General features: G+C 67.7%; 47 protein-coding genes and 4 pseudogenes (1 of these 51 running past the window's edge). 33 read left to right on the top strand and 18 right to left on the bottom strand.

Going from position 1 to position 57,671, the window contains the following annotated elements:
* From DIE15_RS11520 to DIE15_RS11500, 5 genes and pseudogenes are all read left to right on the top strand, one after another.
* Positions 1-71 carry the end of a xanthine dehydrogenase family protein molybdopterin-binding subunit gene (locus DIE15_RS11520; RefSeq protein ID WP_124833245.1) on the top strand. 2,254 nt of this gene lie to the left of the window's left edge, so 71 of the gene's 2,325 nt are visible here — the last part of the coding sequence; its start codon lies off the left edge, out of view; the stop codon is at positions 69-71.
* A 394-nt stretch (positions 72-465) separates the two neighbouring features.
* Positions 466-2,293: pseudogene (locus tag DIE15_RS11515) on the top strand (acyl-CoA dehydrogenase).
* A 126-nt stretch (positions 2,294-2,419) separates the two neighbouring features.
* Positions 2,420-3,400, top strand: a complete 981-nt coding sequence (locus DIE15_RS11510; RefSeq protein WP_124833244.1) for an NADPH:quinone oxidoreductase family protein — start codon at positions 2,420-2,422, stop codon at positions 3,398-3,400.
* A gap of 91 nt (positions 3,401-3,491) precedes the next feature.
* Positions 3,492-3,929: a nuclear transport factor 2 family protein gene (locus tag DIE15_RS11505; protein WP_124833243.1), complete on the top strand. Its 438-nt coding sequence runs from the start codon at positions 3,492-3,494 to the stop codon at positions 3,927-3,929.
* 89 nt (positions 3,930-4,018) lie between these two features.
* Positions 4,019-4,291: pseudogene (locus tag DIE15_RS11500) on the top strand (iron chelate uptake ABC transporter family permease subunit); the annotation flags it as partial.
* Positions 4,292-4,361: 70 nt separating this feature from the next.
* On the opposite strand, the gene DIE15_RS11495 reads toward DIE15_RS11500, so the two are convergent.
* Both DIE15_RS11495 and DIE15_RS11490 read right to left on the bottom strand, forming a co-directional pair.
* Positions 4,362-5,726 (bottom strand): ATP-binding protein, encoded by a 1,365-nt coding sequence (locus tag DIE15_RS11495; RefSeq protein WP_124833242.1) that lies wholly within the window; start codon positions 5,724-5,726, stop codon positions 4,362-4,364.
* Positions 5,727-6,452, bottom strand: a complete 726-nt coding sequence (locus DIE15_RS11490) for a response regulator (protein ID WP_057928365.1) — start codon at positions 6,450-6,452, stop codon at positions 5,727-5,729.
* Between the two features lie 245 nt (positions 6,453-6,697).
* Here DIE15_RS11490 and DIE15_RS11485 point away from each other — a divergent pair, with 245 nt between their 5' ends.
* The gene (locus tag DIE15_RS11485; protein WP_124833390.1) at positions 6,698-7,444 is read left to right on the top strand and encodes a MipA/OmpV family protein; all 747 of its coding nucleotides are present in this window, start codon (positions 6,698-6,700) and stop codon (positions 7,442-7,444) included.
* Positions 7,445-7,591: 147 nt separating this feature from the next.
* Here the strand turns inward: DIE15_RS11485 and DIE15_RS37605 are convergent, their stop codons facing one another.
* A complete protein-coding gene (locus tag DIE15_RS37605) occupies positions 7,592-7,735 on the bottom strand; it encodes a hypothetical protein (RefSeq protein ID WP_260428230.1) in 144 nt (47 codons plus the stop codon).
* Here DIE15_RS37605 and DIE15_RS11480 point away from each other — a divergent pair.
* The 3 genes from DIE15_RS11480 (at position 7,686) to DIE15_RS11470 (ending at position 9,199) form a co-directional block, all read left to right on the top strand.
* Complete coding sequence (locus DIE15_RS11480; RefSeq protein ID WP_260428229.1) at positions 7,686-7,988, top strand: hypothetical protein; 303 nt, start codon at positions 7,686-7,688, stop codon at positions 7,986-7,988. The genes DIE15_RS37605 and DIE15_RS11480 overlap by 50 nt on opposite strands.
* 32 nt (positions 7,989-8,020) lie before the next feature.
* Entirely contained in the window at positions 8,021-8,596 is a 576-nt protein-coding gene (locus tag DIE15_RS11475) for a DUF3304 domain-containing protein (RefSeq protein WP_124833389.1), read from the top strand.
* 123 nt (positions 8,597-8,719) lie between these two features.
* A complete protein-coding gene (locus tag DIE15_RS11470) occupies positions 8,720-9,199 on the top strand; it encodes a DUF3304 domain-containing protein (protein ID WP_124833240.1) in 480 nt (159 codons plus the stop codon).
* 100 nt (positions 9,200-9,299) lie between these two features.
* Here the strand turns inward: DIE15_RS11470 and DIE15_RS11465 are convergent, their stop codons facing one another.
* Both DIE15_RS11465 and DIE15_RS11460 read right to left on the bottom strand, forming a co-directional pair.
* Positions 9,300-10,535, bottom strand: coding sequence for a transglycosylase SLT domain-containing protein (locus DIE15_RS11465; RefSeq protein ID WP_124833239.1), 1,236 nt, complete (start codon positions 10,533-10,535; stop codon positions 9,300-9,302).
* Between the two features lie 424 nt (positions 10,536-10,959).
* Entirely contained in the window at positions 10,960-12,120 is a 1,161-nt protein-coding gene (locus DIE15_RS11460; protein ID WP_124833238.1) for a porin, read from the bottom strand.
* A 468-nt stretch (positions 12,121-12,588) separates the two neighbouring features.
* Between DIE15_RS11460 and DIE15_RS11455 the strand changes: the two genes are divergently transcribed.
* Positions 12,589-13,182 carry a flavin reductase family protein gene (locus DIE15_RS11455; RefSeq protein WP_057928359.1) on the top strand — a complete coding sequence of 198 codons (594 nt, stop codon included), beginning with the start codon at positions 12,589-12,591 and terminating at the stop codon, positions 13,180-13,182.
* 52 nt (positions 13,183-13,234) lie between these two features.
* Here DIE15_RS11455 and DIE15_RS11450 read toward each other — a convergent pair whose 3' ends face one another.
* Positions 13,235-14,131 carry a LysR family transcriptional regulator gene (locus tag DIE15_RS11450; RefSeq protein WP_124833237.1) on the bottom strand — a complete coding sequence of 299 codons (897 nt, stop codon included), beginning with the start codon at positions 14,129-14,131 and terminating at the stop codon, positions 13,235-13,237.
* 97 nt (positions 14,132-14,228) lie between these two features.
* Here DIE15_RS11450 and DIE15_RS11445 point away from each other — a divergent pair, with 97 nt between their 5' ends.
* From DIE15_RS11445 to DIE15_RS11435, 3 genes are read left to right on the top strand one after another with little or no spacing between them, the layout of a single operon-like run.
* On the top strand, positions 14,229-15,527 hold the full coding sequence (locus DIE15_RS11445) for a CitMHS family transporter (RefSeq protein ID WP_124833236.1): 1,299 nt from the start codon (positions 14,229-14,231) through the stop codon (positions 15,525-15,527).
* A 37-nt stretch (positions 15,528-15,564) separates the two neighbouring features.
* The gene (locus tag DIE15_RS11440) at positions 15,565-16,926 is read left to right on the top strand and encodes an acyclic terpene utilization AtuA family protein (RefSeq protein WP_124833235.1); all 1,362 of its coding nucleotides are present in this window, start codon (positions 15,565-15,567) and stop codon (positions 16,924-16,926) included.
* Positions 16,926-17,237, top strand: coding sequence for a hypothetical protein (locus DIE15_RS11435; protein WP_124833234.1), 312 nt, complete (start codon positions 16,926-16,928; stop codon positions 17,235-17,237). Before DIE15_RS11440 ends, DIE15_RS11435 begins: the two co-directional genes overlap by 1 nt.
* Positions 17,238-17,495: 258 nt before the next feature.
* On the opposite strand, the pseudogene DIE15_RS11430 reads toward DIE15_RS11435, so the two are convergent.
* Positions 17,496-18,301: pseudogene (locus tag DIE15_RS11430) on the bottom strand (transposase).
* 77 nt (positions 18,302-18,378) lie between these two features.
* Positions 18,379-19,113 carry an ISAs1 family transposase gene (locus DIE15_RS11425; protein ID WP_185734427.1) on the bottom strand — a complete coding sequence of 245 codons (735 nt, stop codon included), beginning with the start codon at positions 19,111-19,113 and terminating at the stop codon, positions 18,379-18,381.
* Between the two features lie 225 nt (positions 19,114-19,338).
* On the opposite strand from DIE15_RS11425, the gene DIE15_RS11420 reads away from it, so the two are divergent.
* From DIE15_RS11420 to DIE15_RS11410, 3 genes are all read left to right on the top strand, one after another.
* Positions 19,339-22,308, top strand: coding sequence for a type VI secretion system Vgr family protein (locus DIE15_RS11420; protein WP_185734425.1), 2,970 nt, complete (start codon positions 19,339-19,341; stop codon positions 22,306-22,308).
* Positions 22,309-22,375: 67 nt separating this feature from the next.
* On the top strand, positions 22,376-27,169 hold the full coding sequence (locus tag DIE15_RS11415) for an RHS repeat-associated core domain-containing protein (RefSeq protein WP_124833231.1): 4,794 nt from the start codon (positions 22,376-22,378) through the stop codon (positions 27,167-27,169).
* A gap of 1 nt (position 27,170) precedes the next feature.
* A complete protein-coding gene (locus tag DIE15_RS11410; RefSeq protein WP_124833230.1) occupies positions 27,171-27,434 on the top strand; it encodes a hypothetical protein in 264 nt (87 codons plus the stop codon).
* A 358-nt stretch (positions 27,435-27,792) separates the two neighbouring features.
* Here DIE15_RS11410 and DIE15_RS11400 read toward each other — a convergent pair.
* Together DIE15_RS11400 and DIE15_RS11395 are read right to left on the bottom strand one after the other, a co-directional pair.
* Positions 27,793-28,037, bottom strand: a pseudogene (locus DIE15_RS11400) (IS110 family transposase); the annotation flags it as partial.
* 76 nt (positions 28,038-28,113) lie between these two features.
* Positions 28,114-28,326 (bottom strand): hypothetical protein, encoded by a 213-nt coding sequence (locus DIE15_RS11395; RefSeq protein ID WP_260428228.1) that lies wholly within the window; start codon positions 28,324-28,326, stop codon positions 28,114-28,116.
* 149 nt (positions 28,327-28,475) lie between these two features.
* On the opposite strand from DIE15_RS11395, the gene DIE15_RS11385 reads away from it, so the two are divergent.
* Positions 28,476-29,324: a topoisomerase IV gene (locus DIE15_RS11385; protein WP_124833229.1), complete on the top strand. Its 849-nt coding sequence runs from the start codon at positions 28,476-28,478 to the stop codon at positions 29,322-29,324.
* 43 nt (positions 29,325-29,367) lie between these two features.
* Here the strand turns inward: DIE15_RS11385 and DIE15_RS11380 are convergent, their stop codons facing one another.
* Together DIE15_RS11380 and DIE15_RS11375 are read right to left on the bottom strand one after the other, a co-directional pair.
* Positions 29,368-30,297: a phosphatidate cytidylyltransferase gene (locus DIE15_RS11380; protein WP_057928352.1), complete on the bottom strand. Its 930-nt coding sequence runs from the start codon at positions 30,295-30,297 to the stop codon at positions 29,368-29,370.
* Positions 30,298-30,331: 34 nt separating this feature from the next.
* The gene (locus DIE15_RS11375; protein ID WP_057928437.1) at positions 30,332-30,964 is read right to left on the bottom strand and encodes a lysophospholipid acyltransferase family protein; all 633 of its coding nucleotides are present in this window, start codon (positions 30,962-30,964) and stop codon (positions 30,332-30,334) included.
* Positions 30,965-31,413: 449 nt separating this feature from the next.
* On the opposite strand from DIE15_RS11375, the gene DIE15_RS11365 reads away from it, so the two are divergent.
* From DIE15_RS11365 to DIE15_RS11350, 4 genes are all read left to right on the top strand, one after another.
* Complete coding sequence (locus DIE15_RS11365) at positions 31,414-32,019, top strand: CDP-alcohol phosphatidyltransferase family protein (RefSeq protein WP_057928351.1); 606 nt, start codon at positions 31,414-31,416, stop codon at positions 32,017-32,019.
* Positions 32,020-32,086: 67 nt separating this feature from the next.
* Positions 32,087-33,856, top strand: coding sequence for a bifunctional alpha/beta hydrolase/class I SAM-dependent methyltransferase (locus DIE15_RS11360; protein ID WP_124833228.1), 1,770 nt, complete (start codon positions 32,087-32,089; stop codon positions 33,854-33,856).
* Complete coding sequence (locus tag DIE15_RS11355) at positions 33,853-35,262, top strand: phosphatase PAP2/dual specificity phosphatase family protein (protein WP_124833227.1); 1,410 nt, start codon at positions 33,853-33,855, stop codon at positions 35,260-35,262. The genes DIE15_RS11360 and DIE15_RS11355 overlap by 4 nt, the downstream gene beginning before the upstream one ends.
* Positions 35,262-35,714, top strand: coding sequence for a hypothetical protein (locus DIE15_RS11350; RefSeq protein WP_057928436.1), 453 nt, complete (start codon positions 35,262-35,264; stop codon positions 35,712-35,714). Before DIE15_RS11355 ends, DIE15_RS11350 begins: the two co-directional genes overlap by 1 nt.
* A 55-nt stretch (positions 35,715-35,769) precedes the next feature.
* Here the strand turns inward: DIE15_RS11350 and DIE15_RS11345 are convergent, their stop codons facing one another.
* Positions 35,770-36,792 (bottom strand): sensor domain-containing diguanylate cyclase, encoded by a 1,023-nt coding sequence (locus DIE15_RS11345; RefSeq protein WP_124833226.1) that lies wholly within the window; start codon positions 36,790-36,792, stop codon positions 35,770-35,772.
* A 474-nt stretch (positions 36,793-37,266) separates the two neighbouring features.
* Between DIE15_RS11345 and bcsB the strand changes: the two genes are divergently transcribed.
* From bcsB to DIE15_RS11300, 9 genes are read left to right on the top strand one after another with little or no spacing between them, the layout of a single operon-like run.
* Positions 37,267-39,603 carry a cellulose biosynthesis cyclic di-GMP-binding regulatory protein BcsB gene (gene bcsB, locus DIE15_RS11340; protein ID WP_124833225.1) on the top strand — a complete coding sequence of 779 codons (2,337 nt, stop codon included), beginning with the start codon at positions 37,267-37,269 and terminating at the stop codon, positions 39,601-39,603.
* Between the two features lie 3 nt (positions 39,604-39,606).
* Entirely contained in the window at positions 39,607-40,827 is a 1,221-nt protein-coding gene (gene bcsZ / locus DIE15_RS11335; protein WP_124833224.1) for a cellulose synthase complex periplasmic endoglucanase BcsZ, read from the top strand.
* The gene (locus tag DIE15_RS11330; RefSeq protein WP_124833223.1) at positions 40,812-44,738 is read left to right on the top strand and encodes a cellulose synthase subunit BcsC-related outer membrane protein; all 3,927 of its coding nucleotides are present in this window, start codon (positions 40,812-40,814) and stop codon (positions 44,736-44,738) included. Before bcsZ ends, DIE15_RS11330 begins: the two co-directional genes overlap by 16 nt.
* Positions 44,739-44,746: 8 nt before the next feature.
* Positions 44,747-46,714: a cellulose biosynthesis protein BcsE gene (gene bcsE, locus DIE15_RS11325; protein ID WP_057928344.1), complete on the top strand. Its 1,968-nt coding sequence runs from the start codon at positions 44,747-44,749 to the stop codon at positions 46,712-46,714.
* Positions 46,711-46,920 (top strand): hypothetical protein, encoded by a 210-nt coding sequence (locus DIE15_RS11320; RefSeq protein WP_057928343.1) that lies wholly within the window; start codon positions 46,711-46,713, stop codon positions 46,918-46,920. Before bcsE ends, DIE15_RS11320 begins: the two co-directional genes overlap by 4 nt.
* The gene (gene bcsQ / locus DIE15_RS11315; protein ID WP_057928342.1) at positions 46,917-47,696 is read left to right on the top strand and encodes a cellulose biosynthesis protein BcsQ; all 780 of its coding nucleotides are present in this window, start codon (positions 46,917-46,919) and stop codon (positions 47,694-47,696) included. The genes DIE15_RS11320 and bcsQ overlap by 4 nt, the downstream gene beginning before the upstream one ends.
* Entirely contained in the window at positions 47,693-50,230 is a 2,538-nt protein-coding gene (gene bcsA / locus DIE15_RS11310) for a UDP-forming cellulose synthase catalytic subunit (RefSeq protein WP_057928435.1), read from the top strand. Before bcsQ ends, bcsA begins: the two co-directional genes overlap by 4 nt.
* A 27-nt stretch (positions 50,231-50,257) precedes the next feature.
* Entirely contained in the window at positions 50,258-51,811 is a 1,554-nt protein-coding gene (gene bcsG, locus DIE15_RS11305; RefSeq protein WP_124833222.1) for a cellulose biosynthesis protein BcsG, read from the top strand.
* Complete coding sequence (locus DIE15_RS11300; RefSeq protein WP_006761544.1) at positions 51,793-51,990, top strand: hypothetical protein; 198 nt, start codon at positions 51,793-51,795, stop codon at positions 51,988-51,990. The genes bcsG and DIE15_RS11300 overlap by 19 nt, the downstream gene beginning before the upstream one ends.
* 54 nt (positions 51,991-52,044) lie before the next feature.
* Here the strand turns inward: DIE15_RS11300 and DIE15_RS11295 are convergent, their stop codons facing one another.
* From DIE15_RS11295 to DIE15_RS11280, 4 genes are read right to left on the bottom strand one after another with little or no spacing between them, the layout of a single operon-like run.
* On the bottom strand, positions 52,045-52,929 hold the full coding sequence (locus tag DIE15_RS11295) for a pirin family protein (protein ID WP_124833221.1): 885 nt from the start codon (positions 52,927-52,929) through the stop codon (positions 52,045-52,047).
* Positions 52,930-52,960: 31 nt separating this feature from the next.
* Complete coding sequence (locus tag DIE15_RS11290; protein ID WP_124833220.1) at positions 52,961-53,353, bottom strand: OsmC family protein; 393 nt, start codon at positions 53,351-53,353, stop codon at positions 52,961-52,963.
* A 56-nt stretch (positions 53,354-53,409) separates the two neighbouring features.
* Complete coding sequence (locus tag DIE15_RS11285; RefSeq protein WP_057928338.1) at positions 53,410-54,990, bottom strand: Na+/H+ antiporter; 1,581 nt, start codon at positions 54,988-54,990, stop codon at positions 53,410-53,412.
* A gap of 25 nt (positions 54,991-55,015) precedes the next feature.
* Complete coding sequence (locus DIE15_RS11280) at positions 55,016-55,276, bottom strand: XapX domain-containing protein (RefSeq protein WP_057928337.1); 261 nt, start codon at positions 55,274-55,276, stop codon at positions 55,016-55,018.
* Between DIE15_RS11280 and DIE15_RS11275 the strand changes: the two genes are divergently transcribed.
* Positions 55,275-55,571 (top strand): hypothetical protein, encoded by a 297-nt coding sequence (locus DIE15_RS11275; protein WP_124833219.1) that lies wholly within the window; start codon positions 55,275-55,277, stop codon positions 55,569-55,571. The two genes, DIE15_RS11280 and DIE15_RS11275, sit on opposite strands and share 2 nt — an antisense overlap.
* Positions 55,552-56,238: a hydrolase gene (locus tag DIE15_RS11270; RefSeq protein WP_124833218.1), complete on the top strand. Its 687-nt coding sequence runs from the start codon at positions 55,552-55,554 to the stop codon at positions 56,236-56,238. The genes DIE15_RS11275 and DIE15_RS11270 overlap by 20 nt, the downstream gene beginning before the upstream one ends.
* A gap of 88 nt (positions 56,239-56,326) precedes the next feature.
* Here DIE15_RS11270 and DIE15_RS11265 read toward each other — a convergent pair whose 3' ends face one another.
* Positions 56,327-57,250, bottom strand: a complete 924-nt coding sequence (locus DIE15_RS11265; protein WP_057928336.1) for a LysR family transcriptional regulator — start codon at positions 57,248-57,250, stop codon at positions 56,327-56,329.
* Positions 57,251-57,350: 100 nt separating this feature from the next.
* Here DIE15_RS11265 and DIE15_RS11260 point away from each other — a divergent pair, with 100 nt between their 5' ends.
* Entirely contained in the window at positions 57,351-57,518 is a 168-nt protein-coding gene (locus DIE15_RS11260; protein WP_057928335.1) for a DUF1427 family protein, read from the top strand.
* The last annotated feature ends 153 nt before the right edge of the window (positions 57,519-57,671 follow it).

The following is a 57,671-nucleotide window of genomic DNA, read 5'->3' as shown; positions in this document are numbered from 1 at the left end:
TCGCGGCGACCGGCACGCGGATTCGCAGCCTGCCCGTCGCGGATCAGCTCGCGAAGCAAAAGGTGGGTTGATACGCGGTCGCGCGCCGGGCCATACGCGTGGTCCGGCGCGCGTACGGGTTGCCAGCGTCTCCGGCGCGGCGCACCGATCGAATGCCTGCGCTCCCTGAACGGTGGCGCGGGAGTTCCGAGCATTGTTGTTTTAGAACGACCGTGCTAAATTCTCCGCCAGCACCTGCAGTCACCGACCCAATCATCCGGTTCCGGCAACCGGAGCCAATGGGCGCGCCGGCGCGCCGCCCGACCGCGAGGCATGGGACCAAAGTAAGCGCTAAAGCGCTAACTCTGGTCGACAGGAGACAGACGTGATGGAGCATGTATCGATCGAGCGCCCGCCGATCGAGCGGGCCGCGCACGAGCGGCCGTCGGCGACGCGGGAAAGGCGAGCCACGAGGAGGGCGTCACGATGAGCCTGTTGATGTCGCGACGCGACCTCGCGTTCCTGCTGTACGACTGGCTCGATGCCGAAGCGCTCGTCGCGCTGCCGCGCTATGCGGAACACAGCCGCGAGACGTTCGATGCGGTGCTCGACACCAGCGAGCGGATCGCGGCCGACCTGTTCGCGCCGCATGCGGCGCGCGGCGATCGCGAGGAGCCGCGCTTCGACGGCGAGCGCGTGACGCTGATCCCGGAAGTCGAGCCGGCCGTGCGGGCCTTCGCCGATGCCGGCCTGATCGCCGCGGGCCAGGACGAAGCGTTCGGCGGGATGCGGCTGCCGAAACTCGTCGAAGCCGCATCGTTCCTGTTCTTCCAGGCCGCGAACATCGCGACCGCCGCGTATCCGTTCCTCACCGTCGCGAACGCGAACCTGCTGCTCGCGCACGGCAGCCCTGCGCAGATCGACGCGTTCGCGCGTCCCGAGCTGGAAGGGCGATTCTTCGGCACGATGTGCCTGTCCGAGCCGCAGGCCGGCTCGTCGCTGTCCGACATCGTCACGCGTGCCGATTTCGAATGCGCGTCGCCGCTCGGCCCGCGCTACCGGATCACCGGCAACAAGATGTGGATTTCCGGCGGCGAACACGAGCTGGCGGAGAACATCGTCCACCTCGTGCTCGCGAAGATTCCCGACGAGCACGGCAGGCTCCAGCCCGGCACGCGCGGCATCTCGCTGTTCATCGTCCCCAAGTATCTGCCGACCGAAGACGTCGCCGCGCGCGGCGAGCACAACGACGTGGCGCTTGCCGGCCTGAACCACAAGATGGGCTATCGCGGCACGACCAACTGCCTGCTGAACTTCGGCGAGGGCACGCGCCATCGTCCGCAGGGACGCGCCGGTGCGATCGGTTACCTGGTCGGCGAGCCGAATCACGGCCTCGCCTATATGTTCCACATGATGAACGAGGCGCGTATCGGCGTCGGCGCGGGCGCGGTGGCGCTCGGCTATACCGGTTACCTGCACGCGCTCGACTATGCGCGCAACCGGCCGCAGGGGCGTCCGCTCGGACCGGCCGGCAAGGACGCGGCCGCGCCGCAGGCGCCGATCGTCGCGCATCCGGACGTGCGGCGCATGCTGCTCGCGCAGAAGGCGTACGTCGAAGGCGGGCTCGCGCTGATCCTGTACTGCGCGCGGCTCGTCGACGCAGCGCGCGCACGGTGATGCGGCAGTGTGTGCCGAGGCCGCGCAACTGCTCGACATCCTGACGCCGATCGCGAAAAGCTGGCCGTCGCAGTGGTGTCTTGCGGCCAACGATCTCGCGATCCAGGTGCATGGCGGCTACGGCTATACGCGCGACTATCCGGTCGAGCGGCTCTATCGCGACAACCGCCTGAACCCGATTCACGAGGGTACGCACGGCATCCAGGCGCTCGACCTGCTGGGCCGCAAGGTCGGACAGGACGACGGTGCGCTGCTGCGCACGCTCGATGCGCGCATCGGCGCGACGATCGAACGCGCACGGGCCGCGGACGGCGACGCACGCGCGCATGCCGATGCGCTCGCTCGACGCTGGGCGCGGCTCGTCGACGTCACGCGCGCGCTGGCCGCGCTCGGCGATCCGCAGGTGCGGCTCGCGAATGCGAGCGTCTATCTGGAGGCATTCGGCCATCTGGTCGTCGCGTGGCTGTGGCTCGACGTGACGCTCGCCGCGCACGGGCGCGACGGCGATTTCCACGACGGCAAGCGTGCCGCCGCGCGTTACTTCTTTCGCTGGGAGCTGCCGAAGGTGGATGCGCAGCTCGATCTGCTGGCGAGCGCCGACACGACGACGCTCGACATGCGCGACGCATGGTTCTGAGTGTCGCGCTGCACGGATGACGGCGTGGCGGTGCAGGCCGGTGCGCCTGCGCCGCGCGCCGGTCGCGCGGGCGTGTCCCGCTGACGTATCGATGCGCGGCGACGTCGCGCGAGGAGAGAGGAAAGCATGAAAGCCCTGTTGTGTACCGCATTCGGCCCGATCGACCGCTTGCGTATCGACGACGTCGCGATTCCCGAACCGGCCGCGGGCCAGGTGCGGATTCGCGTGAAGGCGGCGTCGCTCAATTTTCCCGATGCGCTGATCGTCCAGGGGCTGTATCAGGTGAAGCCGGCGTTGCCGTTCTCGCCCGGCGCGGAATTCGCCGGCGTGATCGACGCGGTCGGCGACGGCGTGAGCGCATGGCGGCCGGGCGACGAGGTGGTCGCATTCACCGGTCACGGCGGTTTCGCCGAGCAGTGCGTGGCCGACGTGCACCAGATCGCGGCGCTGCCGCCGGGGATGACGTTCGAGCAGGGTGCGGCGCTGGTGCTGGCCTACGGCACGTCGCTGCATGCGCTGCAGCAGCGCGCGCGCCTGCAGCAGGGCGAGACGCTGCTGGTGCTGGGTGCGGCGGGCGGCGTCGGGCTGGCGGCGATCGAGATCGCGAAGGCGCTGGGCGCGCGGGTGATCGCGGCCGCGTCGAGCGCGGACAAGCTCGCGCTGTGCCGCGAAGCCGGCGCCGACGACACGATCGACTATGCGACCGACGACTTGCGCCGCCGCGTGGACGAACTGACCGGCGGACGCGGCGCGGACGTTGTCTACGATCCGGTCGGCGGAGCGTACAGCGAGGCGGCGCTGCGCGCGACCGCATGGCGCGGCCGGTTCCTCGTGGTCGGTTTCGCGGCCGGCGAGATTCCGAAGATCGCGCTGAACTTGGCGCTGCTCAAGGAGCGCGACATCCTCGGCGTGTTCTGGGGCGACGCGGTGCGGCGCGATCCCGCGCAGCACGCGGCGAACATGCGCCAGCTTGCGCAATGGTTCGCGGCCGGCAAGGTGCGCCCCGCGATCACCGAGCGCGTGCCGTTGTCGGCTGCGGCCGACGCGATCGCGCGAATGGCGAACCGGCAGGTCAAGGGCAAGGTCGTGATCCTGCCGGACGCATGATCACGCCGGCGCCGAATCATGCGGCGACGGCCCGAACGGGCGTCGCCCTCGATCGAGATTCGTTTGTGTGACGTTACCGGAGTCGTTGAGCATGCAATCCCTGTCGAATCTGCATCCCGCCGTTGCGAACTCGCTCGCTGCGTGGCACGCGATGATCGCGCGCAAGGATTTCGGCGAACTCGGCACGATCGTCCATCCGGATGCCGTGTTCCGCTCGCCGATGGCGTTCAAGCCGTACGGACCCGCGCCCGCGCTGCTGCTGGCGCTGCGCACGGTACTCACGATCCTCGAGAACTTCGAATACCACCGCGAGTTCGCCGACGACGACGGCACGAGCGTCGTGCTGGAATTCAGCGCGACGGTCGGTGACAAGCGGCTGAAGGGGATCGACATGATCCGCTTCGACGGCGACGGACGAATCGTCGAATTCGAGGTGATGATCCGTCCGTTCAACGCGCTGCAGGCGCTCGGGGCGGAAATGGGCGCGCGGCTCGGACAGCAGCTTCCGGGGTTCAAGGTCGGTGGATGAGCGACCGCGGCGCCTGCGCTTCGTTCGCAACCGGCACGGGCGACGACAGTATCGTCTGGCTGATCCGGATGCCGCGCGCGCTGCTCGCCGTGATCGTCGTCGCCTCGTTCGCGACCGGGGCGATGGTCGCGGTGAGCGGCACGATCGGCTTCGTCGGGCTCGCGACGCCGCACCTGTGCCGCCGCATCGTGGGCGCCGAGCACGGCCGGCTGCTGCCGGTCGCCGCATTGACGGGCGCGATCCTGCTCGTGTGGGCCGACGTCGCCGCGCGCACGCTTGCGGCGCCGGAGGATCTGCCGATCGGTATCGTGACCGCGCTGTTCGGCAGCCTGTTCTTCGTCGCGCTGTTGCGGCGGCGCTGAGCGTCCGGCGAGGCGGCGCGGGCGAGAGTGGGGCGGCGCCTCATGTGTCGTCGCGCCGCCGCCCCCGTGTTTATCGAAGCGGTGAAACGGCGTGGTCGGCCCGGGCGCGTGCCGCACTCGTCTGCGCGTCGCCCAGGAAGTCCGGCAAGGTTCGCGCCGGCAGCGAAATCACGAAGCGCGCGCCGCCGAGCGGCGAATCCTCGAGCCGCACGTTGCCGCCGTGCACGAGCGCGACGCGCCGCACGATCGCGAGCCCGAGACCGAACCCGCCGGTCTGCCGGTCGCGGCTCGAATCGAGCCGCTGGAACGGTTCGAACACGCGCGCGCGTTCGGCGGCCGGAATGCCCGGGCCGTCGTCGTCGACGCTCAGCACCAGCGCGCCGGACGCATCGTGCGTCGCGGACAGCAGGACGGTGTGCGACGCATAGCGTGCGCCGTTGCGAATCAGGTTCAGCAGCGCGCGGGCGACGAGTTTCGGATCGCACACGTGGGTGGCGGGCGCGCCGGTCGTCGATACGCCGAGCGTGAGGCCGCGGTCGGCGACGTCGTTCGCGACGTTGCCGGCGACGCTGTCGAGCAGCGCATCGACGACGACGTCCATCGGCGCGAGCTCACTGGCGCCTTGCTCGAGCCGCCCGATCGTCAGCAGCTCGGTTACCAGTTCGTCGAGTTCGCGCACGTCGCGCCGCAGTTCGTCGCGGCGTTCGCGCATCCGGCCGCTCTCGCCGGATTCGGCGAGCAGCGCGAGCCCGAATTCGAGGCGTGCGAGCGGCGTCTTCAGCTCGTGCGAGATTCCGTGCATCATCTCGCGCTGCTGCTTGATCGATGCCTCGATCCGCTCGGCCATGTCGTTGAATTGCTGCGACAGTTCGTAGATGTTCGAGCGGCCGGACAGCTCCACGCGTGTCGACAGGTTGCCCGCGCCGAATGCGTGGGCCGCGGCCTGCAGCTTGCGCAGGTCGCGCCAGTGATACGAGATCCACACCACGACCGCGAACAGCGCGGCGAACGCGAGCAGCAGATACGCATAGATCTTGATGTCGAGGTCGGGCGCCTCGATTGGTCGCGCGTGCAGCACGGAGCCGTCCGCGAGCGGCATGTAGTAATCCTTGCCGTCGTAGCTGATCGCGATTCGGCCGGCGTCGAGATCGCGCAGCGGCGTGCCGCTCAATTGCGCGCGGGCGTCGGCTATCGTCATGAAGCGGAATCCCTCGTTGCCGTGCTTCGCGAGTTCGCGCAGCGCGAGCGTGCGCTGCGCGCCCGGATGGCGTTCCAGATAATCGTTCAGCACGAACGCATAGGTTGTCAGCGAGGCGCGCTGCGCTTGCGCGACGCGTTCGTAGAAGATCCGGTCGAACGTGAACTCGATGAACATGATCGATCCGGCGACGCACAGGATCACGATGAGGTACAGCCTGATCAACGGGCGCAGCATTTATTCGTCCCACGCGGACGGGCTGAACAGGTAGCCGCGACCCCAGATCGTCTTGATCTTGTGCGGCTCCGACGACGCATCCTCGAAACGGCGGCGCAGCTTCGAGATGCCGGAATCGACCGAGCGGTCAAGGCCGTCGAATTCGATCCCGCGCAACTGCTTCAGGATGTCGTCGCGGCTCAGCACGGTGCCGGCCGCGCGCGCGAGGATCAGCAGCAGGTTGAATTCGGCCGTCTTCAGGTCGACCGGCTCGCCGCGCCACGTGACCGTCCGGTTCGGCGGCGAGATCGTCAGTTCACCGAATACGAGCGCGTCGGGCACGGCTGCGGGCGTTTCGGTCGCGGCCGGCTGCGCGCGGCGCAGCAGCGCGCGGGCGCGCGCCACCAGTACGCGCGGCTCGATCGGCTTCGTCACGTAGTCGTCGGCGCCGGTTTCCAGGCCCGCGACCTGGTCGTAGACGTCCGCACGCGCGGTGAGAATCAGCACCGGGACGTTGGTGAAGGCGCGAATGCGCCGGCACACCTCCATCCCGTCGAGATTCGGCAGCATCAGGTCGAGTATCACCAGCGCGGGCTGGTGCTCGCGCACCGCCGCGACGGCCAGGTCGCCGCGCCGCACGACCGTTACCGCGAACTCGTAGTTGTCGAGGTATTCGCGCACGAGCTGCGCGAGGCGATCGTCGTCCTCGATCAGCAGTACACGGTATTTGAGCGGATTGTCGTACATGGTCTCCTCGATATGCACGCGTCGTCTCGCATCCGGCTGGCGGATGCGCGGCGCGGCACGCGAATTCTAGCCGGCGTTCCGGCGGCCCGGGCGGCAGGGCGACAATCGCGAACAATCGAACACAATTGAGCACAGATTCCTCGCAGATTCCGGACAGTCTCGGCGCACGGCGGCACCTAGACTTCGGGCTCCGTCACTCTTATCTCGATATTGTGCGCTCAACCCTCCGCCGCTCCCGCTATTGCGTGCCGCTTGCCGGCCTGACCCTTGCCGCCGCCGCCCACGCGGAAAACCAGTATTCGCTTTCGCTCGGCGGCGGGTTCGCGCCGCGCTACCCGGGCAGCAATCAGTATCGCGGCGTCGTCACGCCGGGGTTTTCCGCGAAGTTCGGCAACGGCTTCTTCATCGACGGTACCGAAGGCGCTGGCTACAGGCTGGACCTGCCGCACGGCGCGTTCGTGTCGGCGGCGGTGAGTTACGACCCGGGCCGTGCGGACGAGAACCGCTTCGACCTGCCGGGTTCGGACTACCTGAAGGGGATGGGCCGGGTTCCGGGCTCGGTGCTCGTCGGCGTGCGGGCGGGTGTGACGCTGTTCAACGCGGCCGTGTTGAGCGTCACGGTCGACACCCCGGTGACGCATACGTCACGCGGCGTGTCGGGGCATGCCGACCTCGCGGTGCCCGTATTCAAGACCGCGCAGCACGAGATCGTCGTGACGGGCAGCGTGCATGCCGGCACCGGTCGCTATATGCAGACGTTCTATGGCGTGACCGATGCACAGTCGATGACGAGCCGCTTCCGGCCGTATTCGACGGGCGGCGGGATCGACAGCGCGACGATGTCGGTCGCGTGGAACCGGAACGTGTCGCGGCACTGGTCGGTGCTCGCGACGGGCGGCGTGACGCGGTTGCTCGGACGCTATGGCGACAGCCCGATCGTCCGGTCGCGCAGCAACTACTACGGGATGGCCGGCGCGACCTACAAGTTCTGAACGGGTTGCCGGCGCGCACATGCGGCACGCGATGCGTCGGCGTCGCGCCTTCGCCGCACATCGCGTGCGGTAACATGCAGGCAGGTCCGGTACCACGCCAGGGGCGGGACGCCAGTGCGCCGAAGCGGATCGGCGGCGTCGAACCGATCACGCATGCAATGCCCGGTCATGCGCGAGCGCCGCACATGGACTGCCGGGCCGCGACAGGGAGAAGCCGATGAAGAATACGAACACGATCGCGATGCTCGTTGCACTCGTTGCGAGCGCAACCTTTTCAGGATGTTCGGACATGAACACGAAGCATCCGAATGCCACCGCCGGCGGCGCCGCACCGATCGCCGCGCCTGCGTGCAAGGCGGACGCCGCGCCGGACGACGCGTTGATCGGCAGGACCGAGGCCGATGCGGCCGCGCTGCTCGACGGCTGCCTGTGGCGCGTGCTTGAACGCGACGGCAAGTCGTTGCCGGGCACGATGGACTATCGCCAGGAGCGCCGCGACCTCGGCATTCGCGACGGCAAGGTGATCTGGGTGCGGCGCGGGTGACGGATTCGGGCGGTGGGAAGGTGGCTCGAGAGATCGGTTTGAATGCCGGATCCACGGCGTTTGCCGCTCGACTTCTGATGTTCGCGGCCATCCTGCTGGGGACGCTCGGGTGTTCGCGATCGTCCGGCGAGTCGCCGTCGGGCGTCTCGGCCGCACCCGAAACGATGGCGTTGAAATTGAATGCCCTCAACTACACCGACGATCCGATCGGTGCGTTCTATGTCGACGGCAGGTGGGGCGGCGCAGTACCGTCGCGCGTCGGCAGCGGCGGCGGCGCGATCGTCTGCTGTGTTGCATTGCCGAAAAAATGGCATCCGGGCCTGACCGTCAACCTGCAATGGCGGGACGATAATCTGTACGAGAAGGATCCGAAGGCGCTCGCGAGCCGGATCGTGCCCGTCGAGCGCTACGACGAATTCTCGGACGGGTTCCTGTGGGTCCTGTTCTTTCCGCACGATCGAATCACGGTCTACGCATCGCAGTGGATGCCCGGCTACCGCGGCTTTCCGCAAGACCTTCAGCCGCCCGACGAAGCCTGCCCGGGAAACTTCACATTGCGCAACAGCGATCCGCTATGTCCGAATCCTGATAAAAGGATCGCGCCGTGAGCTTTCGATTGGTGTCGCGGTGTTGAACAGGGCGGGCGGACGGCAGTTGATCGAACGGGTTCGTTCGCAGATCCGCCGTTGCGCAGGGGCGGCAACCACGGCGCAAATGTGCGAAGGATATCGATGAAATTCAGGGCAGGGATGCACGCCTGGACGCTGATCGGGCTCGCTGTGCTCGCTTCATGCGGCAAGCATGGCGTCGACGTGTCGGCAGAGCCGCATGATGTGTGCGTCACCGGGTACAACGAGTACGGCCGCAAGCTGCACGAATTCTGGCTCGACAACGAGCATAAGTCGGGATGCTTCGGCAATCCGTCGGCGCGGGAGAGCGGCGAGGCATTCGGCGGCGGCGGCGGTTTCGCGTGCGGCTGCAAGGTGACGCCGGGGCAGAGGGTGAAGCTGTTCTGGGAATTCGCGCAACCGCTGGACGAGATTCGGCGTGGCATCCGGCCAGAGCGCAAGACGATCGATGTGACGATTCCGCAGCCGGAATCGCCGGCTTCGCGCTATTTGCGTGTGTATTTCCGCAAGGACGGCACTGCCGAGCTGCAGTGGGTCGACGACATGAACGCGCCCGAGCTCAAGCCGACTCAGGAAAAGTGAGCGCCATCGCCGAACCAACCTGAACGGTGGCGCGATGACGCTCGGCCGGTAGCCCCCCGGCCGATTCACGCCGGCCATCCAGGCGCAGCCCTTCCGCACGTTACTTCGAGATATACCAGAGCGCGTCCGTGCTGATGCGTGCGGCCGGCGTTGTCGCAGCTGGCGCCCGAGGCGTCGCAACGGGCGCCGTCGTGTTCGACGTCACTGCGGTGGGCCATGTCGCCGGCGTATCCGACGCGGTCGATGTCGTCGAGGAATTTGCGGTACTCGAGGTCGCTGCCGGACCCGACGTCGACGCCGTATCGATATACCAGAGCGCATCGGACGATGCGGTGCGCTTGGCCGCGGCATTGGCAGTGTGTTTCGAGGCGGGCGGCGTGGCGGCGGTTGTCGTCGTCGCGCCCGCGCGCTGCGTGCCCGCACCCGCCTGCGTGGTCGCGCCGGCGCCCGCCGTCCCCGCCGTGCCCCGCTGCGCGCGCGCCTCGAACGGCCCGAGCTGGAAGATTAACGTTTGCGCGGGACGCGTCAGAACGGCATACGGGAACTGCAGCTCCCACGACATCAGCACGCGGCCCGACGACGTTTCGGTGAAGATCGCCGGCACATGCTTCATGTCGCTGAACTGCACGTAGATCCGCGCACCGTCGTCGAACACCTGGGTCGGCTTGGCCTGGTCGGCGCCCGTCACCGTCCAGCCGAAGTTGTACGTGCCGGCCGGGCCGGCGGGCCCGCCTTGCGGCGGCGGGGCGGCCGGCGCGAGCGTGCGGGCACGCGCGACCGGCGGCGCCGACACGCTCAGGCTCGCGAACGGGTTGTACGTCTGCACCTGTTGCGGCGGCGTAAAGGAGGGAGGCAGGATGGGCATGGGAGTATCCGGCGAATCCGGCATGGTCCGGATTGCATCATAGACCTTGCGGGCATACGCGAGGCGCTTGTCGGGCGACGCGGCGTTGTACGCGCCGATCGCGTTCCAGTTGGCGCCGAGCTGGCGGATGTTCTGCGACAGGATCCACGCGCCGACGTACGCGTTGGTGCACGCATCGAACAGGCTTTCCCGAGTGATGCCTTCGCGCGCGAGCGTCGGCAGCCAGGTGCTGTTGATCTGCATCAGGCCGATATCGACGGTGCCGTTCGTGTTGGTGTTGACGGCGTTCGGATTCATCCCCGATTCGACCTGCGCGATGCCGCGCAGCAGGCTCACGCTCACGTGCTGGAACGTGGCCGCGTCGTCGAGGCAGTCGGCCCGTGCGAGCCCATGCAGCGCGCACGACAACGCGATCGTCGCGGCGATCTTCGGCGTGGTGTGGCTGATCGAACGGGCAGTCTGACGCGGCATGGCAGGATGGGGCGGGATCCGGCCGCCCGGTGCAAGGAAATTACGCAGACGCGAAGTGTGCCATAGCGCGCAGACAAATGGCTCGCGTCAAACTTTCCTTTGCATTTGCCGGCGCTTTTGCCGGGCATTTTCCTTGGCGTCGGTATCGCAGCGCGACGCAATGGAATCGGTAAAAAAGGCTGATTTTCGCGCGCAAGCCGGCACCCGGTCACAGTCGCAATACTGACGTCGCGCGTCAGTTGGGTCGCGAATACGGTAATGAATGATGCACCGATAAGGAAAAGGAAAAAACGCGGCGCGAACGCCGCGCGGGCCGAAAACGACGACGGCGGCCGTAGCCGCCGTGTCGGTGAATCAGCCATCCGGAATTCGCCACGCGATTCCGGCCGGCCGCGCGACACCGCGCGCAGCCGGCCGTCGTCGATCAGAAGCGGTGACGCAGGCCGAGGTTGACCATCGTCTGCGAGCTCGTGCCCGCATAGCCGTACGAACCGATCGACGCCTGCGCGGCCATCGACCCGCCGTTGTCGTCGCCGGTCCGGCCGCTCGCGTGCTGGTACGCGGCCGTCAGGTACACGTCGGTGCGCTTCGACAGGTTGTAGTCCGCGCCGGCCGACACCTGATGATAGGTCGCCGACGTATCGCCGCCCGAGCGCGTATAGCTGTAGCCGACGCCGACGAGCAGCGCATTGGTCGCCTGGTAGTTCACGAAGCCTTGCCCGGTGTTGTAGTGCTCGTTCGAGTCGAACACCGAGCTTGCGTCGCGGCGGTACTGCGCATTGCTGTAGCCGAGGCCGAACGTGAACGGGCCGGCGACGTACTGGCCCGCGATGCGGGCGATGCCGATCGAGTGCGCGCTCGCATAGCCGTTGTTGATCGGGCCGTCGAAGGTGCCGTCCGACGAGCTGGTCCAGCCGTTGCGCAGCCCGTTCGACGCAGGGCTGTTGGTCGCATGGAAGTAGCCGCCCGCGACGCTGAACGGCCCGTTGTTGTACGACACGGCCGCCGAATACGACTGCGCGGCGCCGGTGCTGCCGGCGATGCCGCCGAACGAGTACATCGCCGCGAACTGCAGGCCCGAATACACGGCCGACGTGTATTTCACCGCGTTGTCGACGCGGAAGCTGTTGTCGTAGTTGTCGACGTCGCCCGGCGTCGCGAACACGCTGCCGAGAGTGTTGTCGGCGGTGATGCCCTGCACGAGGTCGACGAGCGGATCGTACTGGCGGCCGAACGTGAGCGTGCCGTAGCGGTCGCTCGTCAGCCCGACGAACGCTTGCCGGCCGAACAGGCGGCCGCCCTGGCCCTGCCGGCCGTTGCTCGGGTCGAAGCCGTTCTCGAGCTGGAACAGCGCCTTCAGCCCGCCGCCCAGATCCTCGGTGCCTTTCACGCCCCAGCGGCTGCCGGCGAGGTTGCCCGCGCTGCTGTTGCCGAGCATCCACGCATTGTCCTTGCCCTGCGCGTGATTCACGTACGTGATTGACGTGTCGATCACGCCGTACAGCGTGACGCTCGACTGCGCATGCGCGGCGGGAATCGCCGCGAACGACGCGAGCGAAATCAGCGAGAGGGTCGTGCGTTTCATTTCAATTCTCCTTGCGTATTGGCTTGCTTTCCTTAACCGGAATGGCAGGAGACTACCGAGCCACGGACGAACGGCAAAAACGAAATTCTCCGATGTGACCTAAAGCAGACATGTGCGTGCTTCAGCAAGGTCCATTGAGAGATTCGCATTATTGATGGTTGTGCATCAATCGATTTTGATTTCGAGACGGGGCGATTGATGTATTGCCGGATTCGTGACAATTCCGCGCGATTGTCGGGAGGGCGGCGCGTTTGTCGTCAATTCATCAATTGATTATTGAATGAATTGAATGGCGAGCGGCAGGCTGGATATGTTATTTGCGCGTGCGTCGGGTCGTGTCGACGTTGAGAGACGACGCCGACACAGGACGACATGCGCAACCTGGCGCAGTGTCAGCGGCGATCCGCATTGGGTGCGAGAATGCGGCCTTCGGTCGTCGCGCGCTGCGCCGCTCATCAGGGAACCCGCATGGACAGTCACATCGCTCCGGTGGAGCTGAAGAAAGCCTACCGTCTCCTCAATCACGGCCCGACCGTGCTCGTGTCGGCGCGTCACGACGGCGTCGACAACGTGATGGCCGCCGCGTGGGCCTGCGCGCTCGATTTCCTGCCGCCGAAGCTGACGGTCGTGCTCGACAAGTCCACGAAGACGCGCGAACTGGTCGAGCGCAGCGGCACGTTCGTGATCCAGGTGCCGACGGCTGCGCAGCTGCAGCTCACGCATGCGGTCGGCAGTCACAGCCTCGCCGAGCGGCCCGACAAGCTGCGCGACGCGGGCGTCACGCTGTTCGACGTCGAAGGCCACGACCTGCCGTTCGTCGCCGGCTGCTCCGGCTGGCTCGCGTGCAAGCTGATTCCCGAACCGCACAACCAGCAGGCCTACGACCTGTTCATCGGCGAAGTGGTCGGTGCGTGGTCCGACACGCGCGTGTTTCGCGACGGTCACTGGTATTTCGAATCGGCCGATCCGGCGCTGCGCAGCCTGCACTACATCGCGGGCGGCAACTTCTATGCGATCGGCGAATCGCTGCACGTCGATCCGGATCACCCGGATCCGCAGTAAGCAGCCGGCCGGTTGTCGGCCATCGTGCCGGCCGTCGTTCCAGGCGCGCGGCTCACGCGCGCTTTTTCAGTTCCGCGAGCATCACGTCGGCGAACGCCTGCGTGACGCGCGGCAGCGTGCGCCCGCGCTTCGCGACGAGCGCGATCGGCCGCACGAACGCGGGGTCGTCGATCGGCTTCGCGACGAGGTCGGGTTCGGCGCGCACTTCGCGCGCGGTCGCCGGCAGGATCGTCACGCCGAGGCCGCCGCGCACCATCGCGACGGCCGTCATCATGTAGGTCGGTTCGCACGCGATGTCGGGCGTGCAGCCCGCTGCGTCCAGCGCGGCATCGACGACGCTGCGCACGCTCGTGCCCTGCGCGGTCAGCACGAGCGGCACGGCGGCGACGTCGGCGGTGCGCACGCGCCGTTTGCGCGCCAGCGGATGATCCTTCGGGCACACGGCGACGAGCCGGTCGGCACCCACGTACAGCACGTCCAGCGACGCATCGAACGCATCGCCGCCGGTCAATCCGAGATCGGCTTCCTCGTTGCGCACCAGCGCAGTGACGAGGCTCGCGACGCCGTCGCGGATCTCGAAGCCCGCGCGCGGCACGTCGCGCCGGAACGACTGGATCAGCTCGGGCAGCAGGCTCGATGCGAAGGTCGGCAGGCAGGCGAGCCGCACCGTGCCGCTCGCGCCTTCGCCGAGCGCACGTGCATCGCGCAGCACGCGCTCCATGTCGTCGAGCGAGCGCTGCAGCAGCGGCAGCAGTTCGCGCCCGGTCTGCGTGAGCGCGACGCTGCGGCTGTTGCGGTCGAACAGCCGCGCGCCGACGATTTCCTCGAGCCGCCGGATCTGCACGGTCAGCGCCGGCTGCGACAGGTGCAGCCGCGCGGCCGCGCGCGTGAAGTTGCCGGCGTGCGCGACGGTGACGAACGCGCGAATGTCGCGAAGGTTCAGATCCATAACGGTTCGTGATTGCTGCGATCAAATCATTTCAATTGTGCTATCGCTGCGCCGACCTTACGCTCGTCTCCAACAAAAGACAAGGTAGGAGACACGGATGCTGCCGTTACTCGGGCTTGGCACGATCGTCGTGCTGCTGGCCGCGATTCTGTCGAAGCGGATGTCGCCGCTCGTCGCGCTGATCATCGTGCCGATCGCGGCGTCGCTGATTGGCGGCTTCGGGCTGCACACCAGCAAATTCGTGATCGACGGACTGAAGGGACTCGCGCCCGTGGTCGGGATGTTCGTGTTCGCGATCCTCTATTTCGGGACGATTACCGACGCCGGCACGCTCGATCCGATCATCGATCGCATCCTGCGCGCGGTCGGCACGCGACCCACGCGCATCGTGATGGGCACGACGCTGCTCGCGCTGCTGATCCACCTCGATGGTTCGGGTGCCGTCTGCTTTCTCGTGACGATTCCCGCGGTGCTGCCGCTGTACGACCGCCTGAAGATGGACCGGCGCGTGCTGGCCGCCGCGGTGTCGATGGCCGCGGGGATCAACTTCCTGCCGTGGACGGGGCCGATGATCCGCGCGTCGGCGTCGTTGCACCTGCCGGTGTCGGCGCTGTTCAATCCGCTGATTCCCGTGCAGGCGATCGGGCTCGTGTTCGTGTTCGGCGTCGCATACTGGCTCGGTCGGCGCGAGGAGAAGCGGCTCGGCCTGTCGCGCGACGATGCGTCGATTCCGCTGCCGAAACGCGAACTGACACCCGACGAGCAGGCGCTGCGCCGGCCGCATCTGTTCTGGTTCAACCTGGTGCTGACGCTCGTCGTGCTCGGCACGATGGTCGTGATGGGTGAGAAGATCCCGCCCGCGATCATGTTCATGGTCGGGCTGTGCATCGCGCTGATGGTGAATTACCCGGACGTCGACATGCAAAGGAAGCGCATCGACGCGCATGCGCGCGCGGCGCTGATGATGGCCGGCATCCTGCTGGCGGCCGGCGTGTTCACCGGGATCATGCAGGGCAGCGGGATGCTGAAGGCGATGGCGCAGGCGGCGGTCGGCTTCGTGCCGCCGTCGATGGCCGGCCACATTCCGGTCGCGCTCGGCCTCGCGTCGATGCCGCTCAGCATGCTGTTCGATCCCGATTCGTTTTACTTCGGCGTGCTGCCGGTGATCGCGGAAGTGGCCGGCCAGCTCGGCGTGCCGGCCGTGCATGTCGGGCAGGCCGCATTGCTCGGCCAGATGACGACCGGGTTTCCGGTCAGCCCGCTCACGCCCGCGACGTTCCTCGTCGTCGGCCTGTGCGGGATCGAGCTGGCCGAGCACCAGAAGTTCACGTTCCCGCTGCTGTTCGGCGCCTCGATCGTGATGACGATCGCGTGTGTCGTGCTGGGTGTTTTCTGATTTTTCCCGGCGCGGCGCGCCGGATGACGGTACCGACATGACAGCAAAGTCACTACACGAACGGCGCGTGCGCATCGGCGCGGGCGCCGGCTACTCGGGCGACCGGATCGAGCCGGCAGTCGAGCTGGCCGAACACGGGCAGCTCGACTATCTCGTCTTCGAATGCCTGGCCGAGCGCACGATCGCGATCGCACAGCAGGCGCGGCGCAAGGATCCGTCGCTCGGCTACGATCCGCTGCTCGACGCGCGCATGCGCGCCGTGCTGCCGGTGGCCGCCGGCAAGCGCGTGCGGATCGTGTCGAACATGGGAGCGGCCAACCCGCGCGCGGCCGCGCGGCGCACCGCGCGGATCGCGCAGTCGCTCGGCCTCGCGGCGCTGAAGGTCGCGGCGGTCGAAGGCGACGACGTGCTCGACGTCGTGCTGCGCGGCGCATTCCGCTTCGAGGAGTCGGGCGACGAAGTCGCCGCGTATCGCGACCGCATCGTGTCCGCGAATGCGTATCTCGGCGCGGCGCCGATCGTCGATGCGCTCGCGGCCGGCGCGGACGTCGTGCTGACCGGGCGCGTCGCCGATCCGTCGCTGTTCACCGCGCCGCTGATCCACGCGTTCGGCTGGCGGATGGACGACTGGGACACGCTTGGCGCCGCGACGGTCGTCGGCCATCTGCTCGAATGCGCGGGGCAGGTGACGGGCGGCTACTTCGCCGACCCCGGCTACAAGGACGTGCCGAATCTCGCGCGGCTTGGATTCCCGATCGGCGAGGTCGCGGCCGACGGCTCGGTCGTGATCACTAAGGTGCCGCACGCGGGCGGCCGCGTCAGCGCGGCAACCTGCAAGGAACAGCTGCTGTACGAGATTCATGATCCGGCGCGCTACCTGCAGCCGGACGTCGTCGCGGATTTCACGCGCGTGGCCGTCACGGAAGAGGCCCCGGATCGCGTGCGCGTGACGGGCGGGCGCGGCACCGCGCGCCCCGATACGCTGAAGGTGTCGGTCGCATACGTCGACGGCCATATCGGCGAAGGGCAGATCTCGTACGGCGGGCCGGGGGCGATGGCGCGCGCGCGGCTCGCGCTCGAGATCGTCCGCGAGCGGCTCGCACTGACCGGCGTGGCCGCGACCGAGTTGCGCTTCGATCTGATCGGCATCGACTCGCTGTATGGCGACGCGACACCCGCCGGGCGTGGCGAGCCGGCCGAAGTCCGCGTGCGGGTGGCCGGCCGTGCGGCGAGCGCCGCCGAAGCTGCGCGGATCGGCAACGAAGTCGAGACGCTTTATACGAACGGGCCGGCCGGCGGCGGCGGTGCGTTCAAGTCGACGCGCGAGGTGATCGCCGTGCAGTCGGTGCTGCTGCCGCGCGCGGCCGTGACGCCGTCGTTTTCATTCGTGGAGGCCTGATGCAACTGCGTGAACTGGCGCATGCGCGCACCGGCGACAAGGGCAATACGCTGAACGTGTCGGTCATCTGCCGCGATCCGCGGCACTACGAACACCTGCGCGCGCATCTCGATGCGCCGGCGGTGAAGGCGTGGCTCGCGGGCATCGTGCACGGCGACGTCGTACGCTACGAACTGCCTGCGCTTGCCGCGTTCAACTTCGTGTTGCGCGATGCGCTTGGCGGCGGCGTCACGCGTTCGCTCGCGCTCGACGCGCACGGCAAGTCGGTCAGCTCCGCGCTGCTGGCGATCGAGGTGCCGGAGCCGGTGTGACGAATGATGGTGCCGCCTGGGGCTGTCGAAGCAATATTTGCCCCGTGCGTTTTAAAACCCATGGCATGCTCTTTTTTATTCGGGAGCGTGAGTTTATCCGGGTGTCAGAAAAAACGCATGGGCTTAGTCGAAAAACGGAAGTCGTGCTCTTGTCCAGTCAATCATGGTCGGTGGCATGGTGATTGTATAGTCGGCCTGCTTCTTGTCATCTTGATAAGTAGTCGGCCCTGAACAATTCATTTTGCGCTGTATCGCGCCTCACGCAGTCGAGGCGATAGCCGCGACGCGGTTGAGCAAAGCGATCAGAACAAGGGCGTAAAAAAGCCGCAGCCTTCTGAGGATCATGCGCAGGTTGTGGCCGGCACCGCATAGCACCGCGTGCATCGCATCGCCAAGCGCACCTTTGAGCCAGTTCCGATCGAGTTTACCGTCCGCCTTCATGTGACCGATGGCGGCTCGATCGCGCTTCGCCGTCGGATCATCGCGCGCAGCCCACGCGTGATCCCGCGCCGCAATCCCGGGTGGTAAATCTTCACGCCGTCGACAGCGACACCCTTGTAGCCACGGTCGAGCAAGCGCGAATCGGTGGGATGGGCGATCGCTTTTTCCATCGCCGTCGTGTCAACGATCACGCGCTTCACGCTCGAGGCCTTGATCACACCCGCGCGCTTGGCAGCTTCGATGGTCTCGGCCAGCAACTCTTCAACACCGGCTTCGCCCAGTCGCTTGCGCCAGCGCGTCAGGCTCGATGGGTCGATCGGCGGCTCGGTCTGCAAGTACGTCTCGCCGGTGAACACCTGCCAATACGGGTTCTCGACCCATTGCCAGACAACCTCGTCATCGGACAGGTCGAAGGCGTGCTGCAAATAGCGCAATCCGGCAATCAGCCTTGGTGGCGTGGCTGGACGACCCTTGCGTGAAACGAAGCTCTCACTCATCGATGCGCCCAATCGATCCCAGTTGATCAGATCGGCCAAACCGACCAGCGGATGCTTCAAGTTGATCTGTTCGCGCGGCGGCTGCCGGAAGAAATCCCCCTCCGTCACAGGCGTCTTCGGACCCATCCGCACCTCGTCGAAATTTGCAGGTTTCACGCGCCAATATGCCCGTACCCTGCAATTCTCATAACCTCATATGTCGATCAGAACCGCGCCACATAAGCCGATCCGGATTGTTCAGGACCGACTAGATAGCGGTCATTGGCACATGCCAACATACGCCGGTTTTTCAATCCGGCTTTTGTCGTGCGGTCCTGGCGTAGCAGGTTCAGCGCGATTCGTCGCAGGACAGCGAAGTTCTGTGCAGCGTTGTTCACCCGCACGCGACACTGGTCTTCACCGAATGCCATATCAAGCGCCCAATGCATGCCGTTCTCGATGGCCCAGTGCGAACGCGCGGCATGTGCGATGCGTGCAGCGTCTGGTGGCAAGCTGCAGACGTAATAGCGTCGCTCGGTGGCAACCGCATCGCCAATTTCCCGAGTCGACTCGACCATCGCGATGGTATTCAGGCCTGGCCAGAGCTCAGGCCCTTGCTCCCCGCGCGTCAGGACATTGCTGGCGACGCAGCGGCGCGTTTCGATACGACCGAGCCCCTTTTCGACTTCCCGGTATTCGCTTGTGCAGTCTGCATAAGCGGCCGGAACGCGTTCGATTGCGTCCAACGCTGTGCGAATGCGCGACAGCAGCGCGGATTGCTTTTCCTTGACCGCAAGCACGTAGTCGGCGCCGAGCTCGACGATTTTCTGCGCGATGGCACGTTGGCAGCCCATCGCATCGATCGTCACGATGGCGCCCTTGAGCAGCAGCGCATTCAGGAGCGCCGGGATCGCCGTGATCTCATTGCTCTTTTCCGCCGTGCGAACCTGTCCGAGCACGACGCCCAACTCGTTGATTGTTAACGGCCCTTCATGCGATTGCCCTGTTTTAAATATCAACAATTTGAATATTCAGACTTGTCTGATTGAGGATGGCGTCGCCGTCGTGCTAATTATGTGGAAGAGCCAGATTGCCTCAAGTGAGACGGGTGATTCTGTGCTGACTCCCGAAGCGTCACACGATGAATGAGGTCGGGGCGCCGCGCTTGCCGAGACGAGGAATTCATGTATTTACCCGCGCAGTCCCGCGTCGTGTCGATTTCGGGCGTCGCGTTGCCCGCAGTCGCAGGAGAGCCGATTCTCCTGCCGATCAAATTTCGTGGTATCGAAGAGCTGGGCAAGCTTTCCACGTTCAGTCTGGAACTCAAGACATTGAGTCTGCCGACACTGCCCGTCTATGCGGCGCGTGAACGCATTCAGGCAGACAAGCTGATTGGAACCGAACTGACCATCTCGATTGAATTCGATGGCAAGGGAACGTTTATTCCCGGCATGCCCGGCGGCGCGGGCTTGGGTAATCAGGGCGCCGGCAAGCGCGAGATCACCGGGTTGATCACCGAATTGTCATTCGTAGGCGAAGACGATCGGTACGCGTATTACGAGATGAGTGTGCGTCCGTGGTTGTGGCTGACGACGCTCAATCGCGAGAACCGCATCTTCCAGAACAAGAGCGTGGTCGAGATCACGGAAGCGGTGCTCGGTTCGAGCCTCTATCCATTCAAGTACGAATTGCGGCTCGGCGCGAACGGTTTGAACGGCGTCTATCCACCACGCGATTACGTGCGGCAGGTGTGGGAATCGGATTTCGAATTCCTCACCCGGATGTGGAGCGAGTGGGGTATCTATTACTTCATGGACGGCTCGACGCTGGTGCTGTGCGACTCGTCTGGATCACATCAGCCGCACGGGGACATGTACGACTCGGTTCTCTATCAGGCACCGGCCGGCGCACGTGTCGACGAGGAGCATATTTACCGCTTGACCGTATCGCGTCTGCTGACGCCCGGATCGGCCAGTCTGATTGACTACGATTCGACGCAATCGCGGGCGAACCTGTCCAATTCAGTCGATCGGCACAGCGACGTTGCCTTCGATAATGCCGAGCACTATGCGTGGGGCGACTACTCGCAGCCGCTCGCGGGCACGATGGGGCTGTCCGGGACGCGGAACAATGCTGCGCGCGAAGCGCAGTATCTGGCGGGGGTGCGTGTCGATGCCGAGCGCTGCAAAGGGCAGCGTGCGAAGGGCCGAGGCAATCTGCGCGGGCTCGCGGTCGGACATACCCTGCATGTTCAAGGTCATCCTCAGACGAGCACGAACGCCGATTTTCTGGTGATCTCGACCACGATCGAGATTCGCAATAATGACGAAACCACGGGCGGCGATCCGTATCTATGCGTATCGGATTTTGTGCTGCAGCCTGCCAATGCAATTTTCCGAAGCCCGTTGCAGGGCAAGCCGCCATGCGGGCCGGAAACCGCCGTGGTGGTCGGTCCAGAGGACCAGCCTATGTGGATCGATGGCTATGCGCGCGCGAAGATCCAATTTGTCTGGGACCGGCTCGGCGAGCAAAACGAGAACTCGAGCTGCTGGGTGCGCGTGTCGTCGCCCTGGCAGGGCGGCGGATTCGGCTTCGTGGCGCTGCCCCGTATCGGGCAGGAAGTGACGGTGAGCTATCACGAAGGCGATGCGGACAAGCCGTATATATCGGATCGCCAGGTCAACCAGTTCAACCAGCCGCCGTGGGAGTTGCCGAAGAACCAGGCGTTGATGGGCTGGCGCAGCATGAGTCTGACGGGCGCTCAGGTGAACCAGGTCGTGGTCGACGACACGCCGGACAAGTTGCAGGTCCAGTTGACAAGCGACCACGCCCAATCGCGACTTGTGCTGGGCTACAACACGCGTATCGAAGGGCGTCCGGGCCGGCTAGAGGAGCGCGGCGAAGGGTTCGAGTTGGCGACGATGGCCTGGGGCGTGGTGCGTGCGAATCAAGGCATCCTGATCACGACCGAGGCGAGAGACGGCGCGGCGCAGCCGGTCAAGGACATGGCCGAGACGATTGAGCGTCTGTCGGTGGCCCACGACCAGCAGGACACGTTCGCGTCCACCGCGCGTGAACAGCAGGCGCAAGAGGCAGGCGACCAGGACGCGGTGGCCAAGGCACTTCAGGCGCAGCGCGATGACATTCAGGGTAGTGGCTCGGTCAGCGCGCAATCCGGCCAGTTTCCGCAGATGAGCACTCCAATGTTGGTACTGGCGGGCGCGTCCGGGATCGCAGCTACCACACCGCAGTCGACCCATCTTGCATCGGGCGAGCATCTCGCGCTGACCGCGGGCGGGCACGTCGGCATATCGGTGGGCAAGCGGCTGTTGGTGAGCGTCGCGCGTGGCGTGCGCACGCTGGTGCAGTCGAGCGGGTGGAGGTTGGTCGCGATGTCGGGTGACATCGAGCTGAAGGCGCTGAAGGACAACCTGGCGCTGCTGGCGAAGCTGAACATGACGGCCACGGCGAACCGCATCACGATCACCGCACAGGAAGAACTGGTGGTCAGCGGCGGGGGCAGCGCCACGCATTACACCAGCGGCGGCATTACCCACATGACGGCAGGTGGCTATACGGCGCACGCGGGGAGCTTTACGTACACGGGACCGAAGAGTCAGGTGGCGGTGTTTCCTGAGCCACTGCCACCGGGCAAGGGCAATCTGGAACTGTTCAACACGTATGCGATTCAGCGCGGGGTGATGTCGTCATACCGGGTCGAGGATGCGCTGGGGCGAGTCGCGACGGGCGTATTGAGCGCCAAGGGATACGCCGCAGTCAGCGGTTTGGCGCCCGGCCCGGCACACGTGACATTTGGCACCGACAACGCAGATCCCTGGAGTCCGAGCAGTTATGCGCGCAAGGCCGAATGGCCGGACGTCGCTCCGGGCGGCGCGGGGACAGCACCAGCCGAGGCTCCCCCGCAGGCACGCGATATTGCATCACAGGTGCTGTCGGGAGCCGGTATGGCCGCACAGGCGAGCCAGCAATTGAGCCAACTGACAGGGGCGTTCAAAGCCGGCGGTGTGGGCGGCATGGCTAGCGCGGGACTCTCCGGTGCCCAGGCGCTGCTGGGTGCGACGGACGTGCCCATCAAGGCCGGGGCTGGAAGCGCTCAGCCCATGCCAGGCGGGCGTACCCCCGATTTCGCATAGCGGACACGCTGATCGACGGATCTCGCGCTGCATTCCCCTATTCCTGAATTTTTCTCGATTTCTCGCTATGACTGGATCTTCGACTGCTGTTGCTGCTCGTCCACCGCAGTTGGCTGTTGCGCCGCTGAACACCATTCATCCGGAAGACATTGCTGCCGCCTCGCGCAAGTTCGATCAGTGGCTCCAGCAGATCAGCGGTGGAGCCGTCACCCTGGAGCGACTCAGCAACGTTGCACAGGGACTGCCGGTGGTCGGCAACGTTATCGCTCTGGTCAGCGTGGCGCTGGGCGTGAAGGAGTTGTACAACAAGCCATCTAGCGATGCGATGGACTGGGTGGGCATCGGCATCGACCTGATCGGCGTCATTCCCGTGCCGCCGACTTTGGCGGCGGCACGGATGAGCCTCAGACCGATGCTGCTGGGGGCTCGCCAGGAGCTGGCGGCCCAGTTGAAAGTGGCGGCGAAAGAGGCGGTGAAGGTCCAGGCCAACGATGTGCTGGTCGGTCTGTTTGCCGCCCATCTGAATGCGACCATCGTCGGGGACCTGGAGAAGTTTGTGCAGGAGGCGCAGGTCCGACTGGACGCGATGCTCAAGGACGCGGGCGAGTTGCTGGAGAAAATGCTGCTGGACATGGCCCAGGGCATGAAGAAGGCAGCGTTGGGTCAGTTGAACGCGGAGGGCAACGCGAAGTTGGCGGCAAAGGAGGCCAGTCAGGCGGCGGAGATCTTTGTACGCGATCCGGCTACGAGTATCCAGAAAGGCTTTTGGGCGCTCTATCACGCAATCAAGGCGGGCGTGGAGGCGCAATCCAATGCGGTTGTGAATGCCACCACGACCAAACAACAGCGGGAGCAGATTGCCGCTGACGTAGACCGGAAGATTCGAGAGCTCGCCGGGATGTGCAAGGGCGCGTTGGCCAAACTCGCCGATCCACGCGTCGGCGCGATGGCCAAGCTGTTGACGTTGCTGCTGGCGGTGGTTCAAGCGTATCGGAAGAGGAATGCTCGAAAGGGCCAGGGCACCAACGTTCCGGAAAACAAGAGCGGCCAGGCTGCCAAGAATCAGGGCCAAGGCGCTATCGACGGTATTCCTGTGCAGGCAGATGCCAAAACCGATGGCGGCTGCAAGGAGTGTGCAGGGACCATCGGCAGTATCAGTTTTGCGCGTGGAGCCGAGCGTCTTGAGCACGATGACTTCACGTTGCCGGGGCCATTCCCGTTCACCTGGAGCCGTCAGTACCGGTCGGATCTCGCTGCCTATGACGACGGGCCGATGGGTGCGCGCTGGATCACGCCGTACATGACGCGGCTGGACATCGTGCAGAACGACGCGCTGCCGGAAAGCCTCCGCTATCACGCGGCGGACGGGCGTACGCATGCGTACCCGCTGCCGAAGGTCGGGGCGTTTCATTACGACGCCATCGAGAATGTGACGTTGGTACGGGTGTCCGATCGCGCCATCACGCTCGCGCGTGGCTACGATGCGAAAGAGACCTATGAGCGCCACAGCGAGCATTTCCGACTGACAAATATCGTGCTGCGCAACGGCGAGGGATTGGTGATCGCCTATGATCACCCGGCGACCGTACCCGGCCATACGCTGTTGCCGTCCGATCTGATGGCCTATCACGGCGATGAGATTGAGATCGATGCCCACGTTCACTTGATGCCCGACGCTCAGGGGCGCATCGCGCAATTGTGGTTGATCGAGAACAACCAGTTGGTGCGTCAGCTCGCGAACTATACGTTTGACGAAGCCGGCGATTTAGTCGAGGCCGCTGATGAGAACGGGGCAAGCCGCAGCTATACGTATCACCACCACCTGATCACGCGCTACACGGACCGCACGGGGCGAGGCATGAATCTGCGCTGGGACGGTGAGGGTGCGACAGCCAGGGCGGTGCGTGAGTGGGCTGATGACGGCAGCTACGATACGAAGCTGGAGCGGGACCCGAACATTCGGTTGACCTATGTCACCGACGCGCTGGGGCACGAGACCTGGTACTACTACGACATTCTGGGCTATACGTACCGCATCCGGCATGCGGACGGGCGTTCGGAATGGCTTTTCCGGGATGAGGCGAAGAACATCGTTCGTCACATTCATCCGGACGGAACCGTTGAGACTTTTACCTACGACGATCGCAGTAACCAGGTTTCGCATACACGGGCTGACGGCCATACGGTGTATTTTGCGTACGACGCCCGCGACAACGTGCGCAAGATTCGCGACGGCGAAGGTGGCGTGTGGCTGCGCGACTACAATACCAAGGATCAACTGACCGAGGAAATCGATCCGCTCGGCAACAAGACGGAATACACGAACAACGCGCTCGGCCTGCCGATCGAAATAATTGACGCGAAGGGTGGAAAGAAACAACTCGCCTATAGCCCGGCCGGCCAGTTGACGTCGTATACGGATTGTTCGGGCAAGACCAGTCGATGGCAATACACCGAACGCGGGCAGCTCGCGCAATTCACGGACGCAGCGGGGAGTACGACGCAGTACCGCTACGCACAAGGGCAACTGACGGAAGTCACGCGCCCCGATGGTGTCGTCGAGCAATTTGAGCGGGATGCGGAAGGACGGCTGCTGGCGCACGTCGACGGACTGCGGCGCCGTACCGAATGGCGCTATTCGGGCGCGGGCCTGATTGCCACGCGCACCGATGCCAATGGCGAGACGCTGGGCTATCGATGGGACAAGTTGGGCCGTCTGGAGGCGTTGAAGAACGAGAGCGGTCGCGAGACGTCGTTTGCGTACGATCCCGTAGGCCGACTGCTGGCGGAGACCGGCTTTGATGGCAAGACGACCCGATACCGGTATGACCCGGCGTCGGGTGTGCTTCAGGATGTGGTGAGTGGGGAGCAGGAGCATCGGATTACGACCGTCGAATTCGATGCGGTCGGCCGACTGACTTCGCGCCAGACGGGCCAATGGGAGCCGGGCAGCCGCGAATGGAAGTACGGCAAGCGCGAGCGATTCGCGTACAACGGCAACGGCCAGATGATTCTCGCGGAGAGCGATGCGAGTCGGTTGCAGTGGTTCCACGATGACGCGGGCAACGTCACGCGCGAGCATCAGCACTTCCGCTTCCTGAAAGACCAGCCTGTCGCAGTATGGCGTCACGAATACGATGTGCTGAATAACCGCGTGGCGACGATCCGCCCGGACGGCCACCGGGTGAGCGTACTGACGTATGGCAGCGGCCATGTGCACGGCATGCTGCTCGACGATACGGAACTGGTGCAGATCGAGCGGGACGACGTGCACCGCGAAATCGAACGGGTGCAGGGTAACGGGCTGACGCAGACGCAAGCGTACGATCCGGCCGGGCGGTTGCTACAACAGAAGCTGACAGCAAGTCGGGGCGAGACGCAGGGTGGGAAACGGCTTGTGCAGCGCAGCTACACCTACGATCACGCCGGCCAGCTGGAGCGGATCGAGGACACGCAGAACGGCATGCGAACCTATCGCTACGATCCGATCGGTCGGCTCGTGGCGGCCACCGGCATGCTGGGCGAGGAAACCTTTGCATTCGATCCGGCGAGCAACCTGCTGGACGATGCGCAGACGCGGCACTTCGAGCCCGATCCGGTGCGAGGCACGCCGGGGTATTCGAGTCGAATCCAGGGACGCCCGGCGCTGCTGGACAACTTGCTACGCGAGTATGCGGGTACGTACTATACGTGGGATGAATATGGCAACCTGAAAGAACGTCGGCGCAACGGCGATCAGGCATGGTACGAATGGGACGGTTTCGATCGGCTCGTTCGGTTTGATACCGGCAAGGTGATCGTGCGCTATTGGTACGACGCATTAGGCCGGCGGGTGGGGAAGGAGTCGAATGCGCGGGTTCGAAACAGTTCGCTTGACGGTAGCGACTATCGGGCAATCGAGACGGCACGGCTCAATGCGGAGCATGGATATGGTTTGACGCTGTACGGGTGGGACGGTGATACGCTGGCGTGGGAGAGTGGCTCGGGCGAGCATGGCGGCAGTGGCCGCACGACGCACTATGTGTACGAGCCGAACAGCTTTGTGCCGATGGCGCAGGCGAGCCATGCGGGATGGATTCCGCTGCACGAGCGGCCGGAATATGATGAGCACTATGACATTGACCGGGACCCGCTGTGGAGTCGTACGAACAAGCCGACAGCATTTACGCAGATCGGCTATTACCAGTGTGACCAGATCGGAACGCCGCAGGAGGTGACGGACGCGCAGGGCGAGATTGCGTGGAGTGCGCGCTATCGTGCATGGGGCGAAGCGAAGGAGGTGATCAGCGAGGCGGCTCGCAAGGCTGGCATTCGTAATCCGATTCGCTTCCAGGGGCAGTACTTCGATCACGAGACGGGCCTGCACTATAACCGCCATCGGTACTACGATCCGGGTAGTGGGCGGTTCATTAGCACGGATCCGATTGGATTAGCTGGTGGTCTCAACGCCTATCAGTATGCGCCGAATCCGATCGGGTGGGTTGATCCGTTAGGTTTGTCGAAGCGTTGTCCCTGTGATTGCCCGGCGGGAACAATAGATCCCTCTCAGGTGCATTTTATGCAAAGCAGCGCAAAGAATGTAACGGGTGACTATACGGTTCTCGGGAACGCACAAGCTTTGCAGGATGGAACACTCGATCCTAATATATTGAAGACTAAGATTTGGAAGGATGGTGCTGGGAAGCTGTGGACGCTTGATCACAGGCGGCTCGCGGCATTCAAATTGGCACGCAAGTGCATGCCATATCAAATGGCGTCAAAGGACGAGGTTGATAACCAGATGTGGAAGATGAGTACCAAGAGTGGTGGGACATCTATTCGCTTGAAGATGGAGAATGGTCAGTCAATGACCGTTGATTGAAATGACGATTGACAGAAAGAGAGTGGCGGAAATCAAGACAAGGGAAGATTTTGTTGATTTTATGGCTGATTTTGTGAAATCAATAAGAAATGGGGGGGCGATCGAGAACAACACTGTTGATTCGTATCTTGAGGCAATGGCTTCCTGGGTTGAAGATATGGATGGCTATTACAAAAATATGGGTATAGCTAATGAGGTGAAGCTTGATACGATGAATTGGAGGGTTCTCGCGGATATTGTGGTTGCCGCAACAATGTATGAATAGACTGAAGTAAGAGCCAAGGGCCGCGTAAGCGGCCCTTGGTGTGTGATGAGTCGAAGCTCGGTGTTCAGGCCGCGGTGATGGTGAGCTTGCCGTGTTCAACATGAGCCTGGAGCTTTTGCCCGGCGTGGAAGCCTACGTCGTGGATCAGCCAGCGGCCGGCGATCTTGAGCCAGAGGTGCAGCGGCTCGCAGCTCTCGTCATGGATGGCCCTCATCCCGTAACGACCGATGTCGCGCTTGCGCTGCATGGTGATGAAACGTTCCGTAACGGGTGGACGTGCTTTAAGATTGGCGTCAGCCATGATCCCCCGGCGGACACCAAGCCATACGATGAAGACGCGCAACGCAGCACGGACGAACTCGGCAAGCTGCCCGTTGATCAGTCGAAGCGAGCGCGGCGTACGCCGCATCGAGCAAGCGGCTGCGACGATCATCGCTGCGGCGCATGGGCAGTCCGTGCAGATAGGCGACGAGTACGCCATCAGCGCGGGCGACGGTTACAAGAAGTGCGTCGATGGTGGAAAGCCCTATCGACGGCGAACGGCAGTCGACCGTGAGTCTTGAGCTTGGCGATGCAGGTTCGCGGCTCGACCGAGTTGTCAGGTGGCGATGCCGAGGTGGGCTGGCCAAAGCCCCGATGACCGGAGAGTGGAGATAGTAAAGGGGCGGGTAGGCGCTTGTTACGGAATCAGCAGTTCGCGGCGACCGTCCGCGTGCTCTACGCGTTTGCCGGTGACGTGCAGGCGCTGATCCGCACGAGAGTCGTAGACCGCGCGCGACGCGGCGACCTGATCGAGATCGAGTTCGACCGTGTGACGCGATTCGCCGTAACCGGCTTCGAACATCAGGTTGCCGAACGGATCGGCCGCGAGGCTGCCGCCCGCGAACACCACGTCGTGCGTGCCGCCGCCGATACGGCGCCAGCGTGATGCGGCTCGCGCCGATGCGCGCTTGCGATGCCGTGCCGTGCGTGTAGGCTACGGGCTCGCGGGCATCGGCCCGCGCGTGCGGCACGGGTCGCGCGCATCGACCGGATCCTGGAATGAAGAACGAGATCGTAACGCCCGCCGACGCGAATGGCGAGGGCGTGCGCGGCCGCCGGGTCGCGGCAGCGCTCGCCGCACTGTCCGCCGTCGCGGTGTTCACCGCGCTCGCCGCATTGTCACCTGTTCATGCCGCCGAACCGGCGCCTCCCGAACGCGAGCTGCAAACGTTCATCCATGACACGTACGGCACGTGGCGTGCCGATCGCAAGGGCTGGCAGTCGGACGCCGGCGATTTCATCTACGCATCGTGCGGATCGCTGCGCGTCGCGACGGCCGACGGCCCGCGCACGCTGCTCGCGATGTGCGGCGAGACCGAGGACGCCGTGCAGAACGGGAGGCCGGGGATGGATTCCGATGCCACGCCGGGCACGATCGACCTGTACGTGCTGCGACCTTCGCAGGACGGGGCGACGCTCGAACCGGTGCTGAAGAAGACGGGCATCGCGTCCGGCGGGCGCGGCGAGCCCGGCACGGTGAGCATCCAGCGGCTCGGGCCGCACATGTTCGGTTTCGTCATCGGCAACAGCGACTCGCGGCAAGGCTATACGCAAAGCATCCGCTCGATCTGGCTGCCGTACGGCGACGCGCTGGTGCTGGCGGCGGCGCGCATCGACGAAGCGCTCGACAATGCGGAATCGACCGAATGCGCGAACGATCCGGCTCGCTGCGAGGAACGCCGCTTCGCGATTGCGCCGGACACGAGCGCCGACGATAGCGTCTACCCGCTGATCGTGACCGAAACCGGCACGCGAGGCGATCGCGCGATTCACGTGCGCCATACGGTGAAGTTCGACGCATCGCGCGGCCGCTACATCGTGCCGAAGGCCGTGCGTGACGGGTATTGAGCGGCGCGCGCGCGGAACCGGGCGGCGTCGCGCCGCCCGCACATCACACGTACAGGTAGCGCACGAGGTGGAAGAACACGGGCGCCGCGAAGCAGATCGAATCGACGCGATCGAGCATCCCGCCGTGTCCCGCGATCATCGAGCCCCAGTCCTTGGTGCCGAGCGAGCGCTTCACGGCCGACAGCACGAGACCGCCGACGAAGCCCGCGATCACGATCGCGAGCGAGATCCCGAACGCCGCGCCGAAGCTGAACGGCGTCACGCGATACAGCGATGCACCGCACAGCGTCGCGAGCAGGCCGCCGCCGACGAAGCCTTCGACCGTCTTCGACGGCGACAGGCGCGGCGCGATCTTGCGGCGTCCGCACAGCTTGCCGACCACATACTGCAGCACGTCGCTGATCTGCACGACGAACAGGAAGAAGAACAACAGCAGCGCGTTCTGCCCCACGTAGCGCGGAATGTCGAGGATCAGCACGGCCGGCGCGTGGCTCAGCCCGTACACGCACACCATCAGCGCCCAGTTGATCTTCGCATTGCGGCTCAGGAATTCGCGCGTGTCCTGCGTGAGCGCCGACACGAGCGACATCGCGAAGAACAGGTGCACCGGCACGAAGATCGAGTACATCCCGTACCAGTTGATCGCGAGCAGCAGGTACTGCACCGGAATCGCGACGAAGAACGCGATGAACAGCGTCGTATGGTCGCTCGCGGTGGTCGGCGTGAGCGTGATGAATTCGCGCAGCGTCAGGTACGACAGCAGCGCGAACACGAGGTACGTGACGTTGTTGCCGAGGCTGATCGCGATGACCATGATCGCGATCATCGCCCACCACGCTCGGATGCGCTGGTTCAGGTTGACGATGGTTGCGCTGGTGCCGCCGCTGCGCGCGCCGAGGATCGCGCCGATCACGGTCGCGAGCACCAGCACGCCGGTGACGCCCGCGACCAGTTCCCAGAAGAGAGTTCGCATGAAGAGGTCCGGAAAAGGGAGGGGAGGGCGTCGTTCAGCCGGCCGGCCGCTGCGGCGGCGCGAGCGCGACGATCGCGTCGCGCATGCGGGCGAGGAAGGTCGGCTTGTCTTCGCCGACGCCGAGCGCATCGTTCGCGCCGAAGTGCACCTTGCAGATCAGCGGCACGGGCCAGATCGCGCCCTTCGGCATGATGCGCTGCAGGTTCTCGAGATAGACGGGCGCTAGCGCGACGTCCGGAAACTCGGTCGCGAGATGGAACAGGCCGCTCTTGAACGGCTGCGGCAATACGTCGGCGCCGCGCGTGCCTTCCGGGAAGATGATGATCGAGTGGCCTTGCCGCAGTGCGTCACGCACCGGGTCCAACGGGTCGCCGCCGGTCTCGCGATGACGGTCGATCAGCACGACGTTCAGCAGTTTCTGCGCGATGTGGCGCTTCAGGTCGCCGCTGTCCCAGTAGTCGCGCGCCGCGACGGGCCGCACGACCGCGCGCACGTCGCGCGGCAGCGCGGCGAGGATCGCGAGCGTGTCGATGTGGCTCGTGTGGTTCGAGAAGTAGATCTTCTGCGTCGGCGACGGCGGCGCCTGATGCCAGACCGGATACGCGCCGGCGACGAGCCGCACGATCGACAGCAAGAAATCGCGCTGCCAGACGTTCAGGATGTTCATCGGCGCGGCGCCTCCTGCGTGCATGTTCGCGCCGCCGCGCACGCGCGGCGGGCGGAATCCCGGAATGCCGGCGCGGCAGGATGCGCGCCGGACGGCCATTGTTTAAGTTTTTTCAAATTCGTGGCTGCCTGTCGCAGGGCCGCGATGATCGGACGACTCGCCGCGGACGTTGCGTCGTGGCAAAAGCGCCGGTCGGCGGCGTGATAATCGGCTGTTGCACGAGCGCCCGGTCACAGTTCGAATGAATTGCTGCGTTCACGAGCCAGCGGATTATCGCGAGTTTCCGTCAAAAACACCAGATTGAGCGGCGCGGCGCGAAGCGGGCCGCGGCTTGACGCGTCGGGGCCGCTCGGCGACGATTACGACCACCTGTCAGCCGCTTCGGGTGGTGGCGCCGCCCGGGGCATGGCGGCTGGAAACGTGTCCGAATGTGCCGAACCAATAAAACGATGAGCCTTTACGCACTCAAACCGAAATTCCAGAACCGTCTGCGTCCGCTCGCGGATTCGCTTGCCGAACGCGGCGTCACCGCCAACCAGGTCACGCTGTTCGCGGCCGGCGGCTCGATCGTCGTCGGCGCGCTCGCGGGGCTCGGCGTGTTCGCCCGCGTGCTGTTCCTGCTGATCCCGATCTGGCTGTTCGTGCGGATGGCGCTCAATGCGATCGACGGCATGCTCGCGCGCGAGCACGGGCAGAAGAGCACGCTCGGCGCCTACCTGAACGAGCTCGGCGACGTGGTGTCCGATGTCGCGCTGGTGCTGCCGTTCCTCGCGATTCCCGCGTTCGCGCCGACAGACGTCTGGCTGTTCGCGCTGACGGCGGTCATCGTCGAATGCGCGGGGCTGATTGGCCCGCTCGCCGGCGCGACGCGCCGCTACGACGGCCCGTTCGGCAAGAGCGATCGCGCGCTTGCGCTCGGCGCGTTCGCGCTGTGGATCGGCTTCGGTCTGCCGGTCGGCAGCGTCGCCGCATGGCTGTGGCGTGTGCTGATCGTGCTGTCGATCGTGACGGTGGTGCGGCGCGTGCAGGCCGGCGTCGCCGAAGCGGGCGGCTGACGGCCGCAGCCGGACCGGCGCCGAAGGGCGGCGCCGCATGATTCGAATAACGAAACGAGAGAAACGCATGAGCGCACGCATGGCCCGCGAGGCCAACTTCATCACGCACGACGGCGAAACGCTGTTCTATCGTCACTGGCCCGCGACGGGCCCGCGCTGCCGCGGCGCGATCGTGCTGCTGCATCGCGGCCACGAACATTCGGCGCGCGTCGCGCACCTCGTCGACGAGCTCGACCTGCCGGACTTCGCGTTCTTCGCGTGGGATGCGCGCGGCCACGGCCGCTCGCCCGGCGCGCGCGGCTACAGCCCGAGCGCGGCCGCGTCGGTGCGCGACCTGCAGACCTTCGTCGAGCATATCCGCGACCTGCACGGCATCGCGATCGAGGACATGGCCGTCGTCGGGCAGAGTGTCGGCGCGGTGCTCGCCGCCACCTGGGTACACGATTACGCACCGCCGATCCGCTGCCTCGTGGTCGCGTCGCCGGCGTTCCACATCAAGCTCTACGTACCGTTCGCACGGCCTGGGCTGCGGCTGATGCACAAGCTGCGCGGACTGTTCTACGTGAACAGCTACGTGAAGCCGAAATTCCTCACGCACGACCCCGAACGGATCGCGAGCTATGCGGCCGATCCGCTGATCACGCGGCCGATCGCCGTCAACATGCTGCTCGACCTGCACGACACCGCGAAGCGGATCGTCGCCGATGCGGCCGCGATCACCGTGCCGACACAAGTGCTGATCTCGGGCGCCGACTGGGTCGTGCATCGCGGCCCGCAGGACAGCTTCTTCGAGCGGCTCGGCGCCGCGCGCAAGGAGCGCATCGTGCTGCCCGGCTTCTACCACGACACGCTCGGCGAGCGCGACCGCGCGCAGGCGCTCGCGCCGCTGCGCACGTTCGTGCTGCGCGAGTTCGATACGCCGAGCCCGCGTGTGTCGCTGGCCGACGCCGACCGGCGCGGCGCGTTCCATGACGAATACACGGCGCTCGGCCGGCCGCCCGCGAACCCGTTCGCACGCGCGTACTGGGCGATCACGCGTGCAGGGCTGAAGGCCGGCGGCGCGCTGTCCGACGGCATCGCGCTCGGGCTGCGGCTCGGCTTCGATTCGGGCTCGACGCTCGACTACGTGTACCGCAACCGCGCGCAGGGCCGGCTTGGCGTCGGCGCGCTGATCGACCGCACCTATCTCGATTCGCCGGGCTGGGTCGGCATCCGTCAGCGCAAGGTGCATCTGCAGGAGCTGATCGGCGCGGCGATCGGCCGGCTGCGCGGCCACGGCGAACCCGTGCGGATCGTCGACATCGCGGCCGGGCACGGACGCTACGTGCTCGACGCGATCGCGACGGCCGCCGAGCGCGACGGCGCGGCGCCCGACGACATCACGCTGCGCGACTACAGTCCGCCGAACGTCGAGGCCGGGCGCGTGCTGATCGCGCAGCGCGGCCTCGAGCCGATCGCGCGCTTCGAGCGCGGCGACGCGTTCGACGAGGCGTCGCTCGCGGCGCTCGAGCCGCGCCCGACGCTCGCGATCGTGTCGGGGCTGTATGAGCTGTTCGGCGAGAACGCACTGATCGAGCGCTCGCTGCGCGGGCTCGCGCAGGCCGTGCCGCCCGGCGGCTATCTCGTCTACACGGGGCAGCCGTGGCATCCGCAGCTCGAATTCATCGCGCGCACGCTGAACAATCACCGCGGCGACGCGACCTGGGTGATGCGCCGCCGCTCGCAGGCCGAGATGGACGAGCTCGTCGCGCGCGCCGGTTTCCGCAAGCTCGACCAGCGCATCGACGCGATGGGCATCTTCACGGTCAGTCTCGCGCAGCGGGTCGACGCGTCGTGAGCGCGCTCGGCGGCGGCGCGGGCGCGGGTGGGGGTTTGGCCGAGCCGGCGGCCGGCGCGCGCGACGCGTCGTTCGCGCTGCGCGTCGGCTGGCTCGCGGCGATGGGCGCGGTGTTCTTTTCCACGTACGGTTTCGCGAACTGGCTCGCCGCGCGCCGCGCCGAAGTGCCGACCTTCGCGTTCGGCTGGGAGCACGCGATTCCGTTCGTGCCGTGGTCCATCGTGCCGTACTGGTCGATCGACCTGCTGTACGCGCTGTCGTTCCTCTTCTGGACCCGCCGCGACGACCTGCTCGATCACGTGAAGCGGCTGTTGACCGTGCAGCTGATCTCGGTCGCATGCTTCATCGCCTGGCCGCTGCGTTTCGGCTTCGAGCGGCCCGCCGCGGGCGGCGTGGCAGGCGCGCTGTTCACGCTGCTGATGGGGTTCGACAAGCCGTTCAACCAGGCGCCGTCGCTGCACATCGGCCTGCTCGTCGTGCTGTGGGCCGTCTATGCGAAGCAGCTGCGCGGCACGGCCGCGCGCATCGTGCTGCATCTGTGGTTCGCGGCGATCGGCGTGTCGGTGCTGACGACCTACCAGCATCATGCGATCGACGTGCCGACCGGCGCGGCCGTCGGCTGCCTGGCGCTGTTCCTGTTTCCGTTGCGCGACGCCGCGGGGCGGTTGCCGGGTGCCGTCGGCTCGCCGTCCGCCGCCGGCCGTGTGCTCGCGCGCCGCTACGCGCTCGGCGCGGCGCCGGTCGCGCTCGCGGCGCTTTACTGCGTGTCGCGTGCACCGGGCTGGGCGTTGGCCGCCGGGTGGGGCGCGCTGGCGCTCGCGTGCGTCGCATGGATCTACCGGCGCGGGGCGCCCGGTGCGTTCCAGAAGGACGAGGCGGGCCGCTTCCCGGTATTCGTCCGCTGGCTGCTCGCACCGACGATCGCCAGTGCGTTCGTTAATTCGCGGCTATGGACGTTCCGGCAGCCGGCGCCGGTGCGGATCGACGAACGCGTGTCGATCGGCCGCACGCCGACCACGCGCGACGTGCGGCGCCACGGCTTTACGGCGCTCGTCGACCTGACGGCCGAGATGCCGCGCTGGGCCGCGGCCGACGCGTCTCTCGCGTATGCGGCGGTGCCGCAACTCGACCTCGTCGCGCCCACGCCCGCGCAACTCGCGGCGGCCGTCGCGGCGCTCGAACGCCTGCATGCCGAAGGGCGCGACGTGCTGGTCTGCTGCGCGCTCGGCTACGGGCGCAGCGTGTTGTGCGCGGCCGCGTGGCTCGCCGCGCGGCGCGGGCTCGGCGACGCGCGCGACGCACTCGCGGCGGTACGGGCGGTGCGGCCGCACGCGGTATGGTCGGACGACGGCGTGGCCGTGCTGCAGGACTGGATCGACCGCCGTCGCGCAACGGGAGGGCCATGATGCGCGACCCGTCCGCACCGTTCCGGATCGCCGCGGCGCGCGGTGCGCTCGATGCAGGCGCATGGGCGATCGCGGCCGCGCTGGCCGCGGCCGGCGCGGGTTGGTGGATCGCGTCGGGCTGGGCGCCGGCGACGATCGCGCGCGTGCTGCTGGCCGTGGTCAGCACCGGGTCGGGGATTGCCGCGCTGTGGTATGCGGTGCGCATCGAGATCGACCGGCGGCTGTTCGCCACGCTGGCGCGGGCGGCGTCGGGCGATGCGTCGGTCGACGACGAGCTCGCCGCGCTCGATCGCGCGCTCGCCGATCTCGGCTGGATCGATGGGGGGAAGGCAGGGCGCGCGCTCGACGCGCGCGTGCGCGGCGCGGTGGGGCTGTGCCGTGCGGGCGTGCTGGTCGCGATCGTGCAGTGGATCGTGGTCGGGTTGGCGATCGCGGTACCGCAGGTCGGTTAGCCGCGCGTGCGCGGCCTGGGCGGCCCCGGTGGCCGGACGCGGTGCGCGTCGCGCATCACGCGTGCCCCGCCCGCTGCGTGCGCGTGCGCTTCACCTCGTACATCGCCTGGTCCGCATGCTCGATCAGCGCGTTCATGTCGGTACCGTTGTCGGGCAGCATCGCGACGCCGACACTGACGCCAAGCCGCAGCGGATGCCCCTCGAATTCGAACGGCTCGCCGACCTGCCGGGCGAGCCGTGCGCGTTGCGCGTCGACGTCGCCGCGGCTGCCGACGTTCGGCAGGATCACCGCGAACTCGTCGCCGCCCACCCGCGCCACCGTATCCGAGCGCCGCACGGCGCCGAGCATCCGTGTGGCGATCTCGCGCAGCGCGGCGTCGCCCGCGCGGTGGCCGTGGCCGTCGTTGATCGGCTTGAGCCCGTCCATGTCGATGTTGAGGATGCCGAGCCGGCCGTTCGCGCGCAGCGCCGTGTGCATCGACTGGCGCAGGCGATCGTAGAACAGCGCGCGGTTCGGCAGGCCGGTGAGCGCATCGTGCGTCGCGCGCAGGTACAGCTCGTTGGCCTCGTTGCGCGCCGCGTGGAACATCGCGGCGGCGATCAGGTCGGCCGTGAGCCGCAGCGTACCGGCATCGGCGGCCGAGAAGCCGTCGACGTCCGGCGACATTACCTTCAGCACGCCCACCGTCGTGTCCGCATGGGTGAGCGGCATCACCAGCATCGAGCGCAGCCCGACCCGGCGGCACGCGTCGCGATCGACGCGAGGGTCGGTCTCCGAATCCGTGCAGCGCAGCAGTTCGCCGCGCGTCACGCACAGGCCGGACAGGCTGCCCGAGCGGCGCAGCCGCAGCCCGAGCATCCCGGCGGCGGAGCCCGACGCGGCGCGGTACACCATGTCGTCGCCTTCGGCGAACTCGACCGCCGCGCCGCTCGCGCCCGTGAGTTGCGGCACCTGCTCGGTCACGTAAGCCATCACACTGCCGAGATCGAGGCCGAGTTTCGCGATCTCGGTCTGCGCGGCGATGATGCGCAACAGCGTGTCGGAAGACGGGGTGGCGGTGTCGGAGATTTGATCCAAGTCAGTTTTCCATCAAGAAAACGCGGCGCGAAGCGCGGGCTTGCGGTAGCATACGCGCCGCTCACGCGGCAGCGCGTTCCGGCGGCCCGCAACAGGTCGCACGCTGTCCGGTCGGCCCGGCAGTATGCCGGGCGGCCCGGCCGCCAGCAACGACGTAATTCTTGCCATTCAATTGCGGCGCGCGGCATTCCCGACCGAATTGAGTTTTTTTCGCTTCGTTATCCCGAATCAGGGTAAGTTTTGTCCTATTTTTGAGATAGTGTGACGAATGAGCGAGCGCGGATGGCAGGCGCGTAGTACGACGAACTGGCTGCACAAGAATCCGCCGCGTCGTTTCGATAATTGCATTCAGGCCAGAGCCAGACATACATGAGAGGAAGCAGTGGGGATGTGCACTCACGGGCATAGCTGCTTTACGCGCATCGATCGCGATGCGCTTGACGACCGGATGATCACGCCGATGCGGAGCCGCGCATGAAGCCGGCCACGTCGTTGTTCGTCCTGTCGGTCGCCGCGTTCGGCGCGCTCCATGCGGCCGCGCTGTCGGCCGCGCCGATGCCGGCGGTGCCGGCCGCCGCTTCGGCGTCCGTCGACGGTCCGGGCGCGCCGGCGCTCGCCAGCGGCGCGGCCGTGCCGACGCTCGCCGCCGCGCCGGGCGCCACCGGTACTTCCGCGTCCGCCGGCCTGCCGGCGACGACTTTGCGCCTGCCGTTCGCGTCGCTCGGCGCATTCGACCCGGTGCGCCTGCGCGGTGCCGACGACGCGCGCACGATCAACGCGGGCGTGCGGCTCGATCGCGTGGTCACCGGCGCGCGGCTGCGCCTGACCTACGCGTATTCGCCGTCGCTCGTGTTCCCGATGTCGCACCTGAAGGTGTCGGTCAACGGCGAGGTGGTCACGACCGTCCCGTTCGACGCGACGCGTGCGGGCCGGACGGTCACGCAGGACATCCCGATCGATCCGCGCTACTTCTCCGATTTCAACCAGATCGGCTTGCGCCTGATCGCGCATTACTCGCTCGATCACTGCGAGGACCCGTCGAACTCGGCGCTGTGGGCCGACGTGAGCCCGACGAGCGAGCTGATCCTCGACGAATCGCCGGTACGCCTGCCGAACGATCTCGCACTGCTGCCCGCGCCGTTCTTCGATCGGCGCGACAACGGGCTGCTGCGGCTGCCGTTCGTGCTGCCGGCGTCGCCCGATTCGGCGACGCTGCGCAGCGCCGGGGTGCTCGCGTCGTGGTTCGGCGCGCAGGCCGACTACCGGCAGGCGCGCTTCCCGGTCGCGGCGACGCTGCCGGCCGACGACCAGGCGGTGGTGATCGGCACGGTCGCGACCCTGCCGGCCGGCCTCGCGCTGCCGTCGGTCAACGGCCCGTTGCTCGCCGTTGCCGACAACCCGGCTGCGCCGGGCCGCAAGCTGCTGGTCGTGACGGGCCGCACGGCGGCCGAGGTCGACGACGCGGTCGCGACGCTCGTGCTCGGCCGAGCGGCGCTGTCGGGCCCGGCGGCGACGGTTGCGCACGTCGATCTCGGCGCGCCGCGCAAGCCGTACGATGCGCCGCGCTGGCTGCCGGTGAACCGGCCGATCACGTTCCGCGAGCTGGTGTCGGATCCGCGCGAACTCGAGGTGCGCGGCACGTCGCCCGACGCGATCCGCCTGAACCTGCGCGTGCCGGCCGATCTCCATTCGTGGAACGGCTCGGGCGTGCCGATCACGCTGCGCTACCGCTATACGGCGCCGACCGTGCAGGACAACTCGACGCTCGCCGTCGAGATCAACGACCAGCTCGTGAAGTCGTACCGGCTCGGGCCGGCCCATGCGGAAGATGCGCGCGGGCGCATGCAGCTGCCGCTGCTGTCGGTGCCGGAAGGGCGCGTGACGAGCGATGTCGACATTCCGGCGTTCCGCGTCGGCAGCGGCAACCAGCTGCAGTTCCGCTTCACGCTCGATTCGCAGAAGACGGGGCTCTGCTCGAGCACCGCGACCGAGCCGCAGCGTGCGGCGATCGATCCCGATTCGACGATCGACTTCTCGCACTTCGTCCACTACGCGCAATTGCCGAACCTCGCGTTCTTCGCGAACAGCGGCTTCCCGTTTACGCGCTACGCCGACCTGTCGCAGACGGCCGTCGTGATCCCCGACCGGCCGTCGCCGCAGGAGCTCGAAGCCTACCTGACGATGCTCGGCCACATGGGCCAGTGGACCGGCTTCCCGGCGCTGCGCGTGCAGGTCGCGCGGCCCGGCGACGTCGCGGCGCTCGCGGGCCGCAAGGACCTGCTCGTGATCGACGGCTCGCCCGCGTCGCCGCTGCTGTCGCGCTGGCGTGCGGCGCTGCCGCTGTCGATCGACCAGCAGCCCGGCACGGGCACGACGCGCGTCGCTTTCTCGGTGAAGGAGCGCTGGCGCAACGGCATCGGCATGGCCGACGGCAGCGCGCATATCGAACAGACGGGCTCGCTTGCCGCGCTCGCCGGCTTCGAGCTGCCGGGCAGCCACGGCCGCAGCGTCGTCGCACTGACGGCGACCGATCAGGCGCGCCTGGCCGACCTGCTCGACGTATTCCAGAAGCCGGGCCTCGTGTCGCAGTTGCAGGGCGACCTCGCGCTGGTGCGGCCGGGGCAGGTCGACAGCCTGCGCGTCGGCGAGCCGTACGTGGTCGGCTTCGTGCCGTGGTATGCGCGCGTGTGGACGCACGCGGCGCGGCATCCGGTCGTGCTCGGCGTGGTCGGCGTCGTCGCGGGGCTGTTGCTCGCGCTCGGCGTGTTCAGCGTGCTGCAGAGAATCGCCGCGCGCCGCCGGGGGATGTAACGGATGGCGTGGGCATTTGCAAGGCGACGGGCCACGCAGCCGGCGTGTCGCGCCGGCGCGACGCTCGTGCTGGCCGTCGCGGCAGCGTGCGCGGCGACCGGCGCCGCCGGGCGCGCGCAGGCGGCGCAAAGCGGTGCGACCGATGTGCAGTGCGGCGCGGCGTGGCCGCGCTGGGATGCGTTCAAGCGCGATTTCGTGTCGGCCGACGGCCGGGTGATCGACGTCGGTTCGGCCGATTCGCGCACGGTATCGGAGGGGCAGGCGTATGGACTGTTCTTCGCGCTCGTCGCGAACGACCGGCGCACGTTCGACACGATCCTCGCATGGACCGAGAACAACCTCGCGCAGGGCGACCTGAGCGCCCGTCTGCCCGCATGGCTGTGGGGCCGCGCGCCGGACGGCGCATGGCGCGTGCTCGACGCGAACGCGGCGTCGGATGCCGACCTGTGGATTGCCTATACGCTCGTCGAAGCCGGCCGGCTGTGGCGCGAGCGCAGCTATGGCGCGCGTGGCGCGCTGCTCGCGAAGCGCGTGCTCGACGACGAGACGGCCAGCGTGCCGGGCCTCGGCCTCACGCTGCTGCCCGGCCCGACCGGGTTCAAGCTCGCCAATGGTCAATGGCGCGTGAACCCGAGCTATTCGCCGCCGCAGGTGATCCGCGGGCTCGCGGCGCGCCTGCCCGACGATCGCCGCTGGGCCGCGCTCGCGGCCAGCACCGGCCGCGTGCTGCTCGACACCGCGCCGAAGGGTTTTTCGCCCGACTGGTCGTTGTATCGTGCGGGCGCCGGCTTCGGGCCCGATCCGCAGACCCACGCGGAAAGCGCGTACAACGCGATCCGCGTGTACCTGTGGGCCGGCATGCTCGATCGTGCCGATCCGCTCGCCGCGCCGCTGCTCGCGCGGTTTGCACCCTTTGCCGACTACATCGCCGCGCATGGCGCGCCGCCGGAAAAGGTCGACACGACGACCGGCGTCGCGGGGCCGAACGACGGCAACGGCGGCTTCTCCGCGGCGGCCGTGCCGTTCCTCGACGCGCGCGGCCAGCATGCGCTCGCCGATGCGCAGGCGGCCCGTGTCGATGCGCTCGCGCGCCAGTCGGCGCCCGGTTACTACACGAGCGTGCTGACGCTGTTCGGCCTCGGCTGGCGCGACGGCCGCTACCGGTTCGGCGCGGACGGGTCGCTCGACGCGCGCTGGGAGGGCCGTCCATGCGCGGTCCGATGAAGCGCACCGCACCGCGCGTCGCGGGGTTCGCGTGGCTTGCGTCGTCGGTCTGGGCGGCGGTGCCCGCCGCGGCCGCCGTCGCCGCGACGCCGCCGAAAACCGTCGCGCCGAAGGCCGCGCCGGCGCCGGCCACGGCCGATCCGTCCGATGCGCGGCGCCAGCTCGCGACCGCCCGCATGTGGGGCGCGAAGCATCGCGACGACCTCGCGCGCGATGCGCTGCGCAAGGGGCTCCTGATCGCGCCGGACGATCCCGAACTGCTCGCGGAACAGATGCGCGTGCTGCTGCGGCTCGGCGACGCGCAAGGCGCGCAGGCCGCACTGGCACGCCTGCAGGCACGCGCGAGCGCGGCGCCCGACACGCGGCGCGCGGCCGACGAATACCGCGTCGCGACGAGCGGGCGCGGCGAGATGGCGCAGATCCGCCTGCTCGCGCGCAGCGGCCGCGCCGACGAGGCGGCCCGGCGGATCGTCGCGCTGTTTCCGAACGGCGCGCCGGCCGGCGCGCTCGGTGCCGAGTACTACCAGATCGTCTCGAACGCGCCGGGCGGCCGCGAGCCGGCGGTCGCCGCGCTGCGCCGCGCGGTCGCGGCCGATCCGCAGGACGCGAGCGCGGCGCTGGCGCTCGCGCGGCTCCTGAACCAGCGCGACGACACGCGCGCGGAAGCGAACCGGATCGCGTGGTCGCTCGCGAAGCGGGCCGACGTCGACCATACGGAAGCGATGGCCGTGTGGCGGCGCGTGCTGCAGTCGGCCGGCAACGATCCCGCGTATCTCGATGCGCTGCATGCGTATCTCGCGCTCGTGCCGGACGACACCGAATTCAGCGATCGCGTCGCCGCACTCGACCGGCAGCGCGACGCGCAGCGCCGGCTCGAACGCGATCCCGACTACATCGCGCAGCAGCGCGGCCTGCAGGCGCTCGCGCGCGGCGACCTGGCCGGCGCCGATCCGCTGCTCGCGCGCGCCGCACGGGCACGCTCCGACGATGCCGATGCGCTCGGCGGGCTCGGCCTGCTGCGTTTGCGCGAGGGCCGGCACGACGAAGCGCGCGCGCTGTTCACGCGTGCCGCGGCGCTGTCGACCGACCAGCGCGGCAAGTGGCAGAGCCTCGCGCGCACCGCGCAGTTCTGGGGGCTGCTCGCACAAGGCCGCGCGGCGGCTTCGGCCGGGCGGTCGCAGGACGCCGAGCGCGCGGCGCGCGCCGCGCTCGCGATGCAGCCCGGCAGCCCCGACGCGAAGCTGCAGCTCGCCGATGCGCTGCTCGCGCAGCGCGACTGGGCACGCGCAGAGCCGCTGCTGCGCGAACTGCTGGCCGCCCGTTCGCCGAACGTGTCGGCCGTGCGTGACACCGCGACGCTGTACGAGAACACCGGCCGCGCGGACCGCATCGGCCCGCTGCTCGACGCGCTGCAAGGCCGCGTGACGGGCCGCGACGATCGCCGCGCGCTCGACGGCCTGCGCGCCGACCTGCTCGAGAACCAGGCGCGGGCGCTTGCGGAGAAGGGCGAACGCGGGCCGGCCGCGCAACGCTACGAAGCAGCGGTGCGCGCGGCGCCCGATGCGCCGTGGACGCGCTTCGCGCTCGCGCGGCTGTATCGCGACATGGGGCTGCCGCAGTTCGGCCGCACGGTGATGGACGACGGGCTCGCGCAGAGCGATACGCCCGAGATGCGCTATGCGACCGCGCTGTATCGCAACTCGCTCGACGACATCGCCGGCGCGCGGGCCGCGCTCGCGGGCGTCGACGACGCGCACCGCTCGGACGGCATGCGTGCGCTCGCGCGCAAGCTCGACGCGCAAAGCGCGCTGGCCGACGCGCGCGGCGCGCTTGGCCGCGGCGATCGCGCGGCGTTTGCCGCGTCGCTCGCGCATGCACAGGCGAGCGCGCCGGACGATCCCGACATGCTGGCCGCGATCGGCGCGCAGTGGATCGATGCGGGCGAACCCGAGCGCGGCCTCGCGCCGTTGCGCGACTGGATCGCCGCGCATCCGCACGAGGCCGATACCGACGTGCGGCTGCGCTACGGCGACCTGCTCGGCAGCGCGGGGCGCGACGACGCGCTCGCCGCGTGGCTCGATACGCTGCGCCGCGAACCGGCACTGACGCCCGCACAGACCGCGCGCCTCGAGGATCAGTCGCTGCGGCTCGTGCTGCGGCAGACGGACGACGCGATCGCGCAGCAGGACTATGCGCGCGCCCGCACGCTGCTCGATCGTGCGAGCCCGGCCGGCCGCGCGGACAAGCGCTACGCACTCGAACTGGCCGATCTCGAACGCGCGCAAGGGCACTACGATGCGGCGCGCGACGCACTCGCGCCGCTCGTCGCGCGCACGCCGGACGATGCCGATACGCAGCTCGCGCTCGCGCGGATCGACGAGGACAGCGGCCATCGCGCGGCCGCACTCGCCCGCGTGCAGGCCGTGCTCGCACGCACGCCGGACGACGACGTCGATACGCGACTGTCGGTCGTACGCCGCCTGAACGCGCTGCGCCGCCCGGACGAAGCCGCGCGGGTAACCGACGAACTGCAGGCCGCGTATCCGGCGCGCGCCGACGTGACGGTTGCAGCGGGGCGCGTGGCCGAGGCACAGGGCCGCTATGACGATGCGGCGTCTCTGTACCGGCTGTCGCTGTCGCAGGAACGCGCGAGCGGCGTGAGCCCGGGCCGCGACGGCCGCACGCCCGCGCAGGCCGCGTTCGCGGATCTCGAGCAGCGGCGCGACCCGGAGATCGAGATCGGCTGGCTGCCTGCGTACAAGTCGGGCGACGAAGGGATTTCCGCGTACCGCGCGCAGCAGGTGCCGATCTACATGCAGGTGCCGGTGCGCTACGACGGGCATGCGTTCCTGCAGCTCGACACCGTGCATCTGGATGCCGGCACGCTCGATACGCGCGACCCGAACGCGTATTCGCTGAAGACCTTCGGGACTTACGGGGGGCTCAACGCCCTGGCCGGATCGTCAATGTTTCCGTGGAATCTGCTGGCCGCCGGGGTGATCGCGAATCGACAGGGCGACCTGCACCAGCCGATGACGGGCGTCGCGATCGGCGCCGGCTATCGCACCGACGCGTGGCGCTTCGATCTCGGCACGTCGCCGCTCGGCTTCCCGGTGCATTACCTGGTCGGCGGCGTGCGCTATCGCTTCGATGCGGGCCCCGCGAGCTTCACCGTGAATGCATCGCGGCGGCCGGAAACGAGCAGCGTGCTGTCGTATGCGGGGATGCGCGATCCGTGGACCGGTGCGGTGTGGGGCGGCGTGCGCCGCGATGGCGTGAACCTGCGCGCATCGGTCGACGTCGGCCGCGTGAACGTGTTCGCCGAACTTGGCGCGGGCGTGCTGTCCGGCGAGAACGTCGAGCGCAATGCGGAAGTCACGCTGCGCTCCGGTTTCACGGTGCCCGTGTACGAACGTGCGACGATGAAGGTGAGTACCGGGCTCGTCGGCAACGCGTGGCACTACGCGCAGAACCTGCGCTACTACACGTACGGGCAGGGTGGCTATTACAGCCCGCAGCGCTACCTGTCGCTCGGCGTGCCGATCGAGTGGGCGGGGCGGCGCGATGCGCTGTCGTGGGACCTGACCGTCACGGCCGGGATCTCGAACAGCTATGAGAAGGATTCGCTGTTCTACCCGACCTTCACGGACCAGCGCGCCCTGCAGGAGGCCGCCGGACTCGTCTACACGGGCAGCTCGACGCGCGGCGTGTCGTTCTCGTACGGCGTAAACGGCATCGTCGAGTATCGCGTGAATCCGCACCTGAGCGTCGGCGCGCAACTGCACGTCGACCGGTCGCACGACTATGCGCCGAGTTCGGCGCTCGTGTACCTGCGCTATGCGTTCGACGCACGCGCGCAGCGCAGCTGGCTCGTCACGCCGACGCCGGTACGGCTTTATTCGGATTACTAGAGGAACGCGTGAATACGGAAATCGATGCAACCCGTCCCGCGCTCGGCGCCGCCAGCCTGCTGGGCCGCCTGCGCGCGCTGCTGCGCATGGGGCCGGTGGGCGGCCGTACCGGCCCGCTGAGCCGGCTCGCGATCGACGGGCTGCCCGATACCTGGACGCAACTGGAAGCGGGCGGCCTGTACGTCGTCTATGCGGCCGCCGGCACGCCGGCGTGCGACGCGCTGGTGTGGGAAAGCGCGCGGCAGTCGCGCACGCGCGACGTGACGGTCGTGCTGTCTCGCGACGCGGCGCGCGTTGCCGCGCAGATGCAGGCGCGCGGTTTCGCGGGCGGCGCGCAGCCGGCCGGCTGGCCGCGCAACCTGAACGTGCTGGCGATGCCGCCCGCGCCCGCGGCGGCCGACGGCGATGCCGCGATCGAACCCGCCGCGCCGCGCCGCGCGGCGCCCGGTCCGTTCGCCCGGCTCACAGGCGGCTTGCGCGCGATGAAGCGTTACGGTTTTCGCGCACGCTCGCTGTATTTCATCGAAGGTGCGCAACGCTGGTTCAGCTGGGAGGATCCGGCCGCGCTCGCGGAAGAAGCCCACGCGCTTGCCGACTGGTGCCGCACGCACCGGATCGCGCTGGTGCTGCTGGTCGATCCCGAGATCGTGCGCACCGGCGCCGATCCGGACACCGACGATCCGCCGCTCGTGCGCGACGCGAATCGCGCGCCGCGCAGCGGCTTTCATGGCGTGTGCTCGGGCGTCGCGCAGCTGCAGCGCACGCATGGCGAGCTGCTGTGGGTCGTCGATTTCTGGCGCGCGGGCGAGACCCTCGCGGCCGGCGAAGTACGGCCGCTGCGTTTCGCGCCGGGCGGCCGGCTCGCGGCGATCGTCGACGGCGGCGCCGTCGAACCGTCGCGCCGGATGAAGCTCGCAACCGACGAGGATCGCGTCGTCGTCAGCCGCGCGGTGCTCGATGACGCGGGCCGCGTGCCCGCCGGCTGGGAAATCGTCGACGACAACGCAGCGGTTGTCGCGGCCTGTGCGCACGCGCAGGCCGCGACCGCGGTGCTCGCGTTCCGCTCGCATGCGCAACTCGAGGCGCTGTGCGCAGCCGTTCACGCGCTGCGCCGGCAGTGCGGCGGTGCACTGAAGATCGCCGTCGTCGAACGCGACGAGGTGCTGCGCCAGCAGTTCGAGATGCTGGTGCTGAGCGTCGGCGCGAACCGCGTCGTCGCGCGCGACCTGCCGGCGTCGCGGATGCAGGCCGCCGTGCACGCGCTGCGCGGGCAGCTCTACGCGCGGCCCGTCGCGCCTGACTATCGGGCGGCGCTCGCGGCGGCGCTCGGCGATTCGGTGCTCGGCTACCTGCCGGTCGGCGCGTTCTGCCTGCGGATTCGCGCGGTGCTCGATCGCGGCGCCGTGCTCGCGCTGCCGCAGACGCTCGCGAAGATCGCGCTGCTGCCCGGCGTGTCGCACGTCGATGCGCTGCGGCACTGCCGGCCGCGCCGCGCGGGCGATGTCGTGACGGCCGATGCCGGACACCTGTACGTGTTCCTGTTCGCGTGCGAGCCGGCCGATGCCGAGGACGCGCTCGCGCGGATCTTCGACGTGCCGGTCGATACGCTGTCCGATCGCGTCGTGTGTCTCGGGGCAGGCAGCATCGACACCGAGCTCGATGCGCTGAAGACCGAGAACCGGCGCGCGCCGATCGCCGACTACAGCGACCTCTTCGCGGCCACGCAGCCGGCGGGCGCCGCGCGTGCGCCGGCGGCGCGCGCCGATCTCGGCGCGGCGTCGGCCGAAGCGAGCGACATCAGCGAAGTCAGCAGTGCGATCGACGCGATCGATACGATTGTCGCGCTCGAGGCGATCGGCGCGACGCTGGCGCCCGAGCCCGTCGACACATCGGTGCCGGAACCCGACATTCCCGTCGCGCGCACGCGCGGCGCCATCCGCAGCGCGATGCCGCTGCGCAAGCCGGAGGACGCATGATCGCCGAACTCGTCATCGGATTCATCGTCGGCATCGCGATCGCGGTGCCGGTGTGGATCGTCGCGCAGCACCTGGGCATCGGCCGCGGTTTTCATGCGCCGCGCGGGCTGCAGCGGCGCGAAGCGGTGCCGTGCGAGCTCGTGCCGGTCGCGCTGCGCGGGCGCCTGCTGCCCGATGCCGGCGGCGTCGACGAGGCCGCGCAATGAAGACGATCGCCATCACGTCGACCACCGGCGGCGCGGGCCGCACGACGCTCGCCGCCGCGCTCGCGGTGCTGCTCGCACGCCGCGGCCGGCCGGTCGTCGCGGTCGAGTTCGACGCGCAGAACCTGATGGGCGCGACGCTCGGGCTCGACACGCTGGCCGAACACGGGCTTGCGCACAGCCTGCTCGGTGACGCCGCGCCGTGGCACGCGCATACGTGGCGCAATGCCGACGGCGTGCTGTTCGTGCCGTACGGGCAGGTCGATGCGGCAGGCGCTGCCGCCTGCGATGCGCGGCTCGCGGCCGATCCGGCCTGGCTGTCGCGCGCGCTCGACGAAATCGCGCTGCCGGCCGACGGTGTCCTGCTGGTCGACACGGCCCGCTATCCGTCTCCACAGGCCGAGCAGGCGATTCGCCGCGCCGACCTGACGCTCGTCGTCGTGCCGCCCGAACCGGCCGCCTGCGCAACCGTCGCCGCGCGTCTGGACGCGCTGCGAGCCGGCCACCGCGATCTGCGGATCGTCGTGAACCGGCTGAACCCGGCGCGCGACATGCAGCGCGATGCGCTCGCGATGCTGCGCGCGGTCGCGGGGCCGGCGTCGATGCTCGAACAGCGGATCCACGTCGACGCGGCCGTGCCCGAAACGCTCGCGCGCGGCAGCTGGATCTTCGACGACGCGCCGTATTCGCAGGTGTCGCACGACCTGAACGGCGTCGCGAACTGGGTCGACACGTGGCTCGCGGCGGCCGCGGCCGGCCGTGCGGGAGCGTCGCGATGAAAGCCGCGTTCGCGTCGCGCTGGCGTGCCGCGGTCCGACGTGCGACCGACTGGTGCGCGCACGGGATCGGGCTGCCGGCACAGCGCACGCTGCTCGACTGGCTCGTGCGGCTGTTCTTCCATGCGCCGCCGCCCGGCCGGCCCGATCGCGTGCGCCGCTGGATGCGCACCGCCTTCCTGTGGCTCGCACGCGAGTGGGGTGTGCTGCAGCCACTGAGCCCGCGCGAATGGCTGTGGCGCTCGATCGTGCGCGCGCCGCGCGCGGCCGACGGCCAGCCCGCGCGCGATCCGCTCGCGTGGTTCGACAAGTTCGTCGTGCCGGTCTACGTCGTGGTGCGCGCACTCGGCGCACGCGTCGACGCGCTGCTCGAGCGCCTGCCGTGGGCGCGCTGGGGCGGCTGGCTCGACGCGCGTGCGCACGGCGTCGGCCGGCACCGCTGGCTCGCGCCGCTGCTGCTGATCGCCGGCGCGCTGATGTGGGCCGCGGCCGGGATGTCGCCGCTGATGCCCGGCGCGCAATTCGCGTTCTTCGCGATCGTCGCGGTGCTGGCGCTCGCGCTGCGTCGCCTGCCGGGCCATCTGCCGACCCTCGCGCTCGCGTCGCTCGCGCTGCTCGCCACGGTGCGCTACGTGTGGTGGCGCACGACCCAGACGCTCGATTTCCGCAGCCCCGTCGAGGCGGTCGCCGGCTATCTGCTGTACGGCGCCGAAGCCTATACGTGGATGATCCTGCTGCTCGGCTTCGTGCAGACCGCGTGGCCGCTCGACCGGCCGATCGTGCCGCTGCCCGACGATCCCGAAAGCTGGCCGAGCGTCGACGTCTACATCCCGACCTACAACGAACCGCTGTCGGTCGTGAAGCCGACCGTGTTCGCCGCGCAGAGCATCGACTGGCCGACCGAAAAGCTGCGCGTGTACCTGCTCGACGACGGGCGGCGCCCCGAGTTCGCGGCGTTCGCGCGGGAGGCCGGCATCGGCTACCTGACGCGCGACGACAACCGTCACGCGAAAGCCGGCAACATCAACCGCGCACTGCCCAAGACGCACGGCGAATACATCGCGATCTTCGACTGCGATCACGTGCCGACGCGCTCGTTCCTGCAGACCACGATGGGCGTGTTCCTGCACGACCCGAAATGCGCGCTGGTGCAGACGCCGCACCATTTCTTCTCGCCCGATCCGTTCGAGCGCAACCTCGGCACGTTCCGCGAGATCCCGAACGAGGGCAACCTGTTCTACGGGCTCGTGCAGTCGGGCAACGACCTGTGGAACGCGACGTTCTTCTGCGGATCGTGCGCGGTGCTCAAGCGCACCGCGCTGGAGGAGGTGGGCGGCGTCGCGGTCGAGACCGTGACCGAGGACGCGCATACGGCGCTCAAGCTGCATCGCCGCGGCTATACGTCGGCGTACCTGCCGACCGTGCAGGCGGCGGGCCTCGCGACCGAGAGCCTCGCGGGCCACGTGAAGCAGCGCACGCGCTGGGCGCGCGGGATGGCGCAGATCTTCCGCATCGACAACCCGTTCCTCGGGCGCGGGCTCGGCTTCATCCAGCGGATCTGCTACGGCAACGCGATGCTGCATTTCTTCTACGGGATCCCGCGGCTCGTGTTCCTGACGATTCCGCTCGCGTACCTGTTCTTCCATCTGTACTTCATCAATGCGTCGTCGATCGCGCTCGCGAGCTACGTGATCCCGTACCTGGTGCTCGCGAACGTCGCGAACTCGCGGATGCAGGGGCGCTATCGCCATTCGTTCTGGGCTGAGGTCTACGAATCGGTGCTCGCGTGGTACATCGCGCTGCCGACCACCGTCGCATTCTTCAGCCCGAAGCACGGCAAGTTCAACGTGACCGACAAGGGCGGCAAGATCGACGAAGGCTACGTCGACTGGTCCACGTCGAAACCGTACCTCGTGCTGTTCGCGCTGAACGTGCTCGCGATCGCGGCCGGACTGTGGCGGCTCGTGGCCGAGCAGGGCGACGAGGCGTCGACGATCCTGATCACGCTCGGCTGGACCGTCTACAACCTCGCGATGCTCGGCGCGGCGCTGGCCGTCGCGCGCGAGACCAAGCAGGTGCGCGTCACGCACCGGATCGCGATGCGCGTGCCGGCGACGCTGCTGCTTGCCGACGGTTCGACGGCCGCATGCTTCACGAGCGACTACTCCACGGGCGGGCTCGGCCTCGAAGCGGTGCCGGGGCTGCCGCTCGCGGTGGGCGACACGCTGACGGTGTGCGTGACGCGCGGCGACCGGCCATTCCCGTTCCCGGTGCGCGTGAGCCGCGTGACGCCGACCCACGTCGGCGTGAGCTTCGAGGCGCTGACGCTCGAGCAGGAGCGCCAGCTCGTGCAGTGCACGTTCGGCCGTGCGGACGCGTGGCTCGACTGGCACGCGGGCACGCGCGCGGACACGCCGCTGCGCGGGCTGAAGGAAGTGCTGCGCGTGGGCCTGGACGGTTACGTACGGATGTGGAAGGGTGTGGCGCGCGGCGTGCAGTCGATGCTGGCACCAAAGCTCGATCGGGCGCGCGACTGACGCGGCGCCCATCACGGAGTGGTTTAGATGACGTTCTGGAATCTGTATTTCATCCTGAAGTTCGCGTTGTTCGCGACTGGCCATCTGCAGCCGATGTGGCTCGCGAACCTCGCGTTCGCGCTGGCGCTCGCGGCGAGCGCGCCGATCCGGCAGCGCGTATGGCGCGTCGTGCGGCAGCTCGTCGCGATCGCGATCGCGGTGCCGCTCTTCGCGCGCGAACTGCATGCGCCGCCGCTCGCGCGCCTCGCGGAAGCCGCGCGCGAGGTCAGCACGTTCCGCCTCGACTACTGGATGGAGCTGCTGCCGCGCCTGTTGCCGCCGGTGCTGGTGCTGACGGTGGTGGGCGTGCTGATCGTCTATTTCATCGTCAACCGCTGGGTGCGCGTCGCGACCTTCGTGCTCGCCGTGCTGATCGTGATGCCGCTGTGGCAGGCCGGCAACGGACTGATGGCGCGGGTCGTCGCGCCGCTTCCGCAGCAGGCCAACGCGGCGGGCGCGCGCTCCGGCCAGCCCGAGGATCACAATGCGGCGCTCGCGACGTTCCGCGCGCAGGAGTCGCAGCGGCAGGTCGCGTTCGGCCATCTCGCGAGCGATCCGTCCGCGCAGTTCGACGTGATCGTGCTGCACATCTGCTCGCTGTCGTGGGACGACCTCGATGCGGCGAAGGTGCGCAACCACCCGATGCTGAGCCACTTCGACTACCTGTTCAACAACTTCAGCACGGCCGCGAGCTACAGCGGCCCGGCCGCGATCCGCGTGCTGCGCGCGAGCTGCGGGCAGGAAGCGCATGCGGACCTGTACAAGAGCGCGCCGCAGCAGTGCTACCTGTTCTCGCAGCTCGCGTCCGCCGGCTACACGGTGCAGTCGCTGCTGAACCACGATGGCCACTTCGACAACTTCCTGCAGGTCATTCACGACAACATCGGCGTGCCCGACGCACCGATGATCTCGAATGCGGCAGCACCGGTCGCGATGCACGCGTTCGACGGCTCGGCGATCAAGGACGACTACGGCACGCTCGCGAACTGGTACGCGCAGCGCGCGTCGGTGCCGGGGCCGGTCGCGCTGTACTACAACACGATCAGCCTGCACGACGGCAACCGCGTGGTGGGCAGCTCGCTGACCAGCATCGATTCGTATCCGCAGCGCGCGACCAGGCTGATGAACGACTTCGACCGGCTCGCCGACCTGATCGCGCAGTCGGGCCGGCGCGCGGTGATCGTGTTCGTGCCCGAGCACGGCGCCGCGTTGCGCGGCGACAAGAACCAGGTCGCGGGGCTGCGCGAGATTCCGACGCCGCGCATCATTCACGGGCCGGTCGGCGTGCGGCTCGTCGGTTTCGCCGGCAACCACGGCGCGACGACCGTGATCGACCAGCCGACGAGCTTCCTCGCGCTCGCGCAGCTGCTGTCGAATCTCGTGTCGAACAGCCCGTTCAAGTCCGGTGTGACGCTCGCGCAATACGCGGCCGACTTGCCGAGCACGCGGATGGTCGGCGAGAACGAAGGCACGGTGACGATGCAGACGAACGCCGGCTACGCAGTCAAGACTCCGGATGGTGTATGGATCGACGAACAGTAATCAACATTGGCGAAGGCGACGACGATCGCCTGTCGCAACCGAACGACGTGCTCGGCCTCGCGCGGCACCTGCCCGCGCTGGATCCGGCCCGCTATGTCGACGAGCAGGCGCGGCGCGCGTTCGTCGAATCGCTCGACCGCTGGCCGGTGCTCGCGAAGCTGATGGGATTGAAGCGGTAAACGGACGACGGCCGGCGTGCGTGCCGGCCGTCGTGCGTCGATGAACGGACCGACTTACTGTGCCCTGCGCTCCGGCTGGCGCGTCCACTCGTTCTCTTCGCCCGGCACCTTGCCGAAGGTCTGCGCGGCCCACGCGTTGCGGGCCGCCTCGATCTTCGCGCGCTCGCTCGACACGAAATTCCATTCGATGAACCGCTCGCCCGGCAGGTGCGCGCCGCCGAGCAGCATCACGCGCGCGCCGTTCGTGCTCGCGAGCGCCACGGTCGCGCCGGGTTCGAGCACGGCCATCGTCGCGCTCGCGAGCGGCGTGCCGTCGATCGAGAGGTCGCCGTCGACGAGATACACGCCGCGCTCGTCGTGTTCCGCATCGAGCGCGAGGTGCCCGCCGGCCGCGAATTGCGCATACGCGTAGAGCGTCGGCGAGAACACCGCGACCGGCGACGTGAGCCCGAACGCGGTGCCCGCGATCACGCGCACGCTTGCGCCGTCGCGCGTGAACGACGGTAGCGTATCGGCCGCGTGATGCACGAATGCGGGCGCGGTGTCCTCGTGCTCGACCGGCAGCGCGACCCAGGTCTGGATCCCGTGCACAGGCTGCTCATGCGGCCGGTCTTCGTCGGGCGAACGCTCCGAGTGGACGATGCCGCGTCCGGCCGTCATCCAGTTCACGTCGCCGGGCACGATCTTCTGGCGGAAGCCGAGGCTGTCGTGATGCATCAGCGTGCCGTCGAACAGGTAGGTGACGGTCGCGAGGCCGATGTGTGGATGCGGCAGCACGTCGATGCCGCTGCCGGCCGGCAGCACGGCCGGCCCCATCTCGTCGAAGAAGATGAACGGGCCGACGAGGCGGGCGGCGCGCGCGGGCAGCACGCGGCGCACGACGAGGTTGCCGATGTCGCTTTCGCGCGGCGTGAGCAGGGTCTTGATCGATGCGGACATGGTGGGGATCTCGTGGGTCGGAGGCAATACGTCAGGCGATGGCCGTATCGATCGTGATCGGGTGCGTGAGGATCTTGTGCACCGGGCATGCGTTCGCGATCTGCAGCAGCCGCTCGCGCTGCTCGTCCGACAGGTCGCCGTCGAGCGTGATGCGGCGCACGATCGTGCTGCCTGCGCTGCCCGATTCGTGTGCGAGCTTCACGTGCACTTCGGCGAGCGGCCAGCCCTTGCGTTGCGCGTACATCTTCAGCGTGATCGCGGTGCAGGCGCCGAGGCTCGACAGCAGCAGCGCGACGGGCGTCGGCGCGGCATCGCCGCCGCCGAGCGATGCGGGTTCGTCGGCGCGCCACTGATGGACGCCGTCGGTGAAATGGACCAGGTAATCGACCGAGCCGATGCTCGCTTCGACGGACAGTTCGCTCATTGCAATTCCGTGTGGGGAAGAGGGTGGCCCGGCAGCCGGCCGGGCATGGCCGGATGTTACGGTTCGAGCAGACGCTGCAGCCGCAGTTCCTCGAAATCCAGCTCGGATTCTATGCGGTGCAGCACGGTGTCGTCGACCCGGCCGTCGCGGTGCAGGTCGAGCAGCGCGTCGCGCGACACGCCGACCAGCTCGAGCTCGACGCGCAGCATCCGCGCGCGCATGTCCGCCGGTTCCGCGCCGTCGCGGTGCGCGCGTTCGTTGAGCGCGACGCGGCTGCGATATTCGGTCAGCAGCCGGTCGAGCGATGCGCGTTCGAGGCCCGAGCCGCGCTGCTCGCGCGCGTCGAGCTCGGCGAGCGCCGCGCCGAACGTATGCGCGCGCACCGCGTGCTCGGACATCGTGTGCCGCGCGGCCGGGCGCAGCTTCAGCGCGCGGATCAGCGGCGCGAGCGTGCCGCCCTGCACGACCAGCGTCGCGATGATCAGCAGGAACGTGCTGAACAGGATCAGGTCGCGGCCGGGGAAGTCGCTCGGCAGCGCGATGGCGGCCGCGAGGCTCACGACGCCGCGCATGCCGGACCAGCCAAGCACGACGGCCTCACGCCACGACCACGGCGCATGACCCGCGCGCGGGGCGCGCAGGCGGCCCGGCAGCCACATCGCGACGAACACCCATACGACGCGCGCGGCGATCGCGGCGGCCGTCGCCGGCAGCGCGACGCGCAGGCCGGCCATCAGCACCGCGCCTTCGTGGTTCACACGCGCGAGGATCGCGTGCAGCGCGAGGCCGATCAGGATGAACACGAGCGCGTCGAGCACGAACACGATCGCTTCCCAGGTTGCCTTCGCCTTGATCCGCATGTCGGCGCCGAACACGCGATGCTGGCGCACGCCGAGCACGAGGCCGCAGGTCACGACCGACAGCACGCCGGAGCCGTGCACGGCTTCCGCGATCCCGTAGCTGCCCCACGCCATCGCAAAGGTTACGACGATACCGAGCATCGGCTCGCGCAGGCGCTGCAGCACCCAGCACATCGCATGGCCGCACGCGAGGCCGACCGCGATGCCGATCAGCGTGAGCGAGAAGAACAGGCCGGTGGCGCTCGCGGTCGTGAGCGTGACGGCAAGCGCGGCGGACACGGCCATCTGATACAGCAGCAGGCCCGACGCATCGTTGACGAGGCTTTCGCCTTCGAGCACCGCAACGAGCCGCGCGGGCAGCGGATGGCGCTGCAGGATCGCCTTCGCGGCGACCGCATCGGGCGGCGACACGATCGCGCCGAGCGTGAAGCATGCGGCCCATGGCAACGCCGGATTGGCCGCATGCACGGCGAGCGCGACCGCAACCGTCGTGAACACCACCGCGCCGAGCGCGAGCGACGCGATCGAGGCGAGTTCGTGCCGGAATTCCTTCCACGCGGTGTAGAAGCCGCTCGACATCAGGAGCGGCGGCAGCACGGCCGCGAGCAGCAGCGCCGGGTCCATGTCGGGCACGCGCTTGCCGGCGACGGCCACGACGCAGCCGCCGAGCAGCAGCACGACGGCCGGTGGAATGGAGATCCGCTCCGCGAGCCAGGTGAGCGCGCCGGCGCCGCAGATCAACAGCAGCAGGTAATGGAACAGCTCGACGTTGCTCATGTGCGGCAAGTGCGGGGCGCGCGCATCATGAGGGTTTGCGTTCGTTCGTGCTGCCGCCGGGCAGCGGGCCGAACATGTGCTGGCTGCACTTCGCGTCGCGCCATGCGGCGTTCAGCCGATGGCCGGCGAGCATGCGGCGTGCGACGGGCAGGATCTGTTCGCCGGCCAGCATGCCGAGCAGGCCGGTGAGCGCGATGATCGGCGGCGCGGGCGAGTTCACGCCGATCGCGCCGTAGATGACGCCGGCGAGGATGCCGGCGAGCAGCGAGAAGACATACGGTTTCATGGAGGAGCGCCTCGTGATGGCCGAGCGGCACCGCAACGGCACCGTCAAAGTTTTGAAAGCGTATCGGGTTTGCGTGAAGAAAAAAAGAGCGGGCGGCCCCGAACGGACGCCGTTTCCGGAATCGCATCGATTCTGTTTGTTGGGTGTTCGCGCTACGCGTTTTCGGATTAAATATTTCGAGCCGGATGACGATCCGGTACGACACACCGCCGGCTCCTCCCGTTTTCACGGTCGAGGAAGGCCGCCCTTTTTTCGTTCACAGGACGCCATGCGCCATGAGCAATCCGAAGCTTGAAGTACTTACTCCGCAGAACAGCCAGCTGATCTTCATCGACCAGCAGCCGCAGATGGCGTTCGGTGTGCAGTCGATCGATCGCCAGACGCTGAAGAACAACGTCGTTGGTCTCGCGAAGGCCGCGAAGGTGTTCAACATCCCGACCACGATCACGACGGTCGAAAGCGAGAGCTTCTCGGGTCATACCTATCCCGAGCTGCTCGACGTGTTCCCGAACCAGAAGACGCTCGAACGCACGTCGATGAATTCGTGGGATGACCAGAAGGTGCGTGACGCACTCGCCGCGAACGGCCGCAAGAAGGTGGTCGTATCCGGTCTGTGGACGGAAGTCTGCAACACCACGTTCGCACTGTGCGCGATGCTCGAAGGCGACTACGAGATCTACATGGTGGCCGACGCATCGGGCGGCACCACGCAGGCCGCGCACGATTTCGCGATGCAGCGGATGGTGCAGGCGGGTGTCGTGCCCGTCACGTGGCAGCAGGTTCTGCTCGAATGGCAGCGCGACTGGGCGCGCCGCGAGAGCTATGACGCGGTGATGGCGATCGCGAAGGAGCATTCGGGCGCGTACGGGATGGGCGTCGACTATGCGTACACGATGGTCCACAAGGCGCCGCAACGCACGGCGACGCCGCACGAGTCGATCGCGGCCGTCCCGGCGAAGTAACCGGCCACCGGCCGGATCGCCGCGGCCGGCATGCATTGTGCATGCGCGATGCATGCGCCGGCCGCGGTGCTCGCCGGTCGCCGCGCGCTCAGGCCGCGGGCAGTGCCCACGGCGCGTGCGCGAAGTGTTCGGCGAGGAAATCGAGCAGCACCGTCACGCGCGCGGCGCGCAGCATGCCGGGCGGCGTGACGAGGTTGACGTTGATGTCGGCGATCTTCCAGTCGTGCATCACTTCCTCGAGTTCGCCGCGCTGCAATTCGTCCCACACCAGGAATTCGGGCTGCAGCGCGAGGCCGTGACCGGCGACGAGCGCGGGGGCGATCACGTCGGCGTTGTTGGTGCGGATGCGTCCATGCACCGAGACGCCGGTTTCCTCACCCGATGCCGGATTGCGAAAGCGCCAGTACTCGGGCGTCGGCAGGTTCGTGTAGGTGAGGCACACGTGCTGTTCGATGTCGCGCGGATGCGTGGGCCGGCCATGCTGGTCGAGATACGCGGGCGATGCGACGAGCGGACGGCGCACCGCGCACAGGCGGCGCGAGCGCAGCGACGAATCGCTCAGCTCGGCGATGCGGATCGCGACGTCGAAGCCGCCGGACACGATGTCGACGATGTGGTCGGTCAGCACGAGGTCGATGTCGACGCGCGGATAGTGTTCGAGAAACGCGGGCAGCAGCGGCGACAGATGGCGCAGCCCGAACGACATCGGCGCGTTCACGCGCACGAGGCCGTGCGGTTCGAGCGCTTGTGCGGAGGCCTCGCTCTCGATCAGTTCCGCATCGGCGAGCAGGCGGATCGCGCGGTCGCGCAGCAGTTCGCCGGTCGGCGTGAGCGCCAGCTTGCGCGACGTGCGGTACAGCAGCATCGCGCCGAGGCGCTTTTCGAGGCGTGCGATGGCCTTCGATACGGTCGGTTGCGAGATGCCGAGCAGTTCCGCGGCTTTCGCGAACGAACCGGTTTCCGCGACGCGCGCAAAGATGGCCCAGGCTTCGAGATCAGGAAGGGATTGCATGGTCGGACAGGATGACAGGGACGCGAAGTGGGAACGACGGCGGCGCAACATGCGGCCGACGCGATGCGGGTCATTCTAATCCGGCCGGGAGAGAAACGTTATGGAATCTTATCTATCGTCGTTGGCAGCCGGCGTGCTGATCGGCGTCGTGTACAGCGTGATCAAGGTGCGCTCGCCGGCGCCGCCGCTGATCGCGCTGATCGGCCTCGCCGGCATGCTGATCGGCGCACAGGCCATCGGGCCCGTGCGTCACTGGCTCGGCTTCTGAACGCATCGAGGACATGTTAATGAGCGCAACCGATACTCAACCGGATCTGATCCTGCACAACGGGCGCATCACGACGCTCGACCGCGCGAACCCGACAGCGACAGCCGTGGCGATCGCCGCGGGCCGCTTCGTCGCGGTCGGCAGCGAAGCGGA

Origin of the sequence: Burkholderia sp. Bp9031, assembly GCF_003857965.1 — a bacterium.
In the GTDB taxonomy this organism is placed as follows: domain Bacteria; phylum Pseudomonadota; class Gammaproteobacteria; order Burkholderiales; family Burkholderiaceae; genus Burkholderia; species Burkholderia ambifaria_A.
Note: the sequence above shows the minus strand (reverse complement) of the source record. Positions and strands in the feature narration are given on the sequence as shown.

Bases quoted from the DNA above. Each gene is read 5' to 3' on its own strand.
- DIE15_RS11360 (WP_124833228.1), top strand. From the start codon at position 32,087: ATGAGCGCACGCATGGCCCGCGAGGCCAACTTCATCACGCACGACGGC.
- DIE15_RS11285 (WP_057928338.1), bottom strand. From the start codon at position 54,990: ATGAGCAACGTCGAGCTGTTCCATTACCTGCTGCTGTTGATCTGCGGC.
- DIE15_RS11275 (WP_124833219.1), top strand. From the start codon at position 55,275: ATGGAGGAGCGCCTCGTGATGGCCGAGCGGCACCGCAACGGCACCGTC.
- DIE15_RS11295 (WP_124833221.1), bottom strand. From the start codon at position 52,929: ATGTCCGCATCGATCAAGACCCTGCTCACGCCGCGCGAAAGCGACATC.
- DIE15_RS11495 (WP_124833242.1), bottom strand. From the start codon at position 5,726: ATGCTGCGCCCGTTGATCAGGCTGTACCTCATCGTGATCCTGTGCGTC.
- DIE15_RS11445 (WP_124833236.1), top strand. From the start codon at position 14,229: ATGCTGCCGTTACTCGGGCTTGGCACGATCGTCGTGCTGCTGGCCGCG.
- DIE15_RS11435 (WP_124833234.1), top strand. From the start codon at position 16,926: ATGCAACTGCGTGAACTGGCGCATGCGCGCACCGGCGACAAGGGCAAT.
- DIE15_RS11385 (WP_124833229.1), top strand. From the start codon at position 28,476: ATGAAGAACGAGATCGTAACGCCCGCCGACGCGAATGGCGAGGGCGTG.
- DIE15_RS11465 (WP_124833239.1), bottom strand. From the start codon at position 10,535: ATGCCGCGTCAGACTGCCCGTTCGATCAGCCACACCACGCCGAAGATC.
- DIE15_RS11510 (WP_124833244.1), top strand. From the start codon at position 2,420: ATGAAAGCCCTGTTGTGTACCGCATTCGGCCCGATCGACCGCTTGCGT.
- bcsQ (WP_057928342.1), top strand. From the start codon at position 46,917: ATGAAGACGATCGCCATCACGTCGACCACCGGCGGCGCGGGCCGCACG.
- DIE15_RS11420 (WP_185734425.1), top strand. From the start codon at position 19,339: ATGTATTTACCCGCGCAGTCCCGCGTCGTGTCGATTTCGGGCGTCGCG.
- DIE15_RS11380 (WP_057928352.1), bottom strand. From the start codon at position 30,297: ATGCGAACTCTCTTCTGGGAACTGGTCGCGGGCGTCACCGGCGTGCTG.
- DIE15_RS11415 (WP_124833231.1), top strand. From the start codon at position 22,376: ATGACTGGATCTTCGACTGCTGTTGCTGCTCGTCCACCGCAGTTGGCT.
- DIE15_RS11330 (WP_124833223.1), top strand. From the start codon at position 40,812: ATGCGCGGTCCGATGAAGCGCACCGCACCGCGCGTCGCGGGGTTCGCG.
- DIE15_RS37605 (WP_260428230.1), bottom strand. From the start codon at position 7,735: ATGTCCGAACATCCTGAAAAGGTTGCGCTCGCAACGAGTGCAACGAGC.
- DIE15_RS11280 (WP_057928337.1), bottom strand. From the start codon at position 55,276: ATGAAACCGTATGTCTTCTCGCTGCTCGCCGGCATCCTCGCCGGCGTC.
- bcsB (WP_124833225.1), top strand. From the start codon at position 37,267: ATGAAGCCGGCCACGTCGTTGTTCGTCCTGTCGGTCGCCGCGTTCGGC.
- DIE15_RS11300 (WP_006761544.1), top strand. From the start codon at position 51,793: ATGGATCGACGAACAGTAATCAACATTGGCGAAGGCGACGACGATCGC.
- DIE15_RS11375 (WP_057928437.1), bottom strand. From the start codon at position 30,964: ATGAACATCCTGAACGTCTGGCAGCGCGATTTCTTGCTGTCGATCGTG.
- DIE15_RS11265 (WP_057928336.1), bottom strand. From the start codon at position 57,250: ATGCAATCCCTTCCTGATCTCGAAGCCTGGGCCATCTTTGCGCGCGTC.
- DIE15_RS11290 (WP_124833220.1), bottom strand. From the start codon at position 53,353: ATGAGCGAACTGTCCGTCGAAGCGAGCATCGGCTCGGTCGATTACCTG.
- DIE15_RS11410 (WP_124833230.1), top strand. From the start codon at position 27,171: ATGACGATTGACAGAAAGAGAGTGGCGGAAATCAAGACAAGGGAAGAT.
- DIE15_RS11460 (WP_124833238.1), bottom strand. From the start codon at position 12,120: ATGAAACGCACGACCCTCTCGCTGATTTCGCTCGCGTCGTTCGCGGCG.
- DIE15_RS11270 (WP_124833218.1), top strand. From the start codon at position 55,552: ATGAGCAATCCGAAGCTTGAAGTACTTACTCCGCAGAACAGCCAGCTG.
- DIE15_RS11260 (WP_057928335.1), top strand. From the start codon at position 57,351: ATGGAATCTTATCTATCGTCGTTGGCAGCCGGCGTGCTGATCGGCGTC.
- DIE15_RS11365 (WP_057928351.1), top strand. From the start codon at position 31,414: ATGAGCCTTTACGCACTCAAACCGAAATTCCAGAACCGTCTGCGTCCG.
- DIE15_RS11505 (WP_124833243.1), top strand. From the start codon at position 3,492: ATGCAATCCCTGTCGAATCTGCATCCCGCCGTTGCGAACTCGCTCGCT.
- bcsG (WP_124833222.1), top strand. From the start codon at position 50,258: ATGACGTTCTGGAATCTGTATTTCATCCTGAAGTTCGCGTTGTTCGCG.
- DIE15_RS11455 (WP_057928359.1), top strand. From the start codon at position 12,589: ATGGACAGTCACATCGCTCCGGTGGAGCTGAAGAAAGCCTACCGTCTC.
- DIE15_RS11350 (WP_057928436.1), top strand. From the start codon at position 35,262: ATGCGCGACCCGTCCGCACCGTTCCGGATCGCCGCGGCGCGCGGTGCG.
- DIE15_RS11470 (WP_124833240.1), top strand. From the start codon at position 8,720: ATGAAATTCAGGGCAGGGATGCACGCCTGGACGCTGATCGGGCTCGCT.
- bcsZ (WP_124833224.1), top strand. From the start codon at position 39,607: ATGGCGTGGGCATTTGCAAGGCGACGGGCCACGCAGCCGGCGTGTCGC.
- DIE15_RS11440 (WP_124833235.1), top strand. From the start codon at position 15,565: ATGACAGCAAAGTCACTACACGAACGGCGCGTGCGCATCGGCGCGGGC.
- DIE15_RS11480 (WP_260428229.1), top strand. From the start codon at position 7,686: ATGCTCGTTGCACTCGTTGCGAGCGCAACCTTTTCAGGATGTTCGGAC.
- bcsA (WP_057928435.1), top strand. From the start codon at position 47,693: ATGAAAGCCGCGTTCGCGTCGCGCTGGCGTGCCGCGGTCCGACGTGCG.
- DIE15_RS11320 (WP_057928343.1), top strand. From the start codon at position 46,711: ATGATCGCCGAACTCGTCATCGGATTCATCGTCGGCATCGCGATCGCG.
- DIE15_RS11490 (WP_057928365.1), bottom strand. From the start codon at position 6,452: ATGTACGACAATCCGCTCAAATACCGTGTACTGCTGATCGAGGACGAC.
- DIE15_RS11450 (WP_124833237.1), bottom strand. From the start codon at position 14,131: ATGGATCTGAACCTTCGCGACATTCGCGCGTTCGTCACCGTCGCGCAC.